Origin of the sequence: Methanothermobacter sp. (genome assembly GCF_030055435.1) — an archaeon.
Classification (GTDB): domain Archaea; phylum Methanobacteriota; class Methanobacteria; order Methanobacteriales; family Methanothermobacteraceae; genus Methanothermobacter.
The window spans coordinates 1-57,671 of record NZ_JASFYG010000004.1 but is presented as its reverse complement, the minus strand read 5'-3'; the positions used below and the strand labels follow the sequence as shown (position 1 = coordinate 57,671).

The following is a 57,671-nucleotide window of genomic DNA, read 5'->3' as shown; positions in this document are numbered from 1 at the left end:
CAATGTTTTTGAGGGTTTCATCGGCCCTCCTGGCCCCCCTCCTTACATGGGCATAGATCCTCATGTAGTGCTGGCTGCTGTGTGATAGAAAGAATGATGCGCCCTTACTGTACCTGGCAAGGCTTATTGCAGTGAAACCTGCAAGTATCCTCAGCCCCGTCTCATGACAGTACTCTGTTTTGAGGGGCCTCGATGAGTACTTCCTGAGGCAGGGTTTTATATAGGTTCCGCAGAGAGCAGAGGTGTCTGTGGCGGTAACAGCAAGGAGGGACCTGTTCCTGGCGGATGCCACTGCAGAGTCCATGAATGGTGCCGGCGTCCCGAAGGGGTCCACATCAATAACATCAAAGCGTCCACGGTTTCCTCTGAGAAAGATAGCAGCGTCCTCCCTGCTGACCTCTGGGGATACAGAATTCAGCTCTGCGTTATGCTTTATACATTCAACTGCAAGGGGGTTTATATCATTTGCAGCGGCTTCAGATACGCCATCAACCTCCACCAGGTACCTTATGGCCCTTATACCGCTCCCTGAGAATGTATCAGCAACACACATCTCCTTATCAAGTATTCGCTGAAAGGCCTGAACTGCAAGCACCGACACATCCCTATTGAACTCCATCACAGGGTTATAGAAGACAGGGGCCCTGGATGATACCTTGCTGAAATCCGGAACCTCAATTGTTACTGAACCCTCATTTATTGTCATCATATTCAACACTCCTTACCTGAACAGGATAATAATCCCCAGTTATAGTCGGGACTTACATCCAATAAATTCGATTAACATGCACATTGTATATTGGAATCAAATGAGCGCAGTCACATAGCATGACTGGCATTCAACCGGCTCATATCAGCCTCGGTTACATAGCGGATCAGCATCTAACTTCACTCATATCAATATATTTATTAGTGCCGGATGATTTACTGATTACTATGATACTCAGACAGGATTTAGTAAGAGGCCGGTGACTCAATGAGGAATTTCCTTGACAAGGTCTACACTGGAAGAAATGAGCCATGGCGTTATATGCTGACGGTGCTCCTCAGCTTCGTGGTGTCCAATGTGGGTGCCGGTTTTATGGTGGGGTTATTTCTGGTGGCCATCCTCATAATCAGCGGTAGAATGGATGCAATTGAGGGCATCCCTGCCTTCAGCTGGCCAGCTTTACTCATCATGGTGGCAGTGGCCTTTTCTGCCTCAATGTTCTTTCTCTACGTTGGATTGAAGTTCATCCACAAACGGGATTTCATATCAGCCCTGAACTCCAGGGGTCATGTTGACTGGAGGCGGATACTGAGGGGAGGAGTGGCTTGGTTTCTTATTGTCGGGATCCTTGACCTGATCTCGATTATCATGGATCCCTCTTCAGTCAGATTTAAATTCACACCGGAATTCTGGTGGCTTCTAATCCTTTCATTAGTTGCATTTCCTGTACAGGCTTCCTTTGAGGAGATATTCTTCAGGGGATACCTCATGCAGGGGATGTGGATGATCCTTAAGAGGCCCATCCCACTGATGATCCTGAATTCACTGATATTCTCAATCCTGCACTGGTGGAATGGCACGACCCTTGCAATGAGCCTCTCAATAACAGCAAGCACATTCATCATTGGACTGGTACTTGCACTCATAACACTCACAGATGATGGTGTGGAACTCGCCATGGGGGTGCACATTGCAAACAACCTCTATGTCAGTGTTATACACAGCTCCCCGGAGGCCGGCCTTGGAAACCTTCCATCCCTGATGGTAAGTCCATCGGATCCCTACACCTCCCCAGTGGCACTGATCCTTGCATCGGCTCTTCTCGTCGCCCTACTATTCAGGGGACGCTATGGGGATGTGCTGAGTGTTCTGAGGTACGTGGATGAGGATTAATAATCCACTGAATCATAGTAACGAGGGTTATAACTTTAACTGATTGAGGGTTAGGGTATTAATTTTTAAGTTCCAGTGAGAAACTAATAACTCAGTAACTCTTACAGGTGTTCACATGATACCGGTTGCTACTCCCATAATCAATGAAGAGGAAATAGAGGAAGTTGTGAAGGTACTTAAATCGGGATTCATTGCCCAGGGACCACGGGTGGCGGAATTCGAGGAGAAGTTTGCATCCTATGTGGGTACTGAATACGCTGTTGCAACAAGTTCAGGGACAACAGCCCTCCACCTCGCCCTCCTTGCTGCAGGGATTGGAAAGGGGGATCAGGTTATAACAACACCATTCAGCTTCGCTGCAACAGCAAACGCAGCCCTCTACGTTGGCGCTGAACCCGTATTTGCAGATATAGATCCTAAAACCTACAACATAGATCCTGAGGAGATCGAGAAACTCATAACACCCAGCACGAGGGCAATAATACCCGTACACCTCTACGGGCAGCCCGCCGACATGGACCCCATCCTGGACCTGGCTGCTGACCATGACCTCCTGGTGATTGAGGACGCTGCCCAGGCCCATGGTGCAGAGTATTATGGGAGGACAGTGGGTTCCATGGGGGATGCCGCATGCTTCAGCTTCTACCCAACAAAGAACATCACAACAGGGGAGGGCGGGATTATAACAACTGATAATGAGGAAATTGCAGAGATGGCACGGATTCTAAGGACCCACGGGGAGACAGAGCGCTACAACCACACCTACCTTGGCTACAACTTCAGGATGACCGATATTGCTGCGGCCATTGGCATAGCCCAGCTCGGAAAACTTGAAGACTTCAACAGAAGAAGAATCGAAAATGCAGAGTACCTCACAGATAACCTACGGGACATGGAGGAGGTGTCAACGCCCCACGTTGCAGGGGGGGTTAAACACGTCTTCCACCAGTACACCGTGAGGGTTCCGGGTTCAAGGGACAGCCTCATGGAGTTCCTCAACGAGAGGGGTATAGGTACCGGGATTCACTACCCGAAACCCATCTACAGGCAGGAACTCTACAGGAGGATGGGTTTCAATGCCAGATGCCCGGTCAGTGAAAAGGCTGCAGATGAGGTCCTATCGCTACCGGTACACCCTGCCCTTACTGACGAGGACCTTGAAAAGATTGTGAATTCTGTCAGGGATTTCTTCGGGCAGAACTAACATTATTTATCTCAGCTTCAGTGTGGTGCTGGGAAATAGCATAATTCTATTTTTTATGTTACGCCGATATGTACATTTAAAAATTAAACTACTGAATAACATTTAAGGGAGTTTCAGCGACCTCAGCGTTATTAAGGAACATTTACTGGAGCTTTTTCTTTACAGATTCAACCTTGTCACTGAGGCCCCTGTCGGTGTCCCTTCTATCATCGATTTTGATGGTTGTGTAGACTCTCTCTGAGCCTGCCTCCAGGACTGCCTCATGGGCCGCCTTAACAGCCTCAAGGAGTTCATCCAGGTCACCGGCCTCAACAAGAGTCCCCATACCTGAGATCTCATACCTCACGTTCATCCTCTCGAGGGCACTGACTGCAGCGGCCACGTAACCGCTGAGTGAGGTGCTGCCTGTACCGAGAGGTATTATGGTGAGCTCTGCGGTTATCATGGTGAATATATATGTCGACTGTTTTATATATACGGTTCCATGGATGTTCAGGAATTCAACCGGAGAATCATGACCAGAATAAGGGGTCTCATGGAATCACATAAACTGGTAGAGAGGGGAGAACACGTTGCAGTGGCACTTTCAGGCGGTAAGGACAGTGTGCTGACACTCCATGCGCTCGCAGATTTAAGGGATGAACTGGATTTTGAACTCACAGCCATCACGGTTGATGAGGGTATAAAGGGCTACAGGGGGGAGGGGGTTCTTGCAGGTAGGGAAAACGCCCGTATAAGGGGAGTTGAACTCATAGAGAAGTCATTTAGAGATGAATTCAACTTTGAACTTGACGATGTTCTGGAAGAGTTCAGAAGCCCCTGCATACCCTGCGGTGTCTTCAGGAGGTGGATACTCAACAGGACAGCCAGGGAAATAGGGGCATCAAAGATTGCAACGGGCCATAACATGGATGACGAGGTTCAGTCATTCATGATGAGCCTTGCAAGGGGGGATGTGAGGAAGTTCTCCAAGTTTGGCCCGAAACTTCAGAGGATACACCCTGCGATGGTACCGAGGATAAAACCCCTCTGGAGCACACCCGAGGAGGATGTCAGGCTCTGGGCTGAACTCAATGATGTGAAATTCCACAGTGCGCCCTGTCCATACTCCAGCAGATCAATGAGGGCTGGGATAAGGGATTTCCTTAACAGGATAGAATCGGAAAGTTCAGGTATAAAGGAGAGAATCATGAAATCATTAACGGTCACATTCCAGCCTCTGGTGGAGGATGAGGGGATCGGAGAGTGTTCAGTCTGCGGAGAACCAGCATCAGGGGTTAAATGTAAGGCCTGTGAGTTCCTTGAAATTATAGAAGAAGCGGATCATTAGAGAGAGGCTCCTTTTAAATTATTTCAGGATCCTGGTAACTGAGCCAATACCCTTGCTTCTTCCCTCACGGAAGATTATCTTCTGACCCTCCCTCACATGGTGGGGCTTGTACTTGAACCTCATCCTCACCCTGCCCCTGTCACCGGCTGACATGAACTCTGCATCAAGGGGTTCCAGTATGGTGGTCTCTGCTATTGTTTCAATGTGGGTTACGCTCTCATAGCCCGCCTTTATGGTTGTGGGATGCACCAGTATGGCCACCTCGGCCTCAAATTCCCTGACTGCCTCTGGTTCATAGTCGGGGTGGGCCAGTATCATACCCCTCTCTATTTCATCGGCGGATGCCCCTGAGATGGATATTCCAACTATATGCCCGGGCTCTGCACAGCCTATACGGTAGTGGTGCATCTCGATGGATTTAACGGTGACCTCCCTGAATTTTCCGGTGTTCATGGGGCCCAGGAGCAGCGTATCACCCTTCCTGACAAGGCCCTGCTGGATGGTTCCACTGACAACGGTTCCAACACCCCTAATGGTGTATACCTTGTCTATGTACATGAGAAACGGCTTCTCATCCCCATTGACGTCACGCTTAACCTGCAGGTTGAGGAAGAGCTCATCCAGGACTTCAAGGCCCTCCCCTGTGACAGAGGATGTCTCTATTATGGGTACTATGTGCTGGTTCATCTTGCCGGCTATTTCCCGTGCAGAGTCCCTTCCGGTCACATGGAAGGGTATCCTCCCAACCAGTTTGAGGAGTTCAGATATCTTCTCCCGCACAGCCCTTCTCTTCTCAGAAGTGGCTATATCGGTCTTTGTGAGCACAACGATCACAGGAAGCTCCATTGCAATCATTATACCAAGGTGCTCCCTTGTTATATGCGTTGGACCCTCATCCGCGGCAACGGTCAGGAGGCCATAGTCCAGGTTCTGCCCCACAATCCCCCTTATTGTTGTCCTCAGCCATGGTTCATGTCCAACGGTATCAACGAAGGATATTACCCTGTCGGCCTTGTCCATGAGTCCTGATTTCTCCTTCCGGTCCAGTGGATTTTTGAGTCTTATGACCCTTCCATCCCTGAATCCATATATGGCGAAGGATAGATCCGCTGACAGGCCCCTTTCTATCTCGTGTTTCTGGACATCAAGGAATATCCTTGTCTTACCGCTTCCATCATCTGGGGTTCCTGTTGTTAGTGTACCGAGGAGTGTGCTCTTTCCATGGTCAACGTGGCCGGCGACACCTATGAGGAGGTGTTCCCTTTCTGTTTTCTGTTTTCTTGAGATTATCACCTCGGCCACCTTACCGTGGGTTCCCTCATGGAGGTTAACCTCCTCCACAACGGCATCTATCTCCTGACTCAGTTTTCTGAGGACCTCAACTGACTCTTTTAGTTCCTCATCAGGGAGGCCAACCGGTTCACCGCTGTCCTCCACACCAAGGAGGTATACTGCCCTTCCATCACCCCTTTCCATACGGTACTTCATCTGGGAGATCAGGCTCTTCTTCCGGTCCATCTTCAGATGATACCTTGGTGAGAGTGCCTTCTTGAATTCTATGTTCCTCCTCTCACCGGCCGATGTGAATGATCGGATATCCTCTATCATATCTCGTTCTATTCCCTTTTCACTGGATTTGTGAAATGACAGGTTCCATACCTTTCTTCCTGGAGTTTTCTCACAATTTCTGCGGCTTCCTGGAAGCTACCAGCCTTTCCAAATATTCGCCTTTTTTTAACCTTCAGGGTTCTTCCACAGACACACTTCCGGGTATCTGCGCCCTCCTTTGAGTAGAGGGCCCTTCCACAGTCGCATCTGAATATGACGTACATTGCATATCACACTGCTCTTTCCACAGTAAATTTTTATTGAACCGGTATTTAATGAAATTTTTCCCCATCATTGCATTACTCTGAATGATGCCTTCTAATTTAGTTGTGAGCTTGTGGTGTGCTGGACATTACCCTGAATGATGTATCATCGTATTCAAATGAGTTCTTCAAGTGGTGGAAGTTCATGTGGGTTCCTGAGGTAGTGCTCTATCCCCCTCCTGTGGCCTGCGCCCACAACGGCAACAACGCGGTCCTCCTCAATGGAGAGGAGCCTGTGGGCCATGAATGCATCCCTCTCCTCAACAAGCACATGGTATGCTGAGGGTGATATTTCGCGGAATTCCTCCATAACCTCCGCAAGGGTGTCGTCACTTTTGAGGCTCTCAATATCCCTCGCATCCTCCCCCCCAATGAATGACCTCATGATTGCAAGGAAGAACCTCAGCTTTTCCCGCAGGCTCATGGACCTGATCGCCCGTTGCATGGTCACCCCTATGTCACGGTCAATGAGGGCCACCCCCGCACCAACCTCATGGGCGGCTTCTATCGCTGCAAGCATCTCACTGCCAGGCTTGACACCTATATCCTCACCGATCTTCCGCTGGAAATAGGTTAAAAACCAGCCTGCAAGGATGACGCCAATGTTTCCACTTCTGAGGACATCCTGGAGGGAGGGTTCGTCCCTTTTGATTCCCATTTTTTCGTCCATGAGCCTCCTGTACCTGCCGGGGTCAAGTTCCACTGCAACAACGTCCGGTTTCATCTCAAGTATGGTTCTTCTCACCTCATCAACACTTTCTTCAGATACATGTGCGGTACCTATTATCTTCAGCTCCTCCAGATTCATGTCCACTGCAGCCTCCTTAGACCAGAGATATCCTGCCATCCATGTATACGGGTACGTTTTCTGTTATATTCCTTCTGAGGCAGTATTCAATATCACCGGCAAAACCAAGTTCCCTGAGCCTCCTGGCTGACCTGGATTTTCTTATGGCATCATCAACCATGGAACTGTCCTGGACTGCAAGTACTGAGGCCTCAGCGTACTCTTCGAACTCACCACCAATTGCACGTATTATTTCACCGGCACAGAGGAAATCCTCTATTGCAAAGCGGCCATTAACACCGGCCATGACCACCTCAACCTCATCCGAAAGTTTCCTTGCAGCTGAGGCCACTGCATCCAGATTGTTGAGGCAGCCCACAAGGGCCTGTGATTCAACTGACTCAAGGACCCTTGTACCGTTACTGGTGGTTAGCACAAGGGCATCACCTGAATGTTCCCTCACCTCCAGTGGGGAGTTGGCCAGGAATCCTGGCAGGGTCTCACCACCACGCTCCCCTGCCACCAGATATCCCCTTCTGGAGTATTCCATTGCCTCCTCAACGTTCCCAACAGGGATAACCTCCCTGAAACTTTCCAGGGCAGCGGTTATGGTTGCACTTGCCCTCAGAAGGTCCACCATTATGCAGAGTCCACTGCCCTCCGGTTTTTCAAAGCTGAGACTTACCCTCATCAGCACACCTTATAAATGATTATAGAGAGATTTACATATGAGGTATTTATAGACTTCACCGGTGACTCAATGAGGATTCTTACAACACCAATGTGTGAGGGCATACTGAGGATTGCAGGCGTCATGGGGTACCATGTGACCCGCAAACCTGAGGATGAGGACGCAGACCTTTTATTTGTGCTATCTGAGACACCAGTTGCCGGGGCGGTTAAACTTAAACTCAACACATTCCCCCAGATAAGGGAGGCCATAGGAACCGTTTTCAGGACTGTTCAGGACCTGGATCCTGGAAGCCTCAGGTACTCCTCGGCTGATGAGATAGACTTTGAGGTCTGCTCCCCATGGTGGCATGATCCTGCGGGGTTGCGGGAGATGAACAGCAAGATAAAAGTAAGGGTTTATTCAGATTTCTTAAGGGATATCGTTGAGGATATGGGATTCACCATTGTCGATTTGAATGAAGATTTCACTGTATGCCCCGATTACATGGAACTTGACTGCATCAGGGTCCCCTCCCACAGAAACCTTCCAGTGGACCCTGTTAAGAGGGCTTTATTCAGGTACACGTATCTGGAGAGGAAATTATGTACGAAACTTTAACCTATCAGGGCGGTGTGCACCGCCATGAGGAAATGAAGGAACTGATTGAGGACCTCGGCGGATTTGTGCTCCAGGAGAACATGCTTCAGATGGACCTCATACTCACACTGGCCGTCCCAATTGAGGACGTGGATAAGGTGAGGGAGAAGGCCAGGGAGCTCCTGGGGAAGGTTAAGGTTGCCCCGATGGCGGGTACCGAGATAGCTATCGTCTCACCGACCCTGGCAAGGCATCATTTACCCCATTCGGCCTGTGATATATCCGAGTACCTCAGGAGGTACGGTGCCAAGGATAACATGATAGGCCTTGCCCGTGGGGCAGGTAAGGGGATATCCAGGATATCAGAGGATGAAAAGAAGCTCATAGAGGAACACGACCTTGCGGTTTTTGCCCTTGGAAGCTTTGAGCAGTGCATAAAGGATAAGGCCCACCTTTTCAGTGACATAAACATCCCGGTGGTGGTTACAGGGGCCCCTGAGAAGATTGACCTCAGTGAGCTTCCAGGTGCCGACGCCTATGTTGGGGGCCTTGGGAGGATACCCAGGAGGCTGAAGAGGGGTGAAGATATAAGGGCCCTAAGGAAACTTGTTGAGGTGGTCGAGGATCTACTTGACAGGAGAAGACGTGAGATGGCGGCGGACCCACCTCTGGTCCCCTCAATACTTGTTAAAACCGAGATTGAAAATCAGGTGCCTGCCGTTAAGGAGGTCTATTCCCCCACACCTGTAACAAGCCAGCTTGATGGGGTCCGTGTGAAGCTCAACTATGACCGTTACCATGACGAGATAGCAGATGTGAGGGTTTCTGATTACAGGCTGGGCGACATATCTGAGATCAGGAAGTCAATGATGTACGACTACATCCTGGTTAAGTTACTGCCTGAAAGTTCCATACTGTGATCCCATGAGGAGGGAGTTCCAGGTCCTGATATTTGTCCTAATATTCTCCTCAGGATACTATCTTCTTAATTTTACTGTCCTGGAATCTCTTGGTATGGGAATTCTGAGCCTCCCCCTTACATTTCTTCTACCGGCAGCCATAATCTCCGAGAGGGTATACCCATCATTTATCTCAAGGGCTGCCTATGTGGTTTCCATGATATGGTTGGGAATGGCTGTTTACATCCTCATTGGCCTTGGGGTAACCTTTGCAGCATCACTTGTTCCAGGTATTCCATTTTCCCCTATCCCTGCGGCGGCATTCTCAATCATAATGGTTTCCTATGGGCTGGTGAAGGGCTGGAATATTGAGGTAAGGACTGTTAGGATCCCATTTCCATGCAGCGATGAACTGAGGCTGGTGCAGCTTTCAGATCTCCATGTGGGGACTGTGAGGTCAGGTGGTTTCCTTAGGAGGGTTTCCTCTATTATTTCTGAAGTTGAACCCGACGCCGTCCTCATAACAGGTGACCTCCTGGATGGTTCAAGGCCCGTTGGAGCCTCAACACTCTCAGAGATTCAGGCAGATGTACCCGTATTTTTTGTTTCTGGCAACCATGACACCTATTCAGGGGACTTCAGGTCCGCAGTGGAGGGGGCGGGTATCATCTGTATTGATCAGCGTGTTGTTGATTTCAGGGGTGTGCAGCTTGCAGGTGTGGGTTATTCGATGGAGAGGCATTCTCTTCCTGCGATCCTTGATATAATGGAATTTGACCCTAAGAGGTCCCTCATACTTCTTCATCACCTTCCTGTTGAGTGGGATTACGCCAGGGAGAGGGGTGTTGACCTCCAGCTATCTGGCCATACGCATGGCGGGCAGTTTTATCCATTCAACCTCCTTGTTGGCATTATGTTCCCGTTTATCAGGGGCCTTTATGAGGATTCAGGACGTTTTCTATATGTTTCACAGGGCACAGGCACATGGGGGCCACCTCTTCGTATAGGATCATCCTGTGAGGTCACAGTTATTGAACTTATTCCCTCTGCTCATGGCTTCAATGGAGATTAAGGATGAATTGAATGGTATTCATTATTTCGCTGGTTTTATGGTGATGGCTGGTTTTTTAGGTGACTGGCTTTTATGTTCTCTGACCCCCTGATGGGAAACTTTAAATACAATTTTTGAATATATATTCAAAACATGCCTAGGCCAAGAAGATACAGAAGAATCCTGGGAGAACCCCGTGTGGTTGCATTTTCCCCTGAAGTCAGTGAAGAAGAAGTTGAGGTTGAGATAACCCTCGATGAATTTGAGGCTGTCCGTTTAAGGGACTACCATGATATAAAACAGAAAAAGGCTGCTGAAATCATGGGTATATCACAGCCAACATTTCACAGGACACTGACATCCGCACGGGCCAAGATAGCAGAGGCACTGGTCGAGGGCAGACCAATAATACTGAAAGGAGGTGATTACATCACAGACAGGAGAAGATACAAGTGCATGGACTGCCAGTTTGAGTGGATCTCACCTGAAAAGGAATACAAAAAGTGCCCAGACTGTGATTCAGAAAACATAACGCTGGTATCAGCAGATACACTACCAAGGATGGGAAGAGGAGGCTTCGGAAGAGGCATTGGCGCTGGACGTGGGGCACCACGTGTCTGAAAATGCATTGAATGCGGATACGAGGCACCAAAAACACCTGGAGTTCCATGCAGAATGGAGAAATGTCCAGAGTGCGGCGCACCAATGTGTGGAGCCGACTGAAACTTTAACGCGAAGACCTGTATTCAGCGATTTATCAAATTACGCTGAATACCCCCTATTTATAAAATACATAACAGCTTGTTCTATATGTGATTTGAGACTGTACCACCTCCACCTATTTTGATGAAGAAAGGTGGTAATCGTAATTATAGTGATTGTATCGGAGGGGGTTAGTTCTCAATCAGGGGCATGATATTATTAGCAGGTTTACATGTATTTTACCGGATGATAACTCTTATTCTGGAAAAACAGATTATTTCATGTCTGCTAATAATAGGGAATCAGCAAACCGAAATTTTGATTGAAACTGATTTAGCGCCAGAATTTTCGATTAAATGATGCAGATTATTCTTCTCAGGGATTAAATCTACTTGGTTATGACCTAAAGTTTCCTCTTCAACATACGCGTAACAGTTTCTATATGCTCCTGCTGATCCCTGGCCTCCTTCTTAAGTGACCTCAGGAGTTCATCGGTCACAGGGATGGGTATGCTTCTGAATATGTATGAATCAAGCATGAAACTGAATGCCCTCTCCTCAGCCAGGCTTCTGAACTTCCTGTCTGATGGCTCCATGAATACAGGGTTATCCTCATCTTCGAGGCCCTTAACCTCCTCACCAAGTTCTGTGCCGGGTATCGGTTCAGCGATGCTCACAAAGTAGTCGTCGAGCATTAGCTCATCTGCAAGTTCCAGGGTCTCCTCATAGTCCCTTTCATCTTCACCGGGGTACCCCACTATGAATGACCCTGCAATCTTCAGATTATGTTCCCTGGCAAGTTCAACAGCCTCAATAACATCCCCGGGTTTGATGCCCTTCTTCATCCTTCTGAGGATCCTTCTGCTCCCTGACTCTATACCATAGAACACCCAGCCATTGGTGTACTCTGATATGGCATCAAGGATCTCAGGGGTCACCATATCAACCCTTATATCGGGCACCGTCAGATTTCGGGGCCCCGTGATTTTGCTTATCTCCCTGAGGAGCTCGGTGAATGCATCCTCATCAATACCCCTGAACCTGCTGCTCCCGTAGAGTGTTCCGGTTCCCCCACTTATTGCAAACCTGCGGGCCCCGGATTTCCTCAGTTCCCTGACCTCCACTATGATATCCTCCAGGGGCCTGCTGCGGACCTCACGTCCAAAGAATTCCGGGACCTGGCAGAATGTGCAGTTACCTGGGCAGCCCCTGTGGGTTTCAATGTAGACACTGGCGCCCCTTATGTTCTCCTGTGAGATATCTGGAGGCACAAGTGGGAGGGCCCTTTTCATGGAGCAGCGGGCTGGTTCATTGATTATAAACCCTTCAGGGGATTTAAATGCTGCTCCAGGCATTTCAGACGCGTCCAAACTTCCAGATGCAACCTCCATAACCATCCCCACCTTATCCTCACCCTCGCCCTGAATTACAAGGTCAACGTCGAGGTGGCGGAGTACAAGTTCAGGGTCCAGGCTCACGGGACCCCCCACCACCCTGAAACCCCGTATATTATTAATAACATCCCTGTACCTCAGGAGGTGGATGGTGGACTGGAGGCTTATGAATGTCACATCTGCGCCGGCACCCTCAAGGCCCTTCCTGAGTTCAACGCTGCAGCCAATGTCCCTCAAGGCACCGGCAATGAGCATTGAACCGTAGGTGTAATGCTCTGGTGTTAAAACAACCACCCGAGTCATTCAGAAGCACCGAAGAAATTTATGGCCTGTATAAGTTCATAGAATGCTTCCATCTCCCGCTCTATAACATCATACTGGGACAGCGTACCGCTCATCTCCCCATCAACGGTGAGCCTTTCAGGGCCCCTTATGACTATCCGGTCGGTACCATCCCGGCTTAGAACCTCCTTTGCCTGCATTTCATGGACAAATGCCCTGCCAGGGATTATCACTGTTTCCTTAAGTTCGCTGAGGTCCACACCCTCAAGGTCCTTCCTGGTGATGAGGCATGCTATGTCCTTCTCAACACCAACAACGTTCACCATGTCCTCTGCCCCGAGGTTCCTTATTATCCTCCTTATGTAGGGGGCTGCAATGGATCCTGTGATTATGGTTGCCTCTCCCCTGATTTCAGGGAGAATCTCAAGGTACTCCCTGCTTGAGTCATCTGCAAGGACAAATGGAGTCCCGTTTTCAGGGTCGCAGACAGGTGTCCCTGTAACCCTGAGATTGAACTCCCCGTCAACCATCCTCACAAGGTCCTCAAATTCCTGGACTGTGTGCGGCTCTATACCCTCAATTATTGGCCCATTGCCGAGTATCAGCCCCTGGTGCTCATAGTTTGCAAACCGCATCATTATGAATCCGGTGGCCCCCCACTCCTCAAGTCTGGAGCAGGTTTCAAGGAGGTCATCACCATCATTCACACCGGGTATGATCACTGCTGCAGCGTGGACTTCACAGGATTCACAGAATATCCTGAGGGCTTCCAGCGCATTTTCAGCGTTCCTATCACGCATCCACTCCCTCCTCAGGAGGGGGTTCGCTGAGAACACCGTGAAGGTTACCTCATCCACACCATTCTTGATTAATCTTGATGCCATTTCAGGGTCATCAATGCCCTTACCGCTCGTGTATCCAAGGTGTATGGGGATCCCAAACTCACTAAGCCCTGCTGTTAGCTCCTCAAGGTGGGGGTAGCAGCTCACATCACCCCCACCGCTGATGTTTATCTTAAGGTCCTTATCCTGAAGGTTCTGCATCATCAGTGTTGTCTGCACGTTACCCATGACAAGGAACGGGGGTAAAAATTCCCTTCCCCTCTCTGCAACATCCCTTCCACAGGTTTCACAGCCCACCCTCCCCGGGGAGCAGTTCCTGCAGCCGAAGGGTTCAAATTCCCCCACCTTTCTGAAGTAACAGTACCTGCAGAATCCCCTGCAGTCCTTGCCAGGTATACCACCCAAATCAGCTATTATCTGCATGTCCCTCTTTCTGTGCGGCGCCTTAAATATAATTTATTACCCTGCAGCCATCATACCTGCGGTGTGCATGATCATAAAATCAACGCAGCCGTATAAAAAATCCATAAAACCCGAAAAAACGTTTTGATACATATAAATCTTTCGACTTGATTCAGAAAGAAATCTTAATTAATTATAATCAAGTTAAATATGCACCGTATACTAAAACGGGTGTTTTAACACCCTCCAAGGGCCTTCTTGCCTTTCCTGAAAAGGGGGGTCTTGGATGTTTAGTATACGGAACTGATTGTTAGGAGGGAAAAAATGGCGAAGTTTGAGGATAAGGTCGACTTGTACGACGACAGAGGCAACCTCGTCGAAGAACAGGTGCCATTAGAAGCTCTAAGCCCATTAAGGAACCCCGCCATTAAAAGCATAGTGCAGGGGATTAAAAGGACAGTGGCTGTGAACCTTGAAGGTATAGAAAACGCCCTGAAGACAGCGAAGGTCGGCGGACCTGCCTGTAAGATAATGGGCCGTGAACTCGACCTCGACATTGTCGGGAACGCTGAGTCAATAGCAGCCGCTGCAAAGGAAATGATACAGGTAACTGAGGACGACGACACCAACGTCGAACTCCTTGGCGGAGGTAAAAGGGCACTCGTACAGGTCCCAAGTGCAAGGTTCGATGTTGCAGCAGAATACTCTGCAGCACCACTCGTAACCGCCACAGCATTTGTCCAGGCCATAATCAACGAGTTTGATGTTAGCATGTACGATGCTAACATGGTTAAAGCAGCCGTTCTGGGAAGATATCCACAGTCTGTGGAGTACATGGGGGCAAACATAGCAACAATGCTGGACATTCCACAGAAACTGGAAGGCCCAGGATACGCACTCAGGAACATCATGGTGAACCATGTTGTTGCAGCCACACTCAAAAACACACTCCAGGCAGCAGCACTATCAACCATACTTGAACAGACAGCAATGTTCGAGATGGGTGATGCTGTAGGAGCATTTGAGAGGATGCACCTCCTTGGACTTGCATACCAGGGAATGAACGCAGACAACTTGGTCTTTGACCTTGTTAAGGCCAACGGTAAAGAAGGTACAGTTGGATCAGTCATAGCAGACCTGGTTGAAAGGGCCCTGGAAGACGGTGTCATAAAGGTTGAGAAGGAACTCACAGACTACAAGGTCTACGGCACAGATGACCTTGCAATGTGGAACGCCTACGCAGCAGCCGGACTCATGGCAGCCACAATGGTTAACCAGGGTGCAGCAAGGGCAGCTCAGGGTGTATCATCAACTCTGCTATACTACAACGACCTCCTAGAATTTGAAACAGGACTTCCAAGCGTGGACTTCGGTAAAGTTGAAGGTACAGCTGTAGGATTTTCATTCTTCAGCCACTCCATCTACGGTGGTGGTGGACCAGGTATCTTCAATGGAAACCACATCGTTACAAGGCACAGTAAGGGATTCGCTATACCCTGCGTGGCAGCCGCAATGGCACTGGATGCAGGAACCCAGATGTTCTCACCAGAAGCAACCTCTGGACTCATAAAAGAAGTATTCAGCCAGGTTGACGAGTTCCGAGAACCACTCAAATATGTTGTGGAGGCAGCAGCTGAGATTAAAAACGAAATCTAAATAATCTCTCAGAACTGGGGGCAAAAAACCAATGGACGTTCAGATATTTCCTCACAGGCTGCTAGGGGCTGACACCACAGAGAAACTCCTTAACCGCCTTGAGGACATCCATGGCATTAAACGAATGGTGATCCACGGACAGAGACTACCACCAGAGGACCACCCTGACAGGCGCATAATCAACGTGAAAGGCCAGGAATTTGAACTTCAGGTTAAAACTGGTCGTGTGCTGCTTGAAGTGGAAGACGAGGAGACAATAACTGATATCAAAAAGGTTTGTGAGGATCTCCTGCCCTTTGGATATGATGTCACTCCCGGCAAATACATAAGAAAACAGAAAACCGTCACGGACGAGATAAAGTACGGCGAGAGCCTTGATGAGATTCCTGATGAACTCATCGGTCTCACGGATCAGAACGCTAGGCTCAGTGATAGGGCCACAATAATAAAAAGGAAGAAGGAGCATTAGATGATCGGAAAGTGCACTCACGTAGTTGACTGTAGAGAGACAATGGGCATGGGTGAAGGTGGAGGAATAGCCCAGAGGGGTACCTTTGCCCAGTGCGGAAGTGAAGTTCTGGCAGTGGCAATGTCACCTGGCAGGCGCCACATAACCAAGCCTGTATGCGAGATAACATTTGCCCTGAGGGAAGCAAACATAATGACCAGTACCCTCGTACTGAATGCAGGGGCAGGGGTTCCACAGGACGCTCCAAGTGCCGGTGCAGGAAGCCTCTTTGGATTAACACCTGCTGAAGTCGAGCAGATGAAGCGGCACAAACTCCTTGTGGTACACCTTGGCGGAGTCAAGAACCACATTATCTACAAGGCACGCCTCATACTCAGAAACGTTGACCGTCCATGTATAGTCATATGCGAATACCCGGTTGACTTTGAGGACTTTGCGAAGATAGGTGTCAAAACCAGGGCCGTAATGCCAGATGAACCAAAAACCAAGGGAACAATCGTTGACATCGTGAGTGGAGTTATTAGAGGAGAAACTTGTCCCCAGGAAAAACTGGATGAGATTATAAGAAAGGTTAAGTTAGCTTTAGGAGGTGCATGATATGGCACAATACTATCCCGGAACAAGTAAGGTTGCTCAGAACAGAAGGAATTTCTGTAACCCTGAATACGAACTTGAAAAACTGAGAGAAATCTCAGATGAAGATGTAGTAAAGATTCTGGGTCACAGGGCCCCAGGGGAAGAATACCCAAGTGTTCACCCACCACTGGAAGAGATGGATGAACCAGAGGACGCGATAAGAGAAATGGTTGAACCAATAGACGGTGCAAAAGCCGGTGACAGGATTAGGTACATACAGTTCACAGACTCAATGTACTTCGCCCCAGCCCAGCCATATGTGAGGTCAAGGGCATACCTCTGCAGGTACAGGGGTGCAGACGCAGGTACACTCTCAGGTCGTCAGATCATAGAGACCAGGGAGAGGGACCTTGAAAAGATATCCAAGGAACTCCTTGAAACAGAGTTCTTTGACCCTGCAAGGTCAGGTATCAGGGGTAAATCTGTCCATGGACACTCACTGCGTCTCGATGAAGACGGTATGATGTTCGACATGCTCAGAAGACAGATCTACAACAAGGAAACTGGCAGAGTCGAAATGGTCAAAAACCAGATCGGTGACGAACTCGACGAACCTGTGGATCTTGGTGAACCACTGGATGAAGAAACCCTGATGGAAAAAACAACCATCTACCGTGTGGATGGTGAAGCCTACCGTGATGATACAGAAGCCGTGGAGGTCATGCAGAGAATCCACGTTTTAAGATCACAAGGAGGGTTCAACCCAGAATAATCCGGGGGAGGTGTAGATTATGGCTGACAAATTGTTCATAAATGCTTTAAAGAAAAAATTTGAGGAATCCCCTGAAGAGAAGAAAACCACATTCTACACACTTGGTGGCTGGAAACAGTCAGAAAGAAAAACCGAGTTTGTGAACGCTGGTAAAGAAGTGGCAGCAAAGAGGGGTATACCCCAGTACAACCCTGACATAGGTACCCCACTTGGTCAGAGGGTGCTCATGCCCTACCAGGTTTCAACAACCGATACCTATGTTGAAGGGGACGACCTCCACTTCGTAAACAACGCTGCCATGCAGCAGATGTGGGACGACATAAGGAGGACCGTTATCGTCGGTCTTAACCACGCCCACGCTGTTATAGAAAAGAGGCTGGGTAAGGAGGTCACACCCGAGACCATAACCCACTACCTTGAAACAGTGAACCACGCAATGCCAGGTGCAGCTGTCGTCCAGGAGCACATGGTGGAAACCCACCCTGCACTGGTGGCAGACAGTTACGTCAAGGTATTCACAGGTAACGACGAAATAGCAGACGAAATAGACTCTGCATTCGTCATAGACATAAACAAACAGTTCCCAGATGACCAGGCAGAAACCCTCAAGGCAGAGGTTGGAGACGGAATCTGGCAGGTAGTCAGGATCCCAACCATAGTCTCAAGGACCTGTGACGGTGCAACAACCTCACGATGGTCCGCCATGCAGATCGGCATGTCCATGATTTCAGCCTACAAACAGGCAGCAGGTGAAGCCGCAACAGGTGACTTCGCATACGCTGCAAAACACGCTGAAGTCATACACATGGGTACATACCTGCCTGTGAGACGTGCAAGGGGTGAAAACGAGCCTGGTGGTGTGCCATTCGGTTACCTTGCAGACATCTGTCAGAGCTCAAGGGTCAACTATGAGGACCCTGTCAGGGTGACACTGGACGTTGTGGCAACCGGTGCAATGCTCTACGACCAGATCTGGCTAGGATCATACATGTCAGGTGGTGTTGGATTCACCCAGTACGCCACAGCAGCCTACACAGACAACATACTTGACGACTTCACCTACTTCGGTAAGGAGTACGTGGAAGACAAGTATGGACTCTGTGAGGCACCAAACAACATGGACACAGTCCTGGACGTTGCAAGTGAGGTCACATTCTACGGCCTTGAACAGTACGAGGAATACCCAGCACTCCTCGAGGACCAGTTCGGTGGATCACAGAGGGCAGCAGTCGTAGCAGCTGCAGCAGGATGTTCCACAGCATTCGCAACAGCAAACGCCCAGACAGGTCTCAGCGGATGGTACCTCTCAATGTACCTCCACAAGGAACAGCACTCAAGGCTTGGATTCTACGGTTACGACCTCCAGGACCAGTGCGGAGCATCCAACGTCTTCTCAATAAGGGGCGACGAGGGACTGCCACTGGAGCTTCGTGGACCTAACTATCCAAACTACGCCATGAACGTGGGACACCAGGGTGAATACGCAGGTATATGTCAGGCACCACACGCTGCCCGTGGAGACGCCTTCGTGTTCAACCCACTGGTGAAAATAGCCTTTGCAGACGACAACCTCGTCTTCGACTTCACCAACGTCCGTGGTGAATTCGCCAAAGGTGCTCTGCGAGAGTTCGAACCAGCCGGTGAAAGAGCACTCATAACACCTGCAAAATAGATTAACGAAGGTGCATTACACAAAGTTTTTAAGTGTAATGCACCTAATTTTTTTTATTCACAAAAATAAAAGGAGGAAGAAATATGGACCCTATGATAACAGGTTTAGGTGTTGTAGCTCTCATGGGTGCAGCTGCAACCATAGCAGGAGCCGCAGAGGACTTAGAGTCTGACGTAGGATCCCAGAGTAACCCCAACTCACAGGTTCAGCTGGCACCACAGATGGGACACCTGCACCGAATAATCAACAAGGCCGTTTCAGGGGAACCCGTTGCCTACGGGACCTGGTGCGGAATTGCTGGTTCAGTTGCATTTGTCCTTATGAATTCAATGCAGCTACCTGTGATAATGGCCATTGCAATCGGTTCTGTAATCGCTGCAATGGTACACACAACCTACGCTGTAACATCCCACATGGGACGAATTGTCAGCCAGTCCCAGTTCAACCAGCCACTCTTCATGGACATGCTGGTTCAGCATTTAGGCCCAATTGCAGGGCATGGCTTTATTGTGACATTCTGTATTGTAGGATTATCATATCTCATGAGATTACCAATCCCTGGATTTGCACATCCATTCCCACTGCCCCTTCTTGCAGTGCTCTGGGGTATAACCATAGGTGCAATCGGTTCATCAACAGGGGACGTCCACTACGGTGCTGAAAGGGAGTACCAGCAGTATCCATTTGGTGGTGGTATACCTGTTGCGATTCACGGTGACATAACAACAAAGGCAGAACTCGGAGCAAGAAACTCAATGGATGTTGTTCACTTCTGTGCAAAGTACGGTGGACCCCTAACAGGATTTGCATTTGGTGCAATAGTATTCCTTAGCTTCTGGAACACAATAGTCTTCGGTATAACCGGCGGAATAATATCCGGTCTCATAATAGTCTTGTTAGTGATAATCCTCAACAATAGGCTTGAAGTCTTTGCAAGGAAAAAATATGGACCATACAAGGAGGAAGAATAAATGGATCCATTATTACTGATAGGAGCTATAACCGCTGGAGGAGTACTCATAGGTGGAGGTGTTCACTTCGTACCTGTGGGTGGTGCACCAGCAGCTATGGCAACAGCAACAGGTGTGGGTACCGGTACAGCTATGCTTGCTGCAGGTGCGGGTCTCACAGGACTCATAACTGCCGCAGCTATGACCGGACAGTCCCCCCTTATGATACTGGCTGCCGGTGCAGTTGGTTCAATGCTCATGATAGGTATCACCATGCTTGTGGGTAACCTGATCTATGTCTTTGGTGTGGGTACCGTCCCGGTATCTGCAAAGGTCAGTGTAGACCCAATCACAGGCATGGAACAGGAAAAATACGTCACCCCCGGTACCGAGGGGCATGGTCTTCCAACGGTCTGTTTTGTCAGCGGTATAATAGGAGGAGCCCTCGGTGGAATTGGCGGCGGGCTCATCTACTGGGCACTCAACGAGGCCCTAACCCTTGAGTCCCTGTCATATGGTGCAATGGGCGCTGCAGGTATTGCAGCAATCTTTGCCGTGGGCATATTCTTCATAAACGCGGTTATTGCATCATACAACATTGGAGGTACAATAGAAGGTTTCCACGATCCTAAATTCAAAAGGATCGGCAGGGGAATAGTCGCATGTTTCATAGCCTCCATTGTTGCAGGCGCCCTTTCAACATTACTCATATACGGAGGTGTCTTCTAATGTCAGTAGCAGCTGGAGGACCGGCTGGCGCAGCCATACCTGAGAGCAGGCTCATGGCACTTGGAATACTGGGCGGACTTGCAGGAATATATGCATCCGCAGTTAACCCGGTCATAGGACCAGTTCTGGCCTCCCTCGGAGCAGTCTGTGCAATAGTATGGGGTGCAGACGCAATAAGGAGGGTTGCAAGTTACGGTCTCGGTACCGGTGTGCCATCAATCGGGTACATGTCAGTTGCAATAGGTATAGTTGGTGTTGTGGCTGGACTTGCATCAGTGTTTGTGGTACCAGCCATTGCAGTACCTGTTGTTGCACTGATACTCGCAATGATACTCGGTTTGGTTGTGGCTGTACTGGGTAAGAGGATAGTTAAGATGAAGATCCCAATCCTCGAGAAGTGCACCGCGGAGATCTCAGGTGCAGCAGCACTTTCAGTCCTTGGATTCTCAGCAGCCATTGCAGGTAGCTACACAATGCAGGCAATCCTCAACTCAGTCATAACAACAGGATTAATAGGACTGCTATTCATCCTAAACACAATGGCGATCCAGCACCCATTCAACGCATGTCTAGGTCCAAATGAGAACCAGACAAGGACACTGAAACTTGCAGCATCAACAGGGTTCATCTCAATGGCCGTTGTGGGCCTACTTGGAATAGGGCTCAACCCTGGCTGGTGGGTTGTTTCACTTGTCGGCGCACTCTGCTGGATACTGGCATTCAGGGCATTCGTGAGCGCATCCTTCGAAGAAGCAGCATCCGTGAAATGGTCAGGTCTCTGGCCTAAGGAGGAAGAGCACTAGGAGGCTTTAAAATGGAAATGTTACCACTTGTTAAAATCGCTCCGGAATATAACCTGACCCTTGATCCTTCCACCGGTATGATAGGGGCTGCCCTTGGAAGGGAAGTCATAATATTATCCATGGACGAAATAAACGAACAGATAGCTGCATTAGAGGCTACAGCAGATGATCTGATTAACTCACTGGACCCAACAACAATTCCTGAGGGTTCCTACCCTGGAAGGGAGGGAGTATACCTCACAGCAGGTAAACTCACCAACATGGTTTACGGGTTCATAATTGGTCTGATCATCCTGTTTGCCCTGCTCTTATAGGAGGTGTTATAAGTGGTTGAAAAGAAATCACCTGCTGAAGGATGGCCTGTGGTCAACGGTGACTACATCGTGGGTGACCCTGAAAGTCCTGTGGCTGCCACCACCCTCGCCTCACACATCGAAGACATACCTATTGAGGCAGGAGCTGCCATCGCAGGGCCATGCAAGACAGAAAACCTCGGAATCGAAAAGATGATCGCGAACCTCATATCAAACCCAAACATCAGGTTCCTTATACTCTGCGGTTCAGAGGTACAGGGACACATCACAGGTCAGAGTATAGAGGCCCTGCACCAGAACGGTGTGGACCCTGATAAAAGGAACATAATCGGTGCAACCGGTGCCATTCCATACATTGAAAACATACCTGATGAGGGTATTGAGAGGTTCCAGAAACAGCTGGAAATCGTCAACCTCATAGACGTTGAGGACGCCGACGCCATCAAGGCCAAGGTCAAGGAATGCATCGAGAAGGACCCGGGCGCATTCGAAGAAGAGGCAATGGTCATAAAGGTCGAAGAAGGCGGAGAAGAAGAGGAAGGCGAAGAGGTCAAACCTGTGGCACCAGAAACAGCCCTTATTGAGGCAAGGATGAGGAACATCCAGACACAGGTTAAAATGATAGGTTCCACCAACAGAATGTTCGCAGGTATGTACTCAGGTAAGGTTCAGGGTATAATGATAGGTCTTGCCTTCACCCTGACACTGGGCATACTTCTACTGGTCTAGGGAGGCTTCCACATGATTACACTATCCAACAAACCCAATATACGTGGCATTAAAAACGTTGTAGAGGACATAAAATACCGAAACCAGCTCATCGGTAGAGATGGTAGGTTATTTGCGGGCCTCATAGCCACAAGGATTTCAGGTATAGCCATAGGGTTCCTCCTGGCTGTCCTCCTTGTTGGTGTGCCTGCAATGATGAGCATATTAGGGGTGATCTGATGTCAGAGGAAGAAAAAACCACAATACCCCGCGTACTTGTCTCTGCTGATGAATTCAACAAGGCCAATGAGAAACTGGATGAAATAGAGGAAAAGGTGGAGTTCACGGTCGGTGAGTACTCACAGCGCATAGGACAGCAGATCGGTAGAGATATTGGTATTTTATATGGTATTGTGATAGGTCTGATTATCCTTGCAGTAACCAACATACTGTTTGCAGGATTGTTAAAAGGACTTTTAAAATCCCTATTCGGACTATAGCTTGGAGGTTTACATATGTTTAGGTTTGATAAGGAACAGATCGTACTGGACATAGCTGGAACCAAGATTGGTGGTCAGCCAGGAGAGTACCCAACCGTATTAGCAGGAACAATATTTTATGGTGGACACAGCATCATTGAAGATGAAAAGGCAGGTGTCTTTGACAAGGACAAAGCAGAGGCCCTCATAAAGACACAGGAAGAGATGTCAGATGTTACAGGTAACCCACACATCGTACAGACCTTCGGTCAGACACCTGAGGCAATAGTCAAGTACCTGGAGTTTGTGGGTGATGTGACAGACGCACCATTCTTCATAGACTCAACATCCGGTGAGGCAAGGATCGCCGGTGCAGAGTACGCCAGTGAGGTTGGTCTTGAAGAGAGGGCCATTTACAACTCAGTCAACATGGCCGCCGACGAGTCAGAACTCGAGGCACTCAAGAACACAAAACTCTCAGCTTCAATCGTCCTGGGATTCAACCCAATGGACCCAACAGTTGAGGGTAAAATTGGAATCTGGGAAGACGGGGCCGGTACAATAGAGAAGGGTCTTCTTGAAATGGCTGCTGAATGTGGTATCGACAAGTACCTCATGGACGTTGCAGTTACACCACTCGGTCAGGGTGCAGGTGTTGCTGTGAGGACATCATTTGCAGTTAAGAGCAAGTGGGGATACCCTGTTGGTAGTGGTATCCACAACGTGCCATCAGCTTGGGACTGGCTCCGTGAGTACAAGAAGGATCACAAGGAAGCATGGCCTGTGTGTGACGTTGGATCCAACCTGATTCAGCAGATGGCCGGTGGTGACTTCGTACTGTACGGTCCAATAGAAAACGCCAAGATGGCATTCCCTGCCTGTGCAATGGCTGACATATTCATAAGTGAGGCAGCCAAGGATATAGGCACGGAACCTGTGGAAGACCATCCATTCTTCAAGCTGCTCTAGGAGCAGCCATAAATTTCTTTTTTTGACCATTATTATTACTAAAAATTTTATTTTTATTATAACGAAATAATTTAAATATAAGAAAACGGCAACATATTTCCGACACAAAGGTTTAAGTGTCGATATTCAATTAATATACTGGTCTTGAGGGAATGAAGAAAGGTTTTTCAGTGGTGATAACTTGCTTGAAAGGGTATTGGTTCTTATACCGGCACTGGTGCTCTCACTGATTCTGGTTATAAAATCTTCAGATATCTTTGTGGACAACCTTGTGGATCTTGGATCCTCCTTGGGCATATCTGAAGTCATACTGGGTGTTACAGCATCTGCCATCGGAACGTCCCTGCCTGAATTTGGTTCGGCACTTATAGCGTCACTCTCAGGTAGCACAGACATAGGGGTGGGTTGTGTACTAGGTTCAAACATATGGAACATTGCAGGTATACTTGGGATATCTGCACTGGTTGCAGGAGTCATAGAAACAAACGCCGATGGCCTTAAAAGGGACTTCAGCGCTACCCTCATAACAGGATTGATACTGCTCTTTTTCATGTTCCTGGGAGACATAGGTAGAATGGCAGCGATTGCAATGGTCCTGATCTACTCTGTTTACCTCTGGAGACTCATAAAGGCCCAGAAATCATATTCTGATGAGAATTCTAATGACACCCAAAGGGAATCACTTGACCTTAAAAAACTTGCCCTGACGGTTTTAGGGTTTACAGGTCTTGTTATAGGCTGCAGAATCCTGGTATACAGTGGTGTGGAACTTGCAGAAATTGCAGGGATACCCCCCATGATAATGGGCCTCTTCACACTGGCCATAGGTACAAGCATACCGGAACTTCTGGTTACACTCTCATCTGCGGTGAAGGGCCTCCATGAGCTCTCAATAGGTACGGTTCTTGGAAGTAACACATTCAACATACTCGTGGGTATAGGTGCCCCTGCACTCATAGCCCCGGTACCAGTTGAACCACTCTCACTCAGCTTTGACGCACCGGTCATGATACTCGTGACGGTACTCCTGGTGCTACTTATCAAGCAGGGAGACATGAAACTTAAAAGGAGTGGGGGCATAATTTTACTTGCAGTATACATATCATACGTTGTTATGAGACTCTTTGTACTGGCGTGATGGAAATGTACAGGAAAATTCTGGTTCCAACAATGGGAGAATACATGGACGAACTCATAGAGCACACCCTGGACCTCCTCCATGGGAGGGAGGCAGAGGTTATATGCCTCTACGTGGTTGACACCTCTGTACCCTTCCTCACACCAAAGAAGGTTAAGGAGATGATGGTTAAGGAGCTAACAGAGAGGGGCAAGGAGATCCTCAGGGACATGGAGAAGGGACTCACAGGCCCGGAAAACCCCAACGTGAAGTTCAGGGGGGTCATGCTTGAGGGAGACCCTGCAGATGAAATAGTTAAACTTGCAGAGGAGGAGGACGTTGACGTCATCATAATGGGTACAGGTAAAAGCCTGGTTGACAAGCATCTCCTTGGCAGTGTGTCAGAGAAGGTGGTGCACTACGCACCCTGCACCATACACCTGGTGAGGACGGTTTAGTTAAAGCCCCCGGACACTCCCTTTTATTATTTTTCATCTGGCTTTATTCATAAAATTTATATTATCCCCCCGGCTACAATATTACATTAAATCAGGGGGTAATCAGTTGTCATTTTTGAGCAGACTATTTGGTCCAAAGCCAGTTATTGCAAAGAGCAGATTCATAAGCATAGAGGATATAAAAACAGCACCATTCACAAAGAAAACCGTGGGGTCCGGTTACTCCATGCGCCCGGACGTCTACTACATAGTGGCATCGGTTGAACTGGGTAACACAACAACCAAGTGCATACTGACAGCCACCAACCTCAACACAAGCAGAACATACCTCCTTGACAAGACCGTGAAGATGACCCGTGACATAAGACCCCCTAAGGAGGGCGAGGAGGTATTCGGTAAGACAGTATGGGGTGTTGAACTCACAAAGGAATCTGTCTCTGAACTGGTGCGGGACACTATACATGAGTCCCTCAGAAGGGCTAAGGTTGACATAGAAAAGGACCTTGACTTTGTTGTGAGATCAACTGGTGTTACAGCCGGCTTTGGATCACCTGAAGAGGTGGGTAAACTCATAATAGCCCTTGCAGATGGCTGTCTCGCAGCAGGAGTACCCCCCAGGAAAATGGCGCCTGCACTCTCCATAGAGAACATCCCCAAACGTCTCAGAGACTTCTCATACCTTGACAGGGTCATATTCGATGGCGCGGTTGCAAGTGTCATACCCCCAACAGGTAGGGAGGTCGTTGCAAATGAGATGGAGGGTGAACTTGTAACTGCAGGTATCAAGGTGGGCTCAAAGTGGACAACTGTTGATTACAGAAACCCCTGTGTATCCCTAGACTTCGGGACAACCCTTGCCGGCCGAATAGTCAATTCCGATGAACCCTACGCAAGGACCATTGGAAACTTCTGTGGCCTTGCAGGTGCAATATCCGATGCCATAATCAGGGGAACCGAAATGGTGGACTGCAGGGGTGGGGCCGCACTTGACCTCTACAAGAAATCCGTGCTGAAGGGTGCCAACTGGAAGAAGGCCAGGAAACACGCCGAGATGATACACGATGAGATAATCGATATAAGAAAGGTCCCTGTAAACAGGAAGAGATTTGGTACAGTCCCTGTGGATACAGAGGCAGCGTACAGCGCAGGGACAACTCTGATAGGGTGCGATGCAGGTAAAAACGGGGATAAACTACAGGAACTGACGGAGATTGGACACAGCATATACCAGGAGGACGGCATACACACACTCTTCGCCACACTGGACCATGTGAGTGCACTGATAGTCAAGAGGCTGATAGATGAGGCCTTTGATGAGGGGGTCATCGAGGAGGGCTCGGTCCTCGGGGTTACAGGAAGGGCAGGTATAACAGGCACAAAACCCAAGCTCATCCTGGAACATGTGGGTGATCGCTTCAAGGACTGCATATTTGTATCCGATGCCCTTGCACTGGGTGCTGCTGTCATGGCGAGGTGCATGAACTCCATGGGAACACCCCACACCCCACTCGGCGGAAGACAGAACGGCCCATGCATACTGGGAATGAGAAGAAAGCTTCAGTCAAAGAAAGAGGATAAATGGATTGATTGATCATGCTGGCCCTTGTAATGGCCGGTGGGAAGGGAAAACGCCTGGCACTTGAATGTGAAAAACCCCTCCTTGAGATATCTGGACGACCAATGATAGATTATGTCCTTGATAGCCTTGATTCTTCCAGAAGTGTCCATGAGATAATCGTTGTAACAAGTCCAAACACACCCCTCACAGAGGAACATGTAAAGGGGAGGTATGCTGTATTCAGGACATCAGGGAGGGGTTACGTTGAGGACCTTCAGGAAATCCTCTCGCACCTTGAGAAATCCAGGAATGAGCCTGTTCTGGTTATAAATGCAGATCTACCACTCATCTCCCCATCAACCATTGACTGGATAGTGGGGGAGTACCTGTCAGGTGGTGGGGAGGCCCTCTGCGTGGCTGTACCTGAAAAACTTTGCAGAATGCATGGACTTGAGTTTTCAGATTCTATGGATGGATTAGTACCCTGCGGGGTAAATATATTAATGAGTAGAAACAGAGTACAAGATCAGAGGATCCTTGAGGTTTCCTTGATGGAGCTGGCAGTAAATATAAACACCTGCAGTGATCTGCATGTCCTGGAAAAACTAGGTGAGAATAATGGAAGAGAAGAAACTCATAAAAGGGGAAGAGAAGTACTGGAGTGAAATAAAGGGATATCAGGTTGCAACTAATAATGCACGTATCCTTGGGGAGCTTGAGGAACTCATAATTAACGATAAAACAGGAAAGATAACTGACGTTGTCATTAAAATTGACAGTGGAAGGAATGTAACAGTCAAGGGCGCCAAGAGGAAGGGTGATTATCTCCTTGTACCATTCGGGAAGGTTGAGAAGGTTGGCGAGTTCATAATAATTTCAGAATAGGCAGTTTATTTGTAGACTTACTTATTAACTTATTCTTTAAAAAATAAGTTCGCTGGATCATATCCAGCGATATCACATACCCTTGAGGCTCATATCAAGCATTCTCTTTGTTTCAGCCGCCAGTTCAGGTGGAAGGCCAGTTATATCCATACTCAGGAATCCCCTCACAATCATTGAGGCGGCCTCCTCCTCTGTGAGACCCCTTGAGGTCAGGTACATTACCTCCTCCTCGGCTATCTTACCCACTGCGGCCTCATGTGACATCTCAAGATCCGTCGCACTTCCCTCAAGTTCAGGGACCGCATATATCATGGAGTCATCTGAGAGTACAAGGCCATGGCATTCAAGGTGCCCCTTGACCTCAGGCACACGACCAGCCAGGTGACCCCTTGAGTATATCTGGGATGAATCCTTTGAGACTGCACGTGAGACCATCTCTGCACTTGAGCCCCTTCCCTCGAGGATCACCCTTGATCCCATATCAAGGACAGAATCCTTCTGTCCACCAAGTATTGACTGGAAAACAACCCTTGAGTTCTCACCGCTGCAGTAGGCTGTTGGGTAGGACTGGATGCTCTTAACCGGGCTTGTGAGTATATAGTTGCTTATGTAGGTTGCGTTATCACCCACCATTATACCGGTCCGTGGGCGCACCTCAACCTGCTCGGCCCAGTTGTGCACCATTGTGAATGTTATCTTGGCGCCAGGTTTGAGGTAGAACTCGGATACACCAACATGTAAAGCTGAACTCACATCCTCACCAGTTGCACAGCCTGTTATTATGTGGAGCTCGGAATTTTCCTCGGCGATTATGATGTTATGGGCAGTCTGCATTACCCTCTCATCGCCTATGAACATGCATGCCTGAAGCGGGAAGACTTCACGTGCACCGGGCTTTGACCTTATGAAGTAGCCCCCCATCTCTCCCTCAGCCTCCCTGAGGGCCGTTGTGGCTGTGTACTTGTCGGTGTCAACTGCAACCGCCTTCCACATGTAATCCTTGAGCCAGCTGTACTTATCAAGGGCAACATTCATACCCATGATCTCGATTGACTCTGAGGCGCATGTTGTGCAGATGCCTGACTGGTCAACCTGTATGAATGTACCTGCACGTTCCTTCTCCTCAGGATCCACTCCAACCCTCAGCAGGGTCTCCTGGATCTCCTTTGGAACCTCCTTGGCCCTTGTCACCTCCTCATGTTCACCAGCCTCCTCCCTTATAAACCTTTCAAGGTCGATGTCCTCACCGTAGAGTGCCTTCTTGTCCTTTGCCTTCTCAGCCTTCTTCAGTGTACGCAGCATTCAACACACCCCTTGAATCCATCCTTCCTTATATCCTCGATTATCTCCTGGGGGTTACCTGAACATGCAATACGGCCGTCCATGAGGACATGGGCAGTGTCGGCATTCACAAAGTTCAGTATGTATCCCAGGTGAGTTATGAGGAGCCCTGCCTTCTTTCTCATACCTGGCTTCTTGTCTTTGTCAAGGAGGACGTTAATCTGCTCTGCAAGGAGTTCAACATTCTCTATATCCACACCTGAGTCGGGCTCGTCAAACATTATGAAGTCAGGTTTCTGTGCAAGTAGCTGGAGAATCTCGGACCTCTTCACCTCACCCCCTGAAAACCCGAGGTTAACATCCCTTTCAAGGAAGCTCTCATCGAATTTCATCCTAGCTGCAAGTTCCCTGAGTTCGGGTGTCAGTTCATCCTCTGTGCTGAGGCCACTTTCAACCTTGAGGAGGTCCATGAGCCTCACACCCCTTATGGAAGGTGGGTTCTGGAAGCTCACACCTATACCCATTCTCACCCGCTCTGTTGTACTCATATCAGTTATATCCTTTCCCTTGAATAGTATCTGGCCATTTGTGACCTTGTACTTTGGGAAACCGAGGATTGTCATAAAGAGGGTGCTCTTCCCTGAGCCGTTGGGTCCAAGGAGGACATGCGTTTCACCCCTGTCTATGTAGAGGTCTATGTCTCTGAGGACCTGTTTTCCACTAACCTCGACCGCAAGGTCGGTTATTTCAAGAAGCAGTCAAACCACCACCTATTATTTTTCCCTTAGAATAGTATAACGTGGATACAATAAATAACTTCTGATATTATGGTGGGCTGATAAAGGATTCAAATAACTCCAGCGCCTTCCTTATTCCTGATTCCTGCCTTGCAAGGATCTCATCCGCCCCTGAAAATCTGAGGTCTGCCTCTACATCAGAGTTTACAACCTCCTCCCTGTCATGTGATACAACAGCAATACCACCCCTCCCTGCACCTGCAGTTGTACCTATACCTATATCCGCTCCTGTCAGCCTTCTGACAGAGTGGGCCATCATGAGGGCCACCCTTTCATCCTCCTTTTCAGTGTAAACCTTTATGTCGTTGAGGGTGGCAGAGGGCTCGGGAGGCTCAAATCTGAGGATGCTACGGATACCTGAAAGTGTGGGTATGAAGAGGCCAGCCACGAGTGAGACATCAGCGTCAACCCTCCACCGGTAGTTCATGGGGTAGCCCATGGAGTAGGCGTGTATCTCCCTTGCAACGATTCCATGGGTGAAGCACTCTGCTGTGGCAACCCTTATCATCTCCGAACACCCCGAAGGAGTTTGAGTATCTCTGCCGTCATAACCTCTGAGACCCTGTCCAGGACATGGGGCGTTACAGGCTCCCAGTCCCTTATGAGTTTACCTGTACCCACAAGGATGTGTTGGTGAATTCCCTCAGCCTGCAGATAGGCTGCAATGGGGTTTTCAGGGTCAGCTTCATCTATATCAACCACTGAGACGTTCTCTTCACCTATCCCGAACACACCCATAGTGCTGATGGTGGCGGCCCCCCTCTCCTGTGCGTACCGGATTATCTCTGCAGTTATAGGGAGGGTATCACCCCCTGCAATCTCCACACAGACCACATCTCCTCCTATGAGGTGCAGGTTGTCCCCTGTGATGTACTCGGGTATGCCCTGAACGGTCTTTGAAAAGCCATCACAGGCGAGGGATTCAATGAACTTCACCTTGTATTCACCTATCTTCGCCCCCATGAGGCGGAATATCAGGTCATCTGCAGATACCCTCTGCCCGTCGATGACCTTTATCCTTTCAGGGCCGCCACGGTGGATCTGCATGAGGTTGAGGGCGGTGCGGAATCCCAGCCTCCCGGCACCGACAAGTGTGACCTCTCCACGTGGCACCTTTTTATCTTCAAGTTCAGAGATCTCCAATCATATCACCCGCTTGTGCAGTCTACTAGAATGTTTCATAGCGGTACTCTGTCCAGGGAGTACCTGTATCAATAATGTCCACCACCAGCCCGACGTCCTCTATCATATCACGGAGCCTCAGGAGTCCAGGCATTTCCGTTGAATGGTGACCTGCATCAATGAGTGTCATGTTGAGGTTTCTTGCAAGGACCGCCGAGGTATGTGTGAGGTCACCTGATAGATAAACAGGGGCTCCCTCAGAGAATGCCCTTTTTATGAGGTCCCCGTCTGAGAGACCGAAACCTGATACAACAGCAACGTGATCCAGGTATTCTCTGGGGTTCACGACCCTCACAGTTCCTGGCCTCAGGTCATGTATTCTTTCCATGAGCTCCTCGAGTGTAAGGTCCCCACGACATATGCGTCCCAGGCCGGTTTCAGGATCAAGGAAGGATTCAACGTTCAGTCCAAGGGCATCTGCGAGGGCATCACAGGCACCACCATCGGCAACGTCCCAGTTGGAATGTAGGACATAGTAGGGAAGCGGAGGTTCAACCTGGGGTGGGTGGTGGAGGACCAGTAGGTCATACCCATCCACAGGCACATCGTCCAGGTAGTCCATGAGTACCAGGACGGATTCAACCTCAACTTCAGGGCCATTGTATCCTATCCTGTCACCGGGAAGTGCAAGTTCAGGCGGTGCCAGGCTCTCCATGAACTCTATAAATGATTCTATCCTGATATTATCACCTTTGAACATTCTTAGGTGCTTAATGACTTACGTAGGAGCTGATTGACTCTATTTCTGATATTATCCTTGAATAATGATGGGATGAGCAGCATAACTGGATTCACCTTAGGCTAATATCATATTAATATCATATGTTATTCAGGAATTATCCTCGATCTTATCATTTCAAGGTTCCCTTCTATGAGCCCATCACAGTCCAGATCCTCAAGTGATGAAACCACGAGGGCGGGGGATTCAAGGCGCTTCAGGAATCTTTCAGGGGCCCTCTCCTTAAATAGTATCCTCTCAAAGAATTCAAGGGTTGGTGTAGCATAGAGTACACCTTCAGATTCAAGCGCATCGGCCATCGACCTCCTCAAGACCTCAACTGTAAGCGTCATTGTACCCGATGTCTTGGCACCAATGCCATAGGTGTGGAGGGCCCCTGAAATGTTGGATTCAACCATTCCAAGTCTCTCATATGTCCTGTTGAATTTCCTTATCGTATCATCGCTGCCATCCGATGTTGGGTCCTCAACGATGAACGCTTCCGCATTGATACCCCTCAGTTCCTCCTCGGTGACACCCCCGAGACCGGTGGTATCAACCAGAAGGTCCCAGTGACCCCTGAGGTCCATAACGCCTTCCTGAAAATTCACTTTATCATCTAGCATAAAACGTGTCTGGGGGTTTATATCTGCAACGGTTACATCACAGTCAAGTGAACCTGCAATTGCTGCACCTGTGAAGTATGAGCCGATTATGAGGGCACTTTCAGGGTCCATGTCGATTTCAGTGAGCCATCCAATAACCGCGGCCGATTTAACTGCCAATATGTGATTTATTATGTCTTGTACCCTGTATGTGGAGAAGAATGTTTTAACGGTCTCGGTTATACCGGTTTCATGATTTTTCATTCTGATCCTCTGCTGAAGCCTATACGCTCAAGAGCATGGGTAATTTCGGATCTCACGGCTTCCTGAACACCCATTTTATGTATAACGTGTGGTGGTGACATGGCCGCTGAAAGAATCCTTCCTCGGGAGTCCATGATCACTAAGAGGGATCCAGATCCTGGAACCCCCAGCCGTCCCCGTGCAATAACAAGATCTGCCCCTGATATGTCAAGTGCCATGAGGGCCTTTGTAACGGCAGGCATCCTTGTGAGGTCTGCACAGTTGGTGTTGAACTGAAGGTGCTCTGCTTCCCCTAACTTGAAGGATCTTAGGACATCATTTATCACATCAACCTTTTCCCGGTTCCAGTTTGGCACCACAATTCTTTGGGCGCCATGTATATAATCTCTTACAGCTTTAACTTCCTCCTCACGGTCTCCTCTGCGACGATCCTCTACAGACTCAAGGTATGCACTGGCTATTATATCCTCTAACATGACCACACCACTGTATATGATAAGACTCAGGGGATTCAAGGCCTATTGAAGACCAGCCCACTGTATTGATAAGGTTAAAGGGTATGCACAGGCTATCTGATGACTAAACCCCTTCGTATTAATCAAAGCAGGGCAACCCCATCAGCCGCTGGTTTCGCTGATAGCTGGGGCTTCAGTCCCATCTCATCCACAACCCTCAGCACATCATTGAGGTTTCCGTACCTTGGGGACCCAACCCCCTTAACATCATGGGGGTAACCGTCAGGTATAACCGTTGCAAGGTTATCTGCCCCTGCCATGAGGGAGAAGCGGACATTTTCGGGACCTATGGTTGGTGTTGGAACCGTTATCCTTATATCAGGGTACATGATACGTGTGATGGCTATGGTTTTCATCTGTTCCTCAAGGGGGCAGGGTGGATGGTTTTCCATCGGGGTTCCGGGGTATGGATTGAATCCCATGATGGGTATCTCTCCAAGTGTTTCGAAATCACCAAGGAACCTTAGGTGTGCAAGGCGGTCAGCATAACTCTCACCGAGACCTATAAGTAGACCACTTGATAATTCTATTCCACTTTCACATACAAGTTCACAGACTCTTATACGGTCTTCTATTTTTTCACCTGGTTTAACCCGCCTGAAAAGTTCCCTGTTGACGGTTTCAAGGTTGCAGCATACTGTGTCAGTACCATAATCCGCAAGCTTCTCCACTGAAGCCCTGTTAAGGTCGGATCCAACGTTTATGAGCAGTTCAAGTGTTGTGTTCTCCTTCACTATTTCAGCCGCTTTGACAGCATGTTCACCGTTGAATCCATGGGCGCCTGAGCAGCTGACCCTGGGTATTCCAGATTTTTCTATTATCCTGGCGGCCTCTAGGATTTCATCATCGGTTTTGAAGAATGAAGTGTAGTATCCGTTACGTGATGTTCCGGCGGCAAATCCACAGTAGCTGCACCTTGGTCTCACCTGGCAGATATTTGTTATGTGAACTGTGGATGTGAGCTTGATAACCCCCCTGTGCTCCTTCATGATGCTGAATGCTGTTTCCATGAGAAGGGCAAAATTCTTGGGGTCGTTTATCTGGAATAGCCGTATAATTTCTTTATCATCGAGGGGGTATCCCTCAGCCGCCTTTTTGAGTATTTTATCCATCAATTTAACACCAGTTTCAGCTGCTTGGGAATCTAAAAGTCAGTTGGATCAGTATAAATCAGTTGGTTAAAAAAATAAATAAATTTTTTGGGCTGCTGCCCGGTTATTTTTTCCTCTTCTCGAGGATTTCAAAGACGGTTGGGAGTATGTCTGCTGATGCTCCGAAGTTCATGGAGTCAGCTGTACCCAGGAGTGCACCAGGGTCGAGGTGCTCCTCCATTTTGTCTATTCCAACCTTTTCCATGAGGGCTGTTATCTGCTCCAGGGACTCCTTGGCCATCATCTGTGCGAAACCTGCAGGCGCGCCGAGTACTTGTGTAACTGAGTCCCTGTAGGAGAGTATACCTGCGTAGGTTATTGCTGTCAGTGCTGAGCACATGTCACAGACTGGTCCGAGGAGTTCTGCTGGCAGCCTGTATGCGTTACCCCTGGCCTTCTGTCCTAGTTCGAAGAGGGTGTTTATTGCGTCCTCTGAGGCGTAGCCCTCTGCAATGTATACCTGTCCCTTCATTTCAGGAACGGCACCTGGGTGGTAGGATGTTACGTTGAGTGTTTCAGGTTTGGTTACTAGGTCACCGTGTTTCTGTTCAAAGATCTTGTAGAACTTGGTGGTTGGAATTGTGCAGGCGTGTGTGACGATTGCACCAGGTTTTATGTCGTCTATGAACTTGTTTATTATGTCTGGCTGCATGTCACCCTTTGGGAACCAGGTCATGATGAAGTCTGCGTCTGCTATAGCCTCTTTGTCGTCTGTTGTTATTTCAAATCCAAGGTCTTCGGGGTGTGTGAAGTGTATTGCACCTTCTGGTGGTTTTGGGAGCTCTTTGGCGACTTCGTTGACCTTTTCCCTGATCTGTGGCATTATTTTTTCAGGGTCCTCCTTGTGAGCCTCTATGACGTCCTCGTAGGCAAAGTCGTCTATGACTGTGAACTGGTTGTCGAATACAGGGTCTGCAACGACGACCTCATCGACACCTGCGAGTTCTTTAAGCTCAGCACCCATTGTTATTGTGGAATGGGTCATGGCTATTTCTGGTTTTCCAACCATTTCAGCGACTTCGCAGGCCCTGGCAAAGTTTGTTATTCCACTGGCTGCATGGGTCCTGTAACATCCTGCACCTAGTATTGCAAGTTTCATATCTATCACTCCATTTTTGTAATACTACTCATATTATTAGTAGTACAAATTAATCGGTTTCCAATATAAATATATTTTTTGATAATTTTTAAACCAAAAAGCTTATAAGTAGAATTATTTTATCTGGGGGCAACTGTGCAATGGAGTTTCCGGCTTAAAATTATGGAGACGTCATTCAGTACTTTTGTATTTTACGGGGGATCGGACCAAGGTCTTCATAATTATTAAAATATTAATATTAAAATTTTCTAAATCCTGCTTTCTAATTTCATTCAGAAGATTGAAAAGGCATCCTTAATGTTAAAGGGGAGCGTTATACCCTTATTTTGCAGTGTTCTCCACTGGAACAGCATAAATAATAAAAAATAAACATTTATTATGAATTAATTCAAGGGACTTAAATATTAATTCCAGGTTTATAACTCGCTCAAACGTTATTTTATGATTTTTAATGATTTTAAAAGCATTAAATTAAAAAAATAAACATCAAAATCTTATATAATCATTTTTAAGGCATTTTAAAGACTTTTTTATTTTAGAAACATTTATATTTGTAATACTTATTAGCAGATAATTATGATAAACATAAAACTGGAGGTTGTGGTGAAAGCATGGAAATCCAGATTCAGAGGATTGGACTTCTTCGTCCTGAGAAAAATCCAAAGTCGTGTACCCTGAACCTTGACTTGGACTGGAAAATTGACTACACAGATTTTGGAAATAATTCGGTGGGATACATATTTTATGCGGAATCAGAAGGTGGAATACCTCTGAAATTCAAAATAGAGGGAAATATTGTTCTCGAAGATTCTGAAAAACTGCCCGGCAACCTTTCAGAACTTCTGCTCGATCGGGGGCTTAACATCATGGTTGATTTATTCAACATAACCCGTGATAGAACCGTCAGCGTCCAGAATGAGCTTTTCAGTATTGAGGAGTTCCGGGGCAAGGTGAAAAATCTGGAGGTGTAGATAAATGATGGTGAAACACACTTTATGCCCTTCCTGCAGTGCAGGCTGTGGTGTGAATCTTGTGGATATGGGCGGAACACCTGTGGGAACCTACCCCTACAGGAGACACCCGGTCAATGAGGGAAAGACCTGCAGAGCGGGCAGGGATTGCTATGAAATCCCATTGATGAACAGAGTAACATCCCCTGGAGTTAAAAAATCAGGGAAACTAGGTGGAGTGAAATGGGATGAGGCACTGGATAAATTAACTCAACTTCTTTCATCAGAGGACATATCCATCCTAACAACAGGAACCCTCACCAATGAGGAGGCACTTAAACTCAAAGAAATCATAGAAGAGTTTGATATAAAAAAATCAGGTTTAATAACGGCCTTCCCTGAATTTGATTATCCTGAAATTGATATCAGAAAGATCAGAGACTATGATAACATTGCAGTCATAGGGGATGCCATAACCTGCGCTCCACTCATAGGCAGGAGGATATTCCATGCAATGGCCGCCGGGGCAGAGGTGAGGTCCTATGACAGAAGGGACGACACAAGGATGGCGGTAAATTCAGGGTTTCACAGAACCTTCTCAGATGACAGGGAGCTCCTGGATGACCTCCAGAAACTTCCAGGAGGATCTCTGATTATAATAACCTATGAAATACCGGAAATCATAGGGCCCGTTCTTGAGGTCTCATCTGAGAATGAATTTGATGTTCTACCCATCTTTGAGGACTTCAACACAAGGGGTGTGATGCAGCACATCCCCCCGCTTCAGGAAGTGGAGTTTGATTCTGTCTGGTTAATAGATCCCGGTGCAGCTGCAGAGCCAGTGGAATCAGGAAAACTCATTCTCCAGTCCATAAGAACCGGAGGTCTTGTACCTGATATTTTCCTCCCAACGGCAGCATGGTGTGAAAAAGCTGGTTCATACACCAGCACAGCGGGATACACCTCGAAACTCGAACCCGCACTGCAGGCACCCGAAGGAGTCCTCCCCGACATGGAAATATTTGAAAGAATACTCACGGCAGGTGATTAAGATGAAATACCTCCTTGCAAGGGCTACAGATGAGGAGATTCAGAGAAGAGGAGAATGTGGCGGAGCGGTGACAGCCATATTCAAATACATGCTGGATAAGGAAGTCGTGGATGCGGTGCTAACACTGGAAAGGGGAGATGACGTGTACGATGGGATCCCCGTCCTACTTGAGGATTCGTCAGGCATAGAGTCAACGTGCGGTTCCCTGCACTGCGCACCCACCATGTTCGGGGACCTCATCTCCCGCTATCTAAGTGACATGAGGCTGGCTGTCGCTGTAAAACCTTGTGATGCAATGGCCATAAGGGAACTTGAGAAGAGGCACCAGATAGACCCTGATAAGGTATATAAAATAGGATTGAACTGTGGCGGAACCCTTGCCCCTGTATCTGCCAGGGAGATGATAGAGACCTTCTATGAGATAGACCCCGATGATGTTGTGGGTGAGGAGATCGATAGGGGTAAATTCATAGTGGAACTCAGGGACGGAAGTCACAGGGAGATATCAATCGATTACCTTGAGGAAGAGGGTTTCGGCAGACGGGAGAACTGTCAGCGCTGCGAAATAATGGTTCCGCGTAACGCTGACCTAGCCTGTGGAAACTGGGGTGCAGAGGATGGATGGACATTCATAGAGGTTAACACTGAAAGAGGTCAGGAGATCATTGACGGTGCCCGCAGCAGCGGATACATTGAGGTGCGGGAACCCTCTGAGAAGATGGTGAAGATAAGGGAGAAAATCGAAAACGCAATGATCAGCATGGCCAGGAAGTTTCAGGATAAATACCTTGATGAGGAGTACCCCTCACTGGATGAATGGGATGAGTACTGGAAGCGCTGCATAAACTGCTTTGCCTGCAGGGACGCCTGTCCGGTATGCTTCTGCAGGGAATGTGAACTTGAAAAGGACTACCTCCTGGAATCAGATGAAAAGGCATCAGACCCCCTCACATTCCAGGGAGTGAGGCTCTCGCACATGGGTTTCAGCTGCATAAACTGCGGTCAGTGCGAGGATGTCTGCCCAATGGACATACCCATTGCAAGAATCTACCACAAGATACAGAAAAAATACCGTGACAGAACAGGATTCATAGCAGGGGTGAGTGAAGAACTGCCCCCAATGTACAGCGGGGAGAAGGATTAGGGTGATATGATGAGTTTCGAGCCAAAGATAGTTGGATTCTGCTGCAACTGGTGCTCCTATGGCGGAGCAGACACCGCGGGAACAGCGAGGATGCAGTATCCACCCAACGTCCGTATCATAAGGGTGATGTGTTCAGGCCGTGTCAACGCCTCGATGATACTCAAGGCCTTCAGTGAGGGTGCAGACGGCGTATTTGTGGGCGGATGCCACATAGGGGACTGCCACTATGATTCAGGAAACTACAAATGGAAACGAAGAGCCCGGTTCATTGAGGACATACTCCCTGAATTTGGCATAGATAAGGAGAGATTCAGGTGGGAGTGGATATCGGCATCGGAGGGTGAAAAATTTCAGAAAACAATGCAGGAATTCTATGAGACTGTAAAATCCCTCGGGCCACTTAAGAGGGCGGGAAAATAGACTATAATAATTATGGGTTAAAACTGCTTTTTTTATTAACCCCTAATTTTTGTCAAAATTTATAAAAGCGGGTATCAGAGTGAATCACAGTGAGCTAAAAGGTGAAAGAATATGCATGATATCATCAGGGAAGCGGCGGATAATCCTGAAGCTGCATGGGAAATCATGAAAATGGACAAGGATGTGACGGCGGTAGTGGATGCGATTTCTGAACTCTCAAGGGAGGATAAGATTAAACTCGGAGCCACCTTCAAGAGGTTTCCACTGGGCTGTGACCTCACTGAAATCATTGTGGGCACCTGTGCATCTGACCTTGAAAAGATGGATCTTATTGGAAACTGCATACTTTCAGACACAATAGGCGCAACAATACACGTATGTGCCTATGCATTCGCAGATATAGCCGAGAACTATGGTATGAGACCTGTGGAGCTCATGAGGGAGGTGCGGGAGACCACCGAGGTCCCCCTGGACCTTGACCACTTTGGAAGATACGGTCCCATGAGGTTCCCTAGATCAATAACCGGGTGCGGAGGACAGTGTTACCTTGAGGGGCCCCCATTTGAGGGCTGTCCACGCGAAAGAATACACTCAAGACTCCTTGAAAAGGAAAAGGAGGGCCTGCCTGACAGGGATGAATGGGTTGAACTCGCATCCTCTGTGGCGATTAACCTGACACCGGTGCAGGGGGCTGAAACCCATGCAGCACCCCTTGATGAGGCACGTGAGGTTTTTGAACTTGCAAGAAAGCACGGTAAGGGTGTTGAGGCCATAATGTTTGTTGGAGACGGATACGATGACCTCATATCTGGCTTTGAGGCAGGACTTGATATGGGTGTCGATGTATTCGTACTTGAGGGTGGCCCATTCAACCTTGCATCCGATAGACTTGACGCTTTTGCAGGGGCCGTTGCCGCAGCAAGAATCCTTACACCAGGTAGAATCGTTGCAACCAATGGTGCATATGAGGACGAGTGCCGCATAGGGTTGAGGGCAGGGCTGAATGCCATAATAACAGGGTTTCCAAAGAACCACCATGGCTACATGTGTGGCTACAGTCCCGGCACGGCACGGAGGGGCAAGTTTGGCCTTCCCCGGGTCATGAAGATAATGAGGGAAGAGGTTGAGGCTGCTCTAACACCTGTTCCAATACAGAAGCCGCAGCTTGAGGCCCTTGCAGCTGCAGTGAAGGTTTCAGGAAGGGAAAATGTTTATCCAGAAACCATCGGGCATACATATGTGGGTGACGCCCACTGGGCATGCCTTCCATCAACTCCACTCTATGAACGGGTGAATATAAAGAGGGACGTGGATACGCTTGCTGAGATGACTAGAAACGGCGACATACATGGAACAGTGGCAATCTTCGGCGCAAGATTCGTATCATGGGTGATTGCAAAGAAACTTGATGGAATGGTGGATGAATTCGTACTTGTGGACAGCGACCCCTGGGTTGAATGGGTCAGCGTGGACAACCTCCGATCAGAAATTAAAACAGAGGTCCGATCTGGCGGTTCCAGTGATGCGGATGCATACAGGGATTCGGATTCAGCCATAGTTTCCACAACCATTCCTGAGATAGCTGCAAAAATTTCCGGGAAATTCAGAGATGCGGTGACCCTTGTATGAACCTCATCTAGCGGTTTTAATGGGTGAAATGGCAGTATTAAAAATAATAAAAAATTTAACCATACATATAAAACTTTCGAAATAGTTTCATAAGTAACCTTTATAATTGCCACTCCTAAACCATATACCAAGTACAATTATAAGTACAACTCAAGGAAGGAGGAAACTCTATGGCTGAAGATGACATAAAGATTGTGATGTTCTGTTGTAACTGGTGTTCCTACGGTGGAGCAGACACTGCAGGAACAGCAAGGATGCAGTACCCTACAAACGTTAGGGTTATCCGTGTGATGTGTTCAGGGAGGATAGAGCCACAGTTTGTTCTCAAGGCATTCAGGGAAGGCGCTGATGGTGTTCTCGTAACAGGATGCCACCATGGTGACTGCCACTACGACGCAGGAAACTACAAGCTCGACAGGAGAATGAGGCTGATCTACAAGCTGGCAGATGAACTCGGAATTGGCAGGGAAAGGATTCACCACGACTGGATATCCGCATCAGAAGGTGAAAAATTCGCCGAAACAGTCAAGATGATGGTTGACAGGATAAGGGCCCTTGGCCCATCACCAATCAAAAAACAGCTGGCTGAAGCATAAGGAGGATGTTAAATGGCTGAAAAAATAAAGATCGGAACAATGTGGCTCGGAGGATGCTCCGGCTGCCATCTGTCCATTGCAGACTTACACGAAGCACTTCTGGATGTCATGGAACTCGCTGACTTTGAATTCAGTCCAGTTTTAATGGACACAAAATACGATGAAATCCCTGAACTTGATGTGGTGATCATCGAGGGTGGAATCGTAAATGATGAAAACAGGGAATTCGCAGAGAAGCTAAGGGAAAAGGCTAAATTTGTCATAAGCTACGGTACATGTGCTGTATACGGCGGCATACCAGGCCTCAGGAACCTCTGGGACAAGGAAGAGGTCATAGAGGAAGCATACATAAACTCCATAACAACACCAAACGAAGAGGGTGTCATACCATCCGAGGAGGTGCCACACCTCGAGGGAAGGGTTAAGCCACTTGATGAAGTCATAGACGTTGACTTTGAAATCCCGGGATGCCCACCAAGATCAGATGTTGTCGCTGAGGTTATTCTTGCACTCCTCAAAGGAGAAGAAATAGAACTACCAAGCACAAACCTCTGTGAAGTCTGCCCAAGGGAAAAACCACCAGAAGGACTTGCAATGGACTTCATAAAGAGGCAGTTTGAGGTTGGTAAACCAGAGGAGGACCTCTGTCTCATACCACAGGGACTCATCTGCATGGGTCCAGCAACCATATCAATCTGTGGTGCAGAGTGCCCGAGCATAGCCATACCATGCCGTGGCTGCTACGGTCCAACAGCACGTGTCGAGGACCAGGGTGCTAAAATGATAAGTGCCATAGCCTCTGACTACAAGGTCGAGGAGGACAAAACCGTCGATCCAGAGGAAGTGGCTGAACAGCTGGATGACATTGTTGGAACATTCTACACATTTACACTTCCAGCAGCACTCATACCAATGAAAATAAAGAAGGAGGGTAAATAGATGGTTAAACTCACAATGGAACCTGTGACCCGTATTGAAGGTCACGCCAAGATTACAGTACACCTCGATGATGCAGGTAATGTTGAGGACACAAGGCTCCATGTTATGGAATTCCGCGGATTCGAAAAATTCCTCCAGGGAAGACCCATAGAGGAAGCACCAAGGATAGTTCCAAGGATCTGCGGTATCTGTGACGTGCAGCACCACCTTGCAGCCGCAAAGGCTGTTGACGCCTGCTTTGGATTCGAACCAGAAGATATACTCCCTGCAGCCTACAAAATGAGGGAGATCATGAACTGGGGCTCATACATGCACTCACATGCCCTGCACTTCTACTTCCTAGCAGCCCCTGACTTCATAGCAGGTAAGGACAGGAAGACAAGGAATGTCTTCCAGATAATAAAGGACAAACCTGATGTTGCCCTTCAGGCCATAGAGTTACGTAAAAATGCTCTGGAAATCGTCAGGGCCATAGGTGGAAGGCCAATTCACCCAACCTCCTCAACACCAGGAGGTATATCAACAGAACTTGATGATGAAACACAGAAGGACCTCCTTCAGAAGGCCCAGAGGAACGTTGAACTGGCAGAGGCCACCCTGGAACTTGCAGTTCCAATATTCGAGGAGAACATTGACCTCGTGAACTCACTGGGTAATATCGAGACATACCACACAGGTCTTGTCAAGGACGGTGTGTGGGATGTCTACGATGGTATAGTGAGGATAAAGGACAAGGAAGGAAACCTGTTCAGGGAGTTCAAACCAGCAGACTACGCTGACACCATCGCTGAACACGTCAAACCATACTCCTGGCTCAAATTCCCATACATAAAGGACCTCGGCTACCCTGACGGTGTCTACCGTGTCTCACCACTCTCAAGGCTCAACGTGGCAGACAAGATGCCTGATGCAGCTCCAAAGGCACAGGATTACTTCAAGGAGTTCCGGGACAAGTTTGGATACGCACAGCAGACACTACTTTACCACTGGGCAAGGCTCATAGAACTCCTCGCATGTGCTGAATGTGCAGCCGATGCACTTGAAGGGGACCTCTCTGGAGAAAAATTCCCTGATTCCCTTGAAAGGCAGGCCGGCGACGGTGTGGGCATAGTTGAGGCACCAAGGGGAACACTCACACACCACTACACCTGTGATGAGAACGGCCTCATAACCAAGGCAAACATCGTGGTTGCAACGATCCAGAACAACCCTGCCATGGAGATGGGTATCCAGAAGGTTGCCCAGGAATACATCAAACCTGGTGTTGAAGTGGATGATAAGATATTCAACCTCATGGAGATGGTCATAAGGGCATACGACCCATGTCTCTCCTGCGCAACACACACCATTGACAGTCAGATGAGACTTGCCACCTTGGAAGTATACGACAGTGAAGGCGACCTTGTAAAAAGGATCTAATTTCACCCGGTAAGGTGGTAGAATGATAGTTGTCAACAAAGAGGACTGCATAAGGTGTGGTGCTTGCCAGGGGACCTGCCCTACTGCAGCCATTGAGGTAACACCGGAGGATGTTATCTACTGTGACATCTGCGGCGGGGAACCCAAGTGTGTCGATGCCTGCCCAACCGGTGCCCTCAAGATTGAGGACCTGGTGGTTGACGAGGCAGGTAACACCCAGGGCAGGATAGTTTTCAACCCTGACAAGTGCAATGAGTGCGGGGACTGCGTGGAGGTCTGCCCTCCACAGATCCTCAAACTTGACGCGGGTAAGGTCAAAAAGATTCCGCTCCAGGGCTTCTGTGTCATGTGCCAGAAATGCGTTGACATCTGCCCTGTGGGTGTCATAGGGGTTGAGGGCATCAAGGAACCAGCTAAGGTTGAACTGGAAATCGAGGGACCCATATTCATCGCTGACTGTGTCGGGTGTGGAATGTGTGTCCCTGAATGTCCAGTGGATGCCATAACCCTTGAAAAGGTGGGTGGAGTCATAGAGATCGATGAGGACACCTGCATAAAGTGCGGTGTCTGTGCACAGACCTGTCCATGGAACGCCGTCTACATCTCAGGCAAAAAACCAGAGAAGAGGGCCAAGGAAATCAAGAAATTCGAGCTGGATGAAGAGGCATGTATAGGCTGCAACACCTGTGTGGAGGCATGCCCTGGTGATTTCATAGTTCCAAAGTCATCAAACCTTACAGTCGAACTTCCAGCCATATGTACAGCCTGTGGACTATGTGAACAGCTCTGTCCAGTGGATGCCATAGACCTTGAGGTGGAACTTGGACCAGCCAAACCTGCAAGTGAAGAGGGCCTTGTCTGGGATGAAGAAAAATGTGACTTCATCGGTGCATGTGCCAACATCTGCCCCAACGATGCAATAAGGGTTGTGACGAAGGAGGGCATGAAGCTACCTGACAATGAAAAGGTGGATGAGGAGCCATCCTTCGCCATGTGTACACGCTGCGGCGCATGTACCATGGCCTGTCCAAAGGGCGCCCTCAGCCTTGTGGATATGGACAAGGTCATTGATGGCGAGGTTGTCAAGAGGAAGAGGGTCCAGTACAACCCTGCCCTCTGCGACCAGTGCGGTGACTGTATAGAGGCCTGTCCATACGACATGCTGAAACTCACCGACGAGAAGGTTCCACTTAAAGGGTTCTGCATACTCTGTGACCAGTGCATACCCGCCTGTCCAAAGGGTGCACTGTCACTCAAATAAACCCACTTCTTTTTGTTTTCAGGGAGATTCTTGACTTCACATCCACTATGTTATTATTTAGAAAAATATTTTTATGAAAGATTGTTTTCGAACCCCGACTTCAATACAACTGTTATTATTTATAATAATATTTTTATGAAAAAATAATTTTTCATATTTAAAATTTTTCTTTTTTTTCTTTTGAAAACATTTATATTATCCTTCTTTCTTATTCAATAGAGTCATAGATGTCCAGAAAACGAAGCATAAGCGCTTATATCTGGATTAATACAGATTAATACTGATACGTGCAGTATGGCTTGTTCTATAATGAGCTATGCTCTGGAGGTTGGAGGATGAACTTCGGTATAACCTGAAGGCCCATTTAGAGACATCGAATCTGAGATGGACCCTGTTAAAACCATGAAACCCTCTTAAGTCACTTAAATCCTGATTCCATAACCCCCTCACATTCAATAATAAATTAATAAATTTTATTAATAAATAAATAAAAAAAGAGGTGTGAATACCATGCCAATGTATGAAGACAGAATAGATCTCTATGGGGCAGATGGTAAGCTCCTTGAGGAGGATGTTCCTCTTGAAGCCATAAGCCCCCTTAAAAACCCGACAATAGCAAACCTGGTAAGCGACGTGAAAAGGTCAGTTGCAGTTAACCTCGCTGGAATTGAAGGAAGCCTCAAAAAGGCAGCTCTTGGAGGAAAGTCCAACTTCATCCCTGGAAGGGAAGTTGAACTGCCAATTGTTGAAAACGCAGAGGCAATCGCTGAAAAGGTCAAAAAACTGGTCCAGACCTCAGAGGACGATGACACAAACATACGCCTCATAAAAAACGGTCAGCAGATCCTGGTGCAGGTCCCAACAACAAGGATGGGCGTAGCAGCAGACTACACTGTCTCAGCACTTGTCACAGGGGCAGCCGTTGTACAGGCAATCATCGACGAATTCGATGTGGACATGTTCGATGCAAATGCTGTTAAAACAGCTGTGATGGGAAGGTACCCACAGACAGTGGACTTCACAGGAGCCAACCTCTCAACACTGCTCGGACCACCTGTGCTCCTTGAGGGACTCGGATACGGTCTCAGGAACATAATGGCAAACCACGTCGTCGCCATCACAAGAAAGAACACACTCAACGCATCAGCACTATCATCCATACTCGAACAGACCGCAATGTTCGAGACAGGTGACGCTGTCGGGGCATTCGAAAGGATGCACCTCCTTGGACTTGCATACCAGGGACTCAACGCCAACAACCTTCTCTTTGACCTAGTTAAGGAGAACGGTAAGGGCACAGTCGGTACAGTGATAGCTTCACTGGTGGAAAGGGCAGTTGAGGATGGAGTCGTTAAAGTGGCCAAGGAGATGAACTCAGGCTACAAGGTCTATGAACCAGCCGACTGGGCACTCTGGAACGCATACGCGGCAACAGGACTCCTTGCAGCAACAATAGTCAACGTGGGAGCAGCAAGGGCAGCCCAGGGCGTTGCATCAACAGTGCTCTACTACAACGACATACTTGAATACGAGACAGGACTCCCAGGCGTGGACTTCGGAAGGGCCATGGGTACAGCAGTAGGATTCTCATTCTTCAGCCACTCCATCTACGGTGGAGGAGGTCCAGGTATATTCCACGGAAACCACGTTGTAACAAGGCACAGTAAGGGATTCGCCCTCCCATGCGTTGCTGCAGCCATGTGTCTTGACGCAGGAACACAGATGTTTTCAGTTGAAAAAACATCAGGACTCATAGGATCCGTTTACAGCGAAATAGACTACTTCAGAGAACCAATAGTCAACGTCGCAAAGGGTGCCGCAGAGATAAAGGACCAGTTATAGGCTGAAACGGGGAGTTTGAAATGCCAGAAACAGGATTCGTCGATCTTAAGATATTCCCCCAGAGGCTTCTGAAACCCGAAACCGTTGAGAAACTGCTGAACAGCATCTATGAACTTGAAGGTATAGTCAGGGTACTGGTTCATGGACCATCTATACCAGACAGGGTGTACTATGGACCCGCCAGGGGCACAGAGGTTAAACACAGTGACCGGAAAAAGATAAAGGTACGTGGAGAGGAGGTTGAACTCCGCGTTAAGGTCGGAGAGGTCATAGTGGGAATACTCCCGGAGGCCCTGGAGGAGAACATGGACAAAATCGATGAAATCCTGAAGGAAGCGCTCCCCTGCCCCTATAAGGTATTCATAGGTGCCTTCACAAAGAAAGACATCACCATATCCGATTACCTCAAATACGGTCTCAACTTTGAGGACAAAATCGATCCCAGGATAATAGGTATGGCTGATCCAAGTTCAAGGGTGAAGGACACCGTTGTTAACATAAAATGATTGTGAGGTTATGATATGTCTTACAAAGCCCAGTACACTCCTGGAGAAACCCAGATAGCTGAAAACAGAAGAAAACACATGAACCCTGATTACGAATTCCGTAAATTAAGGGAAGTATCAGACGAGGACCTGGTCAAGGTCCTGGGACACAGAAACCCCGGTGAAAGTTACAAATCAGTGCACCCCCCACTGGATGAGATGGACTTCGAGGAGGACATCGTCAGGGACATGGTTGAACCCATACAGGGTGCAAAGGAGGGTGTGAGGGTCAGGTACATCCAGTTCGCAGACTCCATGTACAATGCACCTGCCCAGCCCTACGACAGGGCAAGGACCTACATGTGGAGGTACCGCGGTGTTGACACAGGTACACTCTCAGGAAGGCAGGTCATTGAAATGAGAGAACTGGACCTTGAGGGAGTCTCAAAGGAACTTGTTGAAACAGAACTCTTCGACCCTGCAACAACAGGTATAAGGGGTGCAACAGTTCACGGACACTCCCTCAGACTCGATGAAAACGGCCTCATGTTTGACGCCCTCCAGAGGTACGTCTTTGATGAAGAGAAGGGCCACGTGGTCTATGTCAAGGACCAGGTTGGAAGGCCCCTTGACGAGCCAGTGGACATGGGCCAGCCCCTCGATGAGGATGAACTTAAGAAGATCACCACAATCTACAGGAAGGACAACATCGCTATGAGGGATGATAAAGAGGCAATTGAAGTTGTTGAAAACATACACACCGGCCGTACCCTGGGCGGATTCGGCATGGACGTATTCAAGGATGACCTAAGAAAAAGGCTAGGTGATGATTAATGGATGAAAAGAAACTATTCCTTAAGGCTTTAAAGAAGAAGTTTGAGGGGGAGGACCCTGACGAAAAATACACAAACTTCTACTGCTTCGGCGGATGGGAACAGTCCGCACGTAAAAAAGAATTCACAGAGTATGCCAAGAAGGCTGCTGAAAAGAGGGGAGGAATACCATTCTACAACCCTGACATAGGGGTGCCTCTTGGTCAGAGGAAACTCATGGCATACAGAGTCTCAGGGACAGACGCCTACGTTGAAGGTGACGACCTCCACTTCGTGAACAACGCGGCCATCCAGCAGATGGTGGACGACATAAAGAGGACAGTCATAGTGGGTATGGACACAGCACACGCAGTCCTTGAGAAGAGGCTGGGTGTGGAGGTAACCCCCGAGACTATCAACGAGTACATGGAGGCAATCAACCACGCCCTCCCAGGTGGTGCAGTGGTCCAGGAGCACATGGTTGAGGTCCACCCGGGACTCGTGGAGGACTGCTACGCCAAGATCTTCACAGGAGACGACAACCTGGCAGATGAACTGGACAAGAGAGTACTCATAGACATAAACAAGGAGTTCCCTGAAGAGCAGGCCGAACAGATCAAAAGCTACATTGGAAACAGGACCTACCAGGTTAACAGGGTGCCGACAATAGTCGTGAGGACCTGTGACGGAGGTACAGTTTCAAGATGGTCTGCAATGCAGATTGGTATGAGCTTCATATCCGCCTACAAACTCTGCGCAGGTGAAGCAGCAATCGCTGACTTCTCATACGCTGCAAAACACGCAGACGTTATAGAGATGGGTACAATAATGCCTGCAAGGAGGGCAAGGGGACCAAACGAGCCAGGTGGAGTTGCATTCGGTACCTTCGCAGACATCGTCCAGACCTCAAGGGTTTCAGATGACCCTGCAAACGTTTCACTTGAGGTCATAGCCGGTGCAGCCGCACTCTACGACCAGGTATGGCTTGGGTCATACATGTCAGGTGGTGTCGGATTCACACAGTACGCAACAGCAGCCTACACCGACGACATCCTGGACGACTTTGTCTACTACGGCATGGAGTACGTGGATGACAAGTACGGCCTCTGCGGAACAAAACCAACAATGGATGTCATTAGGGACATCTCAACAGAGGTCACACTCTACAGCCTCGAACAGTACGAGGAATACCCAACACTCCTCGAGGACCACTTTGGAGGATCACAGAGGGCAGCTGTTGCAGCCGCAGCAGCAGGATGTTCCACAGCATTCGCAACAGGAAACTCAAACGCGGGTATCAATGGATGGTACCTCAGCCAGATACTCCACAAGGAGGCCCACAGCAGGCTCGGATTCTACGGTTACGACCTGCAGGATCAGTGCGGTGCATCCAATTCACTCTCAATCAGGAGCGACGAGGGACTCATACACGAACTCCGTGGACCTAACTATCCAAACTACGCAATGAACGTGGGACACCAGCCAGAGTACGCTGGTATCGCCCAGGCACCACACGCTGCAAGGGGAGACGCTTTCTGTACAAACCCACTCATAAAGGTTGCATTTGCAGATAAGGACCTCGCCTTTGACTTCACATCACCAAGGAAGTCAATCGCAGCAGGTGCCCTCAGGGAGTTCATGCCAGAGGGTGAAAGGGACCTCATCATACCAGCTGGAAAATAATTCCAGCACAAACCCCTTTTATTTTTTAAAATAAGTTTCAGAAAATACTTATAGAGACTTCTGTATTAGAAAGTTTAAAAATTAAGCTTGTTCTGATCGCTATCGGCAGTTACTATTGAATAAAAGAAAAACTGTTATTCTTGTTTTATGTAAATTTTGTGCTTATCGAGGTCCAGCCTTGTGAGTTTTCCTTCAAAATTCCTTGTTGAGTTGAGGATATCCGTTGCTTTTATTCCATCTTCAAGGACCTCAATTAATATAACGTCCTCCATGAGGAGTTCACCTTCTTCTGAGTACAGGTTTGATTCACACATTCTTTCACCATCCAGATGTATTGAGGTTTGGGTTATCTTTATTATCAGATATAAATTTTTTCATTATTAATCATGTAGTATTTTTTATACCGACATATTATAACTGAATTTAGTTTATGATTCATCTGTTCTATGATCAGATATAAAAATTTATATAATGATTTTATTAATAATGTTTAGTATGGATAAAAGAAGGGGGGGCTACTGTTGTCTAAATACTTTTATTTAGTCTTGGTTTTTGTTTTATTCACATTAACGGGCAGTACATATGCTCTAGATGATGAGAACTCATCGAAAATACTTGTTTATGGAACCGTTTATGACTGTAAAAATTCCACTGAAACAATATCTGGAGCCAATATAACTTTAAGCACAGCTGAGGGCAAGGTTATAACGGGCATAACCGACATGGATGGTAAATACATTCTGAATGCGCCGCTAACAAAAAACTTCACCGTAAGGGCGAATTATAAGGGACACCTTGAGTGTGTTAAATTTATTGAAGTGAACGATGAGAGATACTTAAATGTTGACCTGACACTTGGCCAGCCAGAAGTTACAGTGACCGGACCTTCAGAATCATTAATAAACGAAAATTTCCAGTTAACCTTTGGTTTTGATAATAATGGTACAACACCGGGTTTTGGACCCATAGTCGAAGTTACCCTCCCACCTGAGGTAACATTACAGGGAATGACCTACATGGGTTTTTCTGTAAATTATTTTGATCTTGGAACCTTTCCAGGGTCAGGACAGATATTAAACCCCCTCACCAGAAACATAACCACGGGAACTCCTGGCTACAGACTTATTGTAATTGAGTATCCCTTCGGAAGTTTTACACCCGAACAGCCCGTAGCGGAGGTCCTAGCCAATTTTAAACTCGCCATCAATTCAACTCTGGGATTACCCCTCAATATAACCGCTACACCCATATTCAGGTTTGGGAATGACCCCCTTGATAATCCCTCAACTGATCCCCCCATCTATGGGGCAACGGTTATACATCAGGTAACCCCGACTGTTTTCAGGGTTAAGAAGAGGGTTATTCTTCATGAGGATGAAACAGCCACAGGGCCAAACTATCCCTTCAATTATATAATAGATGTGGACGTTGCCAACGGCGCAACCGTCAGCAATATAAACATAACAGATATTTTACCATCAAATATCCAGTTTCTTCAGATCATAAATTCAGCCGACGCCAGCATAGTTGAAACACCATCAACATCCACACCTGGAGGAACTCTGAAGTTTAAATTCGACTCAATAACAGGGGTCACAGGTATTGATAGGACCCTTGTGTTCAGGGTATACGCTCCAGAATTCGATAACAGCAGAGTATACGTTATTGATCCAGACACTGGGGCACCGGTCACATCAAAAAATATTGTAATGGCCAATGGTACATATAACGATACATACGTAACCTCAATTTCAACTTACACAGTTTATCTAAGATCATTAGCGGTTCAAAAATATGTCAGGGACATAAATGCTGGTTATGTAAGACCTGGTGATATCCTTGAATACAGGATTGACTTCCAGATTTCGGATTACTTTGAAATAAAGGACCTTATATTCGCCGACATAATAAGTGACGGACAATCCTTTGACACATCCTTCACACCAATATTAAATATAATAATTGCAGGCAATACGTATTCACTTGCATTTTCACCAACAAACTACATTGTCAGTCATGATCCCTCAACTGGCAAATGGACAATCATATTTAATGTTTCAGGGCAGCTGAATGATGCCGGCATTGGCGGTATTTTACCTGGAGGATTATACTATGATAGAAACCATAATCTAGGGGCAACCATGGGTAACATAACCTTCAGGTCAATTATAGATATCACATTTGAGGATACTGCAAACTATCCACCAGGAAACCCATTCCTTAAGTCAGGAGACTCGGTATCTAACACGGTTTCAGGTTTATCAAAACTCTCTCATAACGGCCACCCTGTTAGCGAGAGTAGCGGGGCCAGCGTAACTATATCACAGCCGTCAATAGAAAAGATCGTATATGCAATAAATGGTTTAACTCCAGTATCGCCCTACCGTGTAAGGCCTGGAGACAATGTGACATTTTCACTGAGAGTTATAGTGCCCACAACAAATATTGAGAATTTCACAATGTGTGACTTCCTACCAATACCATTCTTCAGGGCAACCCAGATTTCCACAAACATACCTCAGGGTGACGCCCCACCCGCTGCTGGAGAATGGAGACTGGCGTCCGACGATACTTTAAGTTCGTTCCTTGGTAGATTACCCACTGTTAACATAGACCCTCTACAAAATATTGTTCACTTCTTCTATGGAACAGTGAATAGTACTGATCAGCAGACAAGGGTCTCCCATATACTGTTCACAGTCACAGCCACCGATGAGCCATTTGCTGATGAACTCTACCTCACAAACCAGTTCGCAATAAAATACTACAACAGTCCCCTTGATGCATTCTGTCAGAGTGACCTTGCACAGGTAATAACACAGGAGCCAAGACTGACAATAAACAAGACCATAACATCCACAACAGGTCACGGAATAATAGATCCTGAAGGAAACCTCATAGGCGCCGATGCAGGTGACACAATCACCTATAAAATATTGATTGAGAACACAGGCAGCTGGAATGCTTATAATGTTACTGTGAGGGATATAATCCCTGTAAAATTGATTAATCCTCAAATTATAAGCGTTTTGGATGGAAATGGAGTTGCAGTTCCCTACACAGGAGATCTATTCACTTCAGGAATAAGAATTGAAATGATACCTGGAAGAGACAACCTGCCTCTGGGTAATGATACTGTCATAATAACATGTACAGGAATCCTCAGGGCCGACGTGAACCCTAGGGAAGTTATCAATAACACTGCCCAGATAACAGCTTACGCATCAACTCCGACAGGCCCAAACTTTGTCACCGAACCTTCCCTTTATGAGGATACTGCAAATATTACCATAGCATCTCCTCAGTTGGATAAAAGATTAATAAACAGCACTGATCCTGGAACAGCAGGAAATAACCTTACTATTGGAGAGATAGGGACTTTCCAGATAAATATAAGTCTCCCAGAGGGTGAAATTGAAAACCTCACTGTAATCGAATACCTTCCTCAGGGCCTTCGCTATATTTCATACAAGCTTGAAACATCCGAGTTCAATGGAACACTGGCACCACTTGATGTCACTGTTAACTCAAATACAGTAACATTCCTTTTTAACGGAACAACGACAGTAAATCCCGACAACAGCAACCTTACCGACAGATTCAGCATCATAGTTAAAGCTGTCGTGGAGAATAGCAGCTCAAATCCTCATGTCCCTTTTATTCAGAGAACAAATACAGTAAACCTTAACTGGCCATATAATCCTGGAGACCCCCTAGGCGCATCATACAACTTCAACATCCTTCAGCCATTGCTAAATGTGACAAAAACCATAACACCGAACATTGCCCGAGGAAGGCAGAACGTCACTATAAGATTTAATGTTACAAATAATGGCTTATCACCGGCATACAGCGTCTATATATGGGATCTTCTAAATTCAACGGCCTTCAACTGGACCACTGTAACAGCCCTCACAACACCTCCAGAATTCACCTACAGTTACAATCCATTGAATGGAACCGTTGAGTATAGTGGGGGTACCATAAACCCTGGAAATAGTCTTACATTTGAGTTTAACGTCACCCTTAATGAAAATGTCAGATCTAATTCGACCTTCAATAACACTGTTAACTTGACATATGAATCACTTGGCCCATCAACAGACCCCAGGGATGATTATAGGTTATACAAAACATCTGCAAATGCAACCTTAGGTACAATGGGGCCAAGAATATACAAAACGTTATATTCAACTTCAGAGCCCGATTCAACAGGAAACAATGTTCTGATAGGTGAAGTTGTAAAATACCGAATTGACATAACGATCCCCGTGGGAGTAACCGCCAATGTAACGGTAAGGGATCCTGTAGATTCAAGATACCTTTCATATATAATGGGAAGTGCCCGTATAAGCAGAAGCAGTGGAAATATAACATCAGATGCGTTTACCTTCACTCTTTCAGGATTGAATAATTTTGAGGTTATAACTGAAACCGGCACAAATCCGCTGAGTTTTTACCTTGGCAATTTGACGAACACCAATCCACAGGGATTAAATGAGACAATAAGGATCCTGATAGACCTTGTGGTTAAAAATAATGGTAATAACACTGCAGGAAGATCAATAACAAATAGAGCATTTCTCGACTATAGAAATGAAATTGGCGCTCCCCTCACCACATCAAGTGCACATACCCTTACTGTGATTTTACCTTCACCATATGTCAACAAAACAGCAAATAAGACTGTGGATCTGGAGGGGGGAGAAACAGTTAACTTCATCATAACAGTCGGAAACACAGCAGGATCAAACATAGCACCACTTTATGACATAAATATAACGGACATCCTCGACCCGATCTTTGTTAACATAAGGGACGTAACAGCAACAAAAAGCAACACGACAATCAACTTCACATACACTTTAATAGGGAACAACTTTACAGCATATATAGATAGGCTGCTCCAGGGTCAGACTGTGAATATAACCATAACAGCTGACCTTCGAAATGACACTATACATGGTTCATTTATAAATAACACGGTTTTAATAACTGCCACCAGTCTCCCAGGGCCATATGGAACCAATAACACAACACCAGGTATTCCAGGGACCGAAACAGGCGAAAGGACAGGCGAAGGAGGAGTAAATAACCTCACAGCAAATTCAACATTGAATCTTTATCTAAAAGCTCCTAGCATTATAAAAACGTTTCTTAATAATTCAAATTCAACATATAGTCCTATAGGAAACATTTTAACACAAAAATTAACCTTGAATATTCCTGTGGGCCGCACAGAAAGTTTGAAGGTGACTGATGTTATACCGGTTGGGCTGGAGCCATTCAACTTTATTTACATAATTGACCCTTCAATGCAGGTGGAATACCCAACTCCCACACCTCTTCAAACAGGGAACACATGGACCATAAACTTCGGGGAAGTAAACGCCACAGGCGCCGGTTTGATTACAGTAATATATAATATAACTGTGAAGGACATACCGGGAAACATCAATGGCGCCAAACTTATAAATAACGCCACCCTGAGTTACTATAACGGTACCGACACAGTAACAACCCCACCATCGGCTGCCTCAGTAACAATAGTGGAACCCGTTATCAGGATAGAAAAAACAGGAACCACAAACCTGAACCCAGGGGAACTCTGTACATGGACAATCACAGTATCACATAATGCAACAAGCACATCAGATGCATATGACCTGATCATAGAGGACATATTACCTGCTGGAATGACCTATAACGAGACCATTTCGATTCCTCCAGGATGGACCATTACATCCCACTCAGATAGGGTAACATACAGGGCACCCGTACTTAACAGGGGAGATACTGTAACTATCATATTCAAAGCAAGGATCGATGATGACACCTCCCTGGCGGGAAAGGATCTTATTAACACGGTTAATATAACCTACACATCTTTACCTGGAGATATCACCGGTGAAAGGATATACAATTCATCAAAAACAGCAACTATCCATGTACTTGGCACCGATATTGAAATCGATAAAAATGCAAGCAATGAATCTCCAAACTACGATGATACTATCGTATATTACATAAAAGTTAAGAATAAAGGACCTGATCCGGCGGCAAATGTAAATGTGAGCGATAAGCTGCCAGCAGGTCTAATATATGTCACCCATCTGGCATCAAGGGGAATTTATGACCCTGTAGTGGGATCATGGATTATAGGAAACCTCAACCCACTTGAAACAGTTACCCTTAACATTACTGTCAGAGTTAATGTGACGGGTACTATTGTAAACGATGCAAATGTTACTTCAAGCACAACAGATATTAACACGTCAAACAATAATGATTCCACAACAATAAGAGTACCTAAAGCCTCTGAGTTGTCAATACTAAAGACTGTTAATATTGAATCCCCGTACAATGGCCAGATAATCACATACACAATCAATGTGTCCAATAACGGTCCTGATGACGCATTAAATGTCCTAGTAGAAGATTTATTACCCTCAAACCTTGTATTTGTTTCTTATGTGGCTTCTAAGGGTACTTATAATCCGGTTACTGGTGTTTGGAGTGTTGGTTCGCTCAGCTACCTTGAAACAGCCACACTCACAATAACAGCACGTGTTAATGCAGATGGAATAATAAAGAATAGTGCAAATGTTACATCAGAAAACTTTGACCCAGATACCAGTAACAACAACTCCACAGTAACCATCAATTCAATCTCATCAGTGGATCTGAAAGTAACAAAATATGTTAATAACACCAGACCATTATTTGGCCAGCTTGTAATGTTCACTGTAACAGCAGAAAACCTTGGGCCAAGCAATGCAAGCAATGTTGCTGTAACCGATACGCTCTCCCCAGGACTTGTATTTGTTTCTTATGTGGCTTCTAAGGGTACTTATAATCCGGTTACTGGTGTTTGGAGTGTTGGTTCGCTCAGCTACCTTGAAACAGCCACACTCACAATCCAAGCCTATGTTAACAGCACAGGAAATCTTTTCAATCTTGTCATAATAAGCGGCTCAGAACATGATCCCGTACCTGCTAATAACATTGCAACTGTAAACCTTCAGTCTTTACCTGTCGCAGATCTCTCAATTACAAAGGAGGCCAGTAAGACAAGAATTTACAATAATGAATACCTTAATTTTACATTAAACGTGACTAATAAAGGACCAAACACAGCAAATGGCGTGGAAGTAAAGGATCTGATTCCGGGAGGATTCATTTTAGTATCTACTACAGCCTCGCAGGGAACATATAATGATTCAACAGGCAAATGGTACATAGGGTCTTTAGGAGTTGGTGAAAGGGCTATTCTAAAATTACTGGTCATGGCTGTTGAATCAGGTTCTTTAACAAATAATGCTGAAGTAAACGGATCTGAAGTGGATCCAAGTCCCGATGATAATAGTGCGAATGCCACTGTAACTGTGGATCCTGCTGCGGATGTTGCGGTCACTAAGATGGTTAGTAACAGCACACCGAACTTTGGTGAGCTGGTAACCTTCTATGTGACTGTCACTAATAATGGACCGGATAATGCGACTGGGGTTACTGTAACTGATAGCCTGCCTGTGGGGCTTGTCTATGTGTCTCATGTGGTTTCAAGGGGATCATTTAATCCGCTGACTGGTGTCTGGCTGGTTGGGGATCTTCTGCCTGGTTCATCAGCTACTTTGAACTTCACTGTCCTTGTGAATAGGACTGGTGATGTTGTAAACAGGGTTCTTGCGGTGGGTGAAGAGTTTGATCCTTACCCTGAGAACAATACTGCTGAGGTTACGGTTAGGGTGCCTGCGGCTGCTTATCTGGTGATTGATAAGGTGGTTAATGCGACTATGGT

General features: G+C 47.4%; 57 protein-coding genes (1 of these 57 running past the window's edge). 39 read left to right on the top strand and 18 right to left on the bottom strand.

All coding sequences use genetic code 11. The annotated features are described in order from the left end of the window. On the bottom strand, positions 1–709 hold the 5' portion of the coding sequence (locus tag QFX30_RS05400) for a tRNA (guanine(10)-N(2))-dimethyltransferase (RefSeq protein ID WP_300489276.1). Its footprint begins 437 nt before the window's first position; the window shows 709 of its 1,146 coding nt (coding positions 1–709); its start codon is at positions 707–709; its stop codon lies off the left edge, out of view. A gap of 267 nt (positions 710–976) precedes the next feature. Here QFX30_RS05400 and QFX30_RS05395 point away from each other — a divergent pair, with 267 nt between their 5' ends. Both QFX30_RS05395 and QFX30_RS05390 read left to right on the top strand, forming a co-directional pair. Further along, complete coding sequence (locus QFX30_RS05395) at positions 977–1,882, top strand: type II CAAX endopeptidase family protein (protein ID WP_300489273.1); 906 nt, start codon at positions 977–979, stop codon at positions 1,880–1,882. Between the two features lie 115 nt (positions 1,883–1,997). Then, positions 1,998–3,086: a DegT/DnrJ/EryC1/StrS aminotransferase family protein gene (locus QFX30_RS05390; protein ID WP_300489271.1), complete on the top strand. Its 1,089-nt coding sequence runs from the start codon at positions 1,998–2,000 to the stop codon at positions 3,084–3,086. 142 nt (positions 3,087–3,228) lie between these two features. On the opposite strand, the gene QFX30_RS05385 is transcribed toward QFX30_RS05390, so the two are convergent. Next, positions 3,229–3,531 (bottom strand): MTH1187 family thiamine-binding protein, encoded by a 303-nt coding sequence (locus QFX30_RS05385; RefSeq protein WP_300477855.1) that lies wholly within the window; start codon positions 3,529–3,531, stop codon positions 3,229–3,231. Between the two features lie 39 nt (positions 3,532–3,570). On the opposite strand from QFX30_RS05385, the gene QFX30_RS05380 reads away from it, so the two are divergent. Continuing rightward, complete coding sequence (locus QFX30_RS05380) at positions 3,571–4,416, top strand: TIGR00269 family protein (protein ID WP_300489269.1); 846 nt, start codon at positions 3,571–3,573, stop codon at positions 4,414–4,416. Between the two features lie 18 nt (positions 4,417–4,434). On the opposite strand, the gene QFX30_RS05375 is transcribed toward QFX30_RS05380, so the two are convergent. The 4 genes from QFX30_RS05375 to comB form a co-directional block, all read right to left on the bottom strand. After that, complete coding sequence (locus tag QFX30_RS05375) at positions 4,435–6,024, bottom strand: GTPBP1 family GTP-binding protein (RefSeq protein WP_300489266.1); 1,590 nt, start codon at positions 6,022–6,024, stop codon at positions 4,435–4,437. A gap of 8 nt (positions 6,025–6,032) precedes the next feature. Beyond that, the gene (locus QFX30_RS05370; protein WP_147671437.1) at positions 6,033–6,248 is read right to left on the bottom strand and encodes a DUF1922 domain-containing protein; all 216 of its coding nucleotides are present in this window, start codon (positions 6,246–6,248) and stop codon (positions 6,033–6,035) included. 154 nt (positions 6,249–6,402) lie between these two features. Further along, positions 6,403–7,134 (bottom strand): TraB/GumN family protein, encoded by a 732-nt coding sequence (locus QFX30_RS05365; RefSeq protein WP_300489262.1) that lies wholly within the window; start codon positions 7,132–7,134, stop codon positions 6,403–6,405. Beyond that, positions 7,112–7,765 (bottom strand): 2-phosphosulfolactate phosphatase, encoded by a 654-nt coding sequence (comB, locus tag QFX30_RS05360; protein WP_300489260.1) that lies wholly within the window; start codon positions 7,763–7,765, stop codon positions 7,112–7,114. The genes QFX30_RS05365 and comB overlap by 23 nt, the downstream gene beginning before the upstream one ends. Before the next feature lie 69 nt (positions 7,766–7,834). On the opposite strand from comB, the gene QFX30_RS05355 reads away from it, so the two are divergent. From QFX30_RS05355 to QFX30_RS05340, 4 genes are all read left to right on the top strand, one after another. Further along, positions 7,835–8,365 carry a hypothetical protein gene (locus QFX30_RS05355; protein WP_300489257.1) on the top strand — a complete coding sequence of 177 codons (531 nt, stop codon included), beginning with the start codon at positions 7,835–7,837 and terminating at the stop codon, positions 8,363–8,365. After that, positions 8,350–9,264: a methanogenesis marker 7 protein gene (locus QFX30_RS05350; RefSeq protein ID WP_300489253.1), complete on the top strand. Its 915-nt coding sequence runs from the start codon at positions 8,350–8,352 to the stop codon at positions 9,262–9,264. The genes QFX30_RS05355 and QFX30_RS05350 overlap by 16 nt, the downstream gene beginning before the upstream one ends. Positions 9,265–9,268: 4 nt before the next feature. Next, positions 9,269–10,315 (top strand): metallophosphoesterase, encoded by a 1,047-nt coding sequence (locus QFX30_RS05345; RefSeq protein WP_300489250.1) that lies wholly within the window; start codon positions 9,269–9,271, stop codon positions 10,313–10,315. A gap of 132 nt (positions 10,316–10,447) precedes the next feature. Further along, entirely contained in the window at positions 10,448–10,915 is a 468-nt protein-coding gene (locus tag QFX30_RS05340; protein ID WP_300489247.1) for a DUF134 domain-containing protein, read from the top strand. A 484-nt stretch (positions 10,916–11,399) separates the two neighbouring features. Here QFX30_RS05340 and QFX30_RS05335 read toward each other — a convergent pair whose 3' ends face one another. Next, positions 11,400–12,692: a methyl-coenzyme M reductase glutamine C-methyltransferase gene (locus QFX30_RS05335; RefSeq protein WP_300489244.1), complete on the bottom strand. Its 1,293-nt coding sequence runs from the start codon at positions 12,690–12,692 to the stop codon at positions 11,400–11,402. Next, entirely contained in the window at positions 12,689–13,936 is a 1,248-nt protein-coding gene (mmp10, locus tag QFX30_RS05330; RefSeq protein WP_300489241.1) for a methyl coenzyme M reductase-arginine methyltransferase Mmp10, read from the bottom strand. The genes QFX30_RS05335 and mmp10 overlap by 4 nt, the downstream gene beginning before the upstream one ends. Positions 13,937–14,239: 303 nt before the next feature. Between mmp10 and mcrB (QFX30_RS05325) the strand changes: the two genes are divergently transcribed. From mcrB (QFX30_RS05325) to QFX30_RS05240, 18 genes are all read left to right on the top strand, one after another. Next, the gene (mcrB, locus tag QFX30_RS05325) at positions 14,240–15,571 is read left to right on the top strand and encodes a coenzyme-B sulfoethylthiotransferase subunit beta (protein WP_300489239.1); all 1,332 of its coding nucleotides are present in this window, start codon (positions 14,240–14,242) and stop codon (positions 15,569–15,571) included. A gap of 31 nt (positions 15,572–15,602) precedes the next feature. Continuing rightward, positions 15,603–16,040 (top strand): methyl-coenzyme M reductase operon protein D, encoded by a 438-nt coding sequence (mcrD, locus tag QFX30_RS05320; RefSeq protein ID WP_300489237.1) that lies wholly within the window; start codon positions 15,603–15,605, stop codon positions 16,038–16,040. Further along, positions 16,041–16,637: a methyl-coenzyme M reductase I operon protein C gene (gene mcrC / locus QFX30_RS05315; protein ID WP_300489236.1), complete on the top strand. Its 597-nt coding sequence runs from the start codon at positions 16,041–16,043 to the stop codon at positions 16,635–16,637. A gap of 1 nt (position 16,638) precedes the next feature. Continuing rightward, a complete protein-coding gene (mcrG, locus tag QFX30_RS05310; protein WP_300489234.1) occupies positions 16,639–17,388 on the top strand; it encodes a coenzyme-B sulfoethylthiotransferase subunit gamma in 750 nt (249 codons plus the stop codon). A gap of 19 nt (positions 17,389–17,407) precedes the next feature. Continuing rightward, a complete protein-coding gene (mcrA, locus tag QFX30_RS05305; protein WP_300489232.1) occupies positions 17,408–19,060 on the top strand; it encodes a coenzyme-B sulfoethylthiotransferase subunit alpha in 1,653 nt (550 codons plus the stop codon). A gap of 83 nt (positions 19,061–19,143) precedes the next feature. Continuing rightward, the gene (gene mtrE, locus QFX30_RS05300) at positions 19,144–20,031 is read left to right on the top strand and encodes a tetrahydromethanopterin S-methyltransferase subunit E (protein WP_300489230.1); all 888 of its coding nucleotides are present in this window, start codon (positions 19,144–19,146) and stop codon (positions 20,029–20,031) included. Further along, positions 20,032–20,739 carry a tetrahydromethanopterin S-methyltransferase subunit D gene (mtrD, locus tag QFX30_RS05295; RefSeq protein WP_300489228.1) on the top strand — a complete coding sequence of 236 codons (708 nt, stop codon included), beginning with the start codon at positions 20,032–20,034 and terminating at the stop codon, positions 20,737–20,739. After that, positions 20,739–21,542, top strand: coding sequence for a tetrahydromethanopterin S-methyltransferase subunit MtrC (mtrC, locus tag QFX30_RS05290; protein ID WP_300489226.1), 804 nt, complete (start codon positions 20,739–20,741; stop codon positions 21,540–21,542). The genes mtrD and mtrC overlap by 1 nt, the downstream gene beginning before the upstream one ends. An 11-nt stretch (positions 21,543–21,553) precedes the next feature. Further along, complete coding sequence (locus tag QFX30_RS05285; protein WP_300489224.1) at positions 21,554–21,856, top strand: tetrahydromethanopterin S-methyltransferase subunit B; 303 nt, start codon at positions 21,554–21,556, stop codon at positions 21,854–21,856. 12 nt (positions 21,857–21,868) lie between these two features. After that, the gene (mtrA, locus tag QFX30_RS05280; protein ID WP_300489222.1) at positions 21,869–22,585 is read left to right on the top strand and encodes a tetrahydromethanopterin S-methyltransferase subunit A; all 717 of its coding nucleotides are present in this window, start codon (positions 21,869–21,871) and stop codon (positions 22,583–22,585) included. Between the two features lie 12 nt (positions 22,586–22,597). Then, positions 22,598–22,804 (top strand): tetrahydromethanopterin S-methyltransferase subunit F, encoded by a 207-nt coding sequence (mtrF, locus tag QFX30_RS05275; protein WP_300489220.1) that lies wholly within the window; start codon positions 22,598–22,600, stop codon positions 22,802–22,804. After that, entirely contained in the window at positions 22,804–23,064 is a 261-nt protein-coding gene (gene mtrG, locus QFX30_RS05270) for a tetrahydromethanopterin S-methyltransferase subunit MtrG (RefSeq protein ID WP_013296330.1), read from the top strand. The genes mtrF and mtrG overlap by 1 nt, the downstream gene beginning before the upstream one ends. A 15-nt stretch (positions 23,065–23,079) precedes the next feature. Next, positions 23,080–24,012 carry a tetrahydromethanopterin S-methyltransferase subunit H gene (gene mtrH / locus QFX30_RS05265; protein ID WP_300489216.1) on the top strand — a complete coding sequence of 311 codons (933 nt, stop codon included), beginning with the start codon at positions 23,080–23,082 and terminating at the stop codon, positions 24,010–24,012. 181 nt (positions 24,013–24,193) lie between these two features. Continuing rightward, on the top strand, positions 24,194–25,150 hold the full coding sequence (locus QFX30_RS05260) for a calcium/sodium antiporter (RefSeq protein ID WP_300489214.1): 957 nt from the start codon (positions 24,194–24,196) through the stop codon (positions 25,148–25,150). A gap of 5 nt (positions 25,151–25,155) precedes the next feature. Then, positions 25,156–25,587 carry a universal stress protein gene (locus QFX30_RS05255; RefSeq protein WP_237779312.1) on the top strand — a complete coding sequence of 144 codons (432 nt, stop codon included), beginning with the start codon at positions 25,156–25,158 and terminating at the stop codon, positions 25,585–25,587. 106 nt (positions 25,588–25,693) lie between these two features. Then, positions 25,694–27,178 carry a methanogenesis marker 14 protein gene (locus QFX30_RS05250; RefSeq protein WP_300489211.1) on the top strand — a complete coding sequence of 495 codons (1,485 nt, stop codon included), beginning with the start codon at positions 25,694–25,696 and terminating at the stop codon, positions 27,176–27,178. A 2-nt stretch (positions 27,179–27,180) separates the two neighbouring features. Continuing rightward, positions 27,181–27,810 carry a TIGR00454 family protein gene (locus QFX30_RS05245; protein ID WP_300489208.1) on the top strand — a complete coding sequence of 210 codons (630 nt, stop codon included), beginning with the start codon at positions 27,181–27,183 and terminating at the stop codon, positions 27,808–27,810. Further along, positions 27,764–28,030 carry a PRC-barrel domain-containing protein gene (locus QFX30_RS05240; RefSeq protein ID WP_300489206.1) on the top strand — a complete coding sequence of 89 codons (267 nt, stop codon included), beginning with the start codon at positions 27,764–27,766 and terminating at the stop codon, positions 28,028–28,030. Before QFX30_RS05245 ends, QFX30_RS05240 begins: the two co-directional genes overlap by 47 nt. Positions 28,031–28,102: 72 nt before the next feature. On the opposite strand, the gene QFX30_RS05235 is transcribed toward QFX30_RS05240, so the two are convergent. From QFX30_RS05235 to hmd, 9 genes are all read right to left on the bottom strand, one after another. Next, the gene (locus tag QFX30_RS05235) at positions 28,103–29,332 is read right to left on the bottom strand and encodes a SufD family Fe-S cluster assembly protein (protein ID WP_300489204.1); all 1,230 of its coding nucleotides are present in this window, start codon (positions 29,330–29,332) and stop codon (positions 28,103–28,105) included. Beyond that, a complete protein-coding gene (gene sufC, locus QFX30_RS05230; RefSeq protein WP_300489762.1) occupies positions 29,317–30,069 on the bottom strand; it encodes a Fe-S cluster assembly ATPase SufC in 753 nt (250 codons plus the stop codon). The genes QFX30_RS05235 and sufC overlap by 16 nt, the downstream gene beginning before the upstream one ends. Before the next feature lie 67 nt (positions 30,070–30,136). After that, positions 30,137–30,616: a UPF0254 family protein gene (locus tag QFX30_RS05225; RefSeq protein ID WP_300489201.1), complete on the bottom strand. Its 480-nt coding sequence runs from the start codon at positions 30,614–30,616 to the stop codon at positions 30,137–30,139. Beyond that, complete coding sequence (locus QFX30_RS05220) at positions 30,613–31,251, bottom strand: ThiF family adenylyltransferase (RefSeq protein WP_300489198.1); 639 nt, start codon at positions 31,249–31,251, stop codon at positions 30,613–30,615. The genes QFX30_RS05225 and QFX30_RS05220 overlap by 4 nt, the downstream gene beginning before the upstream one ends. Before the next feature lie 25 nt (positions 31,252–31,276). Then, positions 31,277–31,990, bottom strand: a complete 714-nt coding sequence (locus QFX30_RS05215; RefSeq protein ID WP_300489195.1) for a Nif3-like dinuclear metal center hexameric protein — start codon at positions 31,988–31,990, stop codon at positions 31,277–31,279. Between the two features lie 125 nt (positions 31,991–32,115). Then, entirely contained in the window at positions 32,116–32,877 is a 762-nt protein-coding gene (locus tag QFX30_RS05210) for a DUF1188 domain-containing protein (RefSeq protein ID WP_300489192.1), read from the bottom strand. Then, entirely contained in the window at positions 32,874–33,353 is a 480-nt protein-coding gene (locus QFX30_RS05205; protein WP_300489189.1) for a DUF3236 domain-containing protein, read from the bottom strand. The genes QFX30_RS05210 and QFX30_RS05205 overlap by 4 nt, the downstream gene beginning before the upstream one ends. Positions 33,354–33,475: 122 nt before the next feature. Beyond that, positions 33,476–34,507, bottom strand: coding sequence for a 5,10-methenyltetrahydromethanopterin hydrogenase cofactor biosynthesis protein HmdB (gene hmdB, locus QFX30_RS05200; protein WP_300489186.1), 1,032 nt, complete (start codon positions 34,505–34,507; stop codon positions 33,476–33,478). A gap of 100 nt (positions 34,508–34,607) precedes the next feature. Further along, positions 34,608–35,642, bottom strand: coding sequence for a 5,10-methenyltetrahydromethanopterin hydrogenase (hmd, locus tag QFX30_RS05195; protein ID WP_300489184.1), 1,035 nt, complete (start codon positions 35,640–35,642; stop codon positions 34,608–34,610). Positions 35,643–36,253: 611 nt separating this feature from the next. On the opposite strand from hmd, the gene QFX30_RS05190 reads away from it, so the two are divergent. The 13 genes from QFX30_RS05190 (at position 36,254) to mcrA (QFX30_RS05130) (ending at position 49,873) form a co-directional block, all read left to right on the top strand. Continuing rightward, the gene (locus tag QFX30_RS05190) at positions 36,254–36,613 is read left to right on the top strand and encodes a hypothetical protein (RefSeq protein ID WP_300489181.1); all 360 of its coding nucleotides are present in this window, start codon (positions 36,254–36,256) and stop codon (positions 36,611–36,613) included. Positions 36,614–36,617: 4 nt separating this feature from the next. Next, positions 36,618–37,643, top strand: a complete 1,026-nt coding sequence (locus QFX30_RS05185; protein WP_300489178.1) for a molybdopterin-dependent oxidoreductase — start codon at positions 36,618–36,620, stop codon at positions 37,641–37,643. Continuing rightward, entirely contained in the window at positions 37,639–38,787 is a 1,149-nt protein-coding gene (locus QFX30_RS05180) for a Coenzyme F420 hydrogenase/dehydrogenase, beta subunit C-terminal domain (protein ID WP_300489759.1), read from the top strand. Before QFX30_RS05185 ends, QFX30_RS05180 begins: the two co-directional genes overlap by 5 nt. Before the next feature lie 9 nt (positions 38,788–38,796). Further along, the gene (locus QFX30_RS05175) at positions 38,797–39,207 is read left to right on the top strand and encodes a hydrogenase iron-sulfur subunit (RefSeq protein WP_300477907.1); all 411 of its coding nucleotides are present in this window, start codon (positions 38,797–38,799) and stop codon (positions 39,205–39,207) included. Positions 39,208–39,318: 111 nt separating this feature from the next. Further along, on the top strand, positions 39,319–40,836 hold the full coding sequence (gene hmdC, locus QFX30_RS05170; RefSeq protein WP_300489175.1) for a 5,10-methenyltetrahydromethanopterin hydrogenase cofactor biosynthesis protein HmdC: 1,518 nt from the start codon (positions 39,319–39,321) through the stop codon (positions 40,834–40,836). Between the two features lie 170 nt (positions 40,837–41,006). Further along, a complete protein-coding gene (locus QFX30_RS05165) occupies positions 41,007–41,432 on the top strand; it encodes a hydrogenase iron-sulfur subunit (protein ID WP_300489173.1) in 426 nt (141 codons plus the stop codon). 12 nt (positions 41,433–41,444) lie between these two features. Further along, positions 41,445–42,371, top strand: a complete 927-nt coding sequence (gene mvhG / locus QFX30_RS05160) for a F420-non-reducing hydrogenase subunit MvhG (protein WP_300489171.1) — start codon at positions 41,445–41,447, stop codon at positions 42,369–42,371. Further along, entirely contained in the window at positions 42,372–43,790 is a 1,419-nt protein-coding gene (mvhA, locus tag QFX30_RS05155) for a F420-non-reducing hydrogenase subunit MvhA (protein WP_300489169.1), read from the top strand. 22 nt (positions 43,791–43,812) lie between these two features. Further along, on the top strand, positions 43,813–45,051 hold the full coding sequence (gene mvhB, locus QFX30_RS05150) for a polyferredoxin protein MvhB (RefSeq protein ID WP_300489167.1): 1,239 nt from the start codon (positions 43,813–43,815) through the stop codon (positions 45,049–45,051). A gap of 510 nt (positions 45,052–45,561) precedes the next feature. Then, entirely contained in the window at positions 45,562–46,893 is a 1,332-nt protein-coding gene (mcrB, locus tag QFX30_RS05145; protein ID WP_300489165.1) for a coenzyme-B sulfoethylthiotransferase subunit beta, read from the top strand. 20 nt (positions 46,894–46,913) lie between these two features. Next, a complete protein-coding gene (mcrD, locus tag QFX30_RS05140; protein ID WP_300489162.1) occupies positions 46,914–47,399 on the top strand; it encodes a methyl-coenzyme M reductase operon protein D in 486 nt (161 codons plus the stop codon). A 15-nt stretch (positions 47,400–47,414) separates the two neighbouring features. Continuing rightward, positions 47,415–48,212, top strand: a complete 798-nt coding sequence (gene mcrG / locus QFX30_RS05135; RefSeq protein ID WP_300489160.1) for a coenzyme-B sulfoethylthiotransferase subunit gamma — start codon at positions 47,415–47,417, stop codon at positions 48,210–48,212. Beyond that, positions 48,212–49,873, top strand: a complete 1,662-nt coding sequence (gene mcrA, locus QFX30_RS05130; protein ID WP_300489157.1) for a coenzyme-B sulfoethylthiotransferase subunit alpha — start codon at positions 48,212–48,214, stop codon at positions 49,871–49,873. Before mcrG (QFX30_RS05135) ends, mcrA (QFX30_RS05130) begins: the two co-directional genes overlap by 1 nt. A gap of 134 nt (positions 49,874–50,007) precedes the next feature. Here the strand turns inward: mcrA (QFX30_RS05130) and QFX30_RS05125 are convergent, their stop codons facing one another. Then, complete coding sequence (locus tag QFX30_RS05125) at positions 50,008–50,187, bottom strand: CooT family nickel-binding protein (RefSeq protein WP_300489154.1); 180 nt, start codon at positions 50,185–50,187, stop codon at positions 50,008–50,010. A 207-nt stretch (positions 50,188–50,394) separates the two neighbouring features. On the opposite strand from QFX30_RS05125, the gene QFX30_RS05120 reads away from it, so the two are divergent. Then, positions 50,395–57,671 (top strand): hypothetical protein (locus QFX30_RS05120; RefSeq protein WP_300489151.1); only part of this gene is annotated, 7,277 nt, incomplete at its 3' end.

What these genes read in the sequence shown, in the direction of transcription:
- QFX30_RS05395 (WP_300489273.1), top strand. Translation starts at nt 977, where the DNA reads ATGAGGAATTTCCTTGACAAGGTCTACACTGGAAGAAATGAGCCATGG.
- QFX30_RS05390 (WP_300489271.1), top strand. Translation starts at nt 1,998, where the DNA reads ATGATACCGGTTGCTACTCCCATAATCAATGAAGAGGAAATAGAGGAA.
- QFX30_RS05385 (WP_300477855.1), bottom strand. Translation starts at nt 3,531, where the DNA reads ATGATAACCGCAGAGCTCACCATAATACCTCTCGGTACAGGCAGCACC.
- QFX30_RS05380 (WP_300489269.1), top strand. Translation starts at nt 3,571, where the DNA reads ATGGATGTTCAGGAATTCAACCGGAGAATCATGACCAGAATAAGGGGT.
- QFX30_RS05375 (WP_300489266.1), bottom strand. Translation starts at nt 6,024, where the DNA reads ATGATAGAGGATATCCGATCATTCACATCGGCCGGTGAGAGGAGGAAC.
- QFX30_RS05370 (WP_147671437.1), bottom strand. Translation starts at nt 6,248, where the DNA reads ATGTACGTCATATTCAGATGCGACTGTGGAAGGGCCCTCTACTCAAAG.
- QFX30_RS05365 (WP_300489262.1), bottom strand. Translation starts at nt 7,134, where the DNA reads ATGGCAGGATATCTCTGGTCTAAGGAGGCTGCAGTGGACATGAATCTG.
- comB (WP_300489260.1), bottom strand. Translation starts at nt 7,765, where the DNA reads ATGAGGGTAAGTCTCAGCTTTGAAAAACCGGAGGGCAGTGGACTCTGC.
- QFX30_RS05355 (WP_300489257.1), top strand. Translation starts at nt 7,835, where the DNA reads ATGAGGATTCTTACAACACCAATGTGTGAGGGCATACTGAGGATTGCA.
- QFX30_RS05350 (WP_300489253.1), top strand. Translation starts at nt 8,350, where the DNA reads ATGTACGAAACTTTAACCTATCAGGGCGGTGTGCACCGCCATGAGGAA.
- QFX30_RS05345 (WP_300489250.1), top strand. Translation starts at nt 9,269, where the DNA reads ATGAGGAGGGAGTTCCAGGTCCTGATATTTGTCCTAATATTCTCCTCA.
- QFX30_RS05340 (WP_300489247.1), top strand. Translation starts at nt 10,448, where the DNA reads ATGCCTAGGCCAAGAAGATACAGAAGAATCCTGGGAGAACCCCGTGTG.
- QFX30_RS05335 (WP_300489244.1), bottom strand. Translation starts at nt 12,692, where the DNA reads ATGACTCGGGTGGTTGTTTTAACACCAGAGCATTACACCTACGGTTCA.
- mmp10 (WP_300489241.1), bottom strand. Translation starts at nt 13,936, where the DNA reads ATGCAGATAATAGCTGATTTGGGTGGTATACCTGGCAAGGACTGCAGG.
- mcrB (WP_300489239.1), top strand. Translation starts at nt 14,240, where the DNA reads ATGGCGAAGTTTGAGGATAAGGTCGACTTGTACGACGACAGAGGCAAC.
- mcrD (WP_300489237.1), top strand. Translation starts at nt 15,603, where the DNA reads ATGGACGTTCAGATATTTCCTCACAGGCTGCTAGGGGCTGACACCACA.
- mcrC (WP_300489236.1), top strand. Translation starts at nt 16,041, where the DNA reads ATGATCGGAAAGTGCACTCACGTAGTTGACTGTAGAGAGACAATGGGC.
- mcrG (WP_300489234.1), top strand. Translation starts at nt 16,639, where the DNA reads ATGGCACAATACTATCCCGGAACAAGTAAGGTTGCTCAGAACAGAAGG.
- mcrA (WP_300489232.1), top strand. Translation starts at nt 17,408, where the DNA reads ATGGCTGACAAATTGTTCATAAATGCTTTAAAGAAAAAATTTGAGGAA.
- mtrE (WP_300489230.1), top strand. Translation starts at nt 19,144, where the DNA reads ATGGACCCTATGATAACAGGTTTAGGTGTTGTAGCTCTCATGGGTGCA.
- mtrD (WP_300489228.1), top strand. Translation starts at nt 20,032, where the DNA reads ATGGATCCATTATTACTGATAGGAGCTATAACCGCTGGAGGAGTACTC.
- mtrC (WP_300489226.1), top strand. Translation starts at nt 20,739, where the DNA reads ATGTCAGTAGCAGCTGGAGGACCGGCTGGCGCAGCCATACCTGAGAGC.
- QFX30_RS05285 (WP_300489224.1), top strand. Translation starts at nt 21,554, where the DNA reads ATGGAAATGTTACCACTTGTTAAAATCGCTCCGGAATATAACCTGACC.
- mtrF (WP_300489220.1), top strand. Translation starts at nt 22,598, where the DNA reads ATGATTACACTATCCAACAAACCCAATATACGTGGCATTAAAAACGTT.
- mtrG (WP_013296330.1), top strand. Translation starts at nt 22,804, where the DNA reads ATGTCAGAGGAAGAAAAAACCACAATACCCCGCGTACTTGTCTCTGCT.
- mtrH (WP_300489216.1), top strand. Translation starts at nt 23,080, where the DNA reads ATGTTTAGGTTTGATAAGGAACAGATCGTACTGGACATAGCTGGAACC.
- QFX30_RS05255 (WP_237779312.1), top strand. Translation starts at nt 25,156, where the DNA reads ATGTACAGGAAAATTCTGGTTCCAACAATGGGAGAATACATGGACGAA.
- QFX30_RS05245 (WP_300489208.1), top strand. Translation starts at nt 27,181, where the DNA reads ATGCTGGCCCTTGTAATGGCCGGTGGGAAGGGAAAACGCCTGGCACTT.
- QFX30_RS05240 (WP_300489206.1), top strand. Translation starts at nt 27,764, where the DNA reads ATGGAAGAGAAGAAACTCATAAAAGGGGAAGAGAAGTACTGGAGTGAA.
- QFX30_RS05235 (WP_300489204.1), bottom strand. Translation starts at nt 29,332, where the DNA reads ATGCTGCGTACACTGAAGAAGGCTGAGAAGGCAAAGGACAAGAAGGCA.
- QFX30_RS05225 (WP_300489201.1), bottom strand. Translation starts at nt 30,616, where the DNA reads ATGATAAGGGTTGCCACAGCAGAGTGCTTCACCCATGGAATCGTTGCA.
- QFX30_RS05215 (WP_300489195.1), bottom strand. Translation starts at nt 31,990, where the DNA reads ATGTTCAAAGGTGATAATATCAGGATAGAATCATTTATAGAGTTCATG.
- QFX30_RS05210 (WP_300489192.1), bottom strand. Translation starts at nt 32,877, where the DNA reads ATGAAAAATCATGAAACCGGTATAACCGAGACCGTTAAAACATTCTTC.
- QFX30_RS05205 (WP_300489189.1), bottom strand. Translation starts at nt 33,353, where the DNA reads ATGTTAGAGGATATAATAGCCAGTGCATACCTTGAGTCTGTAGAGGAT.
- hmd (WP_300489184.1), bottom strand. Translation starts at nt 35,642, where the DNA reads ATGAAACTTGCAATACTAGGTGCAGGATGTTACAGGACCCATGCAGCC.
- QFX30_RS05190 (WP_300489181.1), top strand. Translation starts at nt 36,254, where the DNA reads ATGGAAATCCAGATTCAGAGGATTGGACTTCTTCGTCCTGAGAAAAAT.
- QFX30_RS05185 (WP_300489178.1), top strand. Translation starts at nt 36,618, where the DNA reads ATGATGGTGAAACACACTTTATGCCCTTCCTGCAGTGCAGGCTGTGGT.
- QFX30_RS05175 (WP_300477907.1), top strand. Translation starts at nt 38,797, where the DNA reads ATGAGTTTCGAGCCAAAGATAGTTGGATTCTGCTGCAACTGGTGCTCC.
- hmdC (WP_300489175.1), top strand. Translation starts at nt 39,319, where the DNA reads ATGCATGATATCATCAGGGAAGCGGCGGATAATCCTGAAGCTGCATGG.
- QFX30_RS05165 (WP_300489173.1), top strand. Translation starts at nt 41,007, where the DNA reads ATGGCTGAAGATGACATAAAGATTGTGATGTTCTGTTGTAACTGGTGT.
- mvhG (WP_300489171.1), top strand. Translation starts at nt 41,445, where the DNA reads ATGGCTGAAAAAATAAAGATCGGAACAATGTGGCTCGGAGGATGCTCC.
- mvhA (WP_300489169.1), top strand. Translation starts at nt 42,372, where the DNA reads ATGGTTAAACTCACAATGGAACCTGTGACCCGTATTGAAGGTCACGCC.
- mvhB (WP_300489167.1), top strand. Translation starts at nt 43,813, where the DNA reads ATGATAGTTGTCAACAAAGAGGACTGCATAAGGTGTGGTGCTTGCCAG.
- mcrB (WP_300489165.1), top strand. Translation starts at nt 45,562, where the DNA reads ATGCCAATGTATGAAGACAGAATAGATCTCTATGGGGCAGATGGTAAG.
- mcrD (WP_300489162.1), top strand. Translation starts at nt 46,914, where the DNA reads ATGCCAGAAACAGGATTCGTCGATCTTAAGATATTCCCCCAGAGGCTT.
- mcrG (WP_300489160.1), top strand. Translation starts at nt 47,415, where the DNA reads ATGTCTTACAAAGCCCAGTACACTCCTGGAGAAACCCAGATAGCTGAA.
- mcrA (WP_300489157.1), top strand. Translation starts at nt 48,212, where the DNA reads ATGGATGAAAAGAAACTATTCCTTAAGGCTTTAAAGAAGAAGTTTGAG.
- QFX30_RS05125 (WP_300489154.1), bottom strand. Translation starts at nt 50,187, where the DNA reads ATGTGTGAATCAAACCTGTACTCAGAAGAAGGTGAACTCCTCATGGAG.